Below are 56,515 nucleotides of genomic sequence, written 5' to 3'. Positions count from 1 at the left end.
CGCCGCGCCGATGCTGGTCGAGACCGGCAACGTCAACCCGCCGCTCTGCGCAAAACGATGGCAGATGCGGCGACCGAGCGCCGGCAGATTTTCGGGCGAAAGACCAAAGAGCAGAACAGCAAACTCGTCGCCGCCCAGCCGCGCCACCAGTGCATCGGCGGGTACGCAATCCGTCAATATCCCGGCCAGCGCCGACAGCAGGCGGTCCCCGGTGGCGTGGCCGAAGCCGTCATTGACCGCCTTGAAATGATCGACGTCGCACAGCAGCAGCGCCACCGGCTGGCCGGCCCGCCGCGCCAGCGCCATCCCGGCGGCCGCCTTCGCCTCGAACGCGCGGCGATTATAGGCCCCGGTCAGCGAATCCCGCTCCGCCAGCGCCGTGATCTGCCGTTCGCGCCGGTGACGCACCGCCGCCAGCATCAGCAGCGCCAGCGATACCTCGACCAATATGCCCTCATAGAGCGAGGCCTTGATCAGCAGCCCCTTGAAGCCCACCAGGCTAACGAACAGGCCCGGCATGAAGATCAGCCCCGACTTGGCGAGGTAGAAGATGCCATGGCCAAGGAAAATATGCCCCAGCCGCACCGCATCGCGCACTTCGCTGGTGCGGCGGAGCGAGAGCAGGAGGGACGCGGCCTTGAGCGACAGGATCGCGACCAGCGCCGAATTGACGAGGCCGAACAGGGCGGTGCGGTCATTTGCCGGATCGGTGCCCAGCAGCGCCACCCAGACCAGCAGCACGCCGAGCCAGATGCCAGGGAGGCGTCGCCCGGCAAAGGCCGCCGCCCCCTTGGCGAACAACAGATGCGCCACCACCAGCAGGCCATTGGCCAACCAGACATAGAGAAGGAAGCTGTCCACCGTGCGCAGCACCGACATGCCGCTGCCCACCACGATGGTCGCGAATCCCGCACTCCACCAGGCGAGCGAGCGCACCTTTGCCAGACGCCATTCGGCAGCCAGCACCAGCGCCGCAACAAGGGCGATGGCCTGGGTCATGAGCAGCATGGTGACGGCGTCGATCGGCATGGACAGGTTCATCGGGGAAAGGAGCGTGCTATCTAGCCCAATATGCTGAACAAAAGGTTCCCACCCGGATCAGCTCGTCGCACGCATCAGCAGGTCGTCGGTGACCGTCATGGTAAAGATCGGATCGGCATCCGCCGGCACTTCGGCGATCGCGTCGACAAAGGCGGCGCGGGTTGCCGGGTCGTCATAGACCATCTTCGCGTCGAAGGCCGCGCGCCAGGTCGCCTCGTCCGGCCATTCGGCATAGCCCACGAACCGCCCGTCCGCATCGCGGTGCAGGCGCGATCCATAGCTGCCATATTTTTCACGGATGAGGTCGGTGCCGCGGCGCCAGGCTGCGCGGAACTGCTCCTCCTTGCCGGGGTGGACGCGCCACCAATAGACCGCGACGAACATGGCCACCTCCTTGTGCGGAGACAATGGCCGGGCGGCGGCAGGAGTTCCGGCGGGCAGGCCGATCGCCCGCCCGCCGGCAATGTCGCTTAGAGGATCGACTGGCCGGTCTTGGCCCAGTCCGACATGAAGCCGGCAATGCCCTTGTCGGTCAGCACATGGTTGAACAGTGCCTTGATGACGGCCGGCGGCGCGGTCATCACATCGGCGCCGATCTTGGCGCTGTCGAGCACGTGGATCGGGTGACGGACCGACGCGACCAGGATTTCGGTGTCGAACGCGTAATTGTCGTAGATCAGGCGGATGTCTTCGATCAGCTGCATGCCGTCGAAGCCATTATCATCATGACGGCCAACGAAGGGCGAGATGAAGCTGGCGCCGGCCTTGGCCGCGAGCAGCGCCTGGTTGGCCGAGAAGCAGAGGGTGACGTTCACCATCACGCCATCGTCGGTCAGCGCCTTGCAGGTCTTGAGGCCGTCGATGGTCAGCGGCACCTTGATGCAGACATTGGGCGCGATCTTCCGCAGGACCGCGGCTTCCTTCATCATCGTCTCATGGTCGAGCGCGACGACTTCGGCCGATACCGGGCCGTCGACGACGCCACAGATTTCCTCGATCACTTCCAGGAACTTGCGGCCCGACTTGTGGATCAGCGACGGGTTGGTGGTGACGCCGTCCAGCAGGCCGGTGGCGGCCAGGTCACGGATTTCGGCAATGTCGGCGGTGTCGACGAAGAATTTCATGGGATGCTCCGGGGCAGGATTCGCGAATCGGCTCCCTTTAGCGGCTGGCCGATGGATTGGCCATCGGGGCGAACGGTGATTGCCTTGCCCCCCGCCGCCTTCTACCTCTTCCGCGACAGGGGAGCGGCCATGATGTTTGCGATGCGCGCATATATTTGCCTGACCGCCCTCGCCATGCTCGTCCTGCCCTTTTCTGCCCGCGCTGCGGATCAGGAGGCGCAGACCTGGATCAGCGCTGGCGGCGTCGCGCAGATTGACGACAATGATCGCATCGGCATCGAAACAAGCTATCGCCTGCGGCCGGCCGATGACCAACTGCTGCAACGGATCACCCTGGACCATCGGATTGCCGAGGGCGTGCAACTGGGCGGCGGCTTCGCCTTCGTTACCAGCCGAAGGCAGAAGGAAATGCGCTTCCACCAGCAACTGATCATCGACTTGGGCGTGCTGCAGAGCCGCACCCGGCTGGAACAGCGCTACATCGACAGCGCCGCGCGCCCGGCCTGGCGCCTGCGCGAACGTATCCAGATCGACATCCCGCTGGAAAAGCAGCGCAAATGGTTCCTCCTGACCTCCGCCGAATTTTTCTTCGAACTGCACAAGCCAAGCGCGGTCCAGGACAGCGAACTTGTCACCACGCGGCAGCTGATCGGCCTGCGCCATGTGCTGACGCCGCGGCTCGGCATCCAACTCAGCTATATGCGCCAGCATAGTTTCCCCGATAACCGACCCGACGAGGTCGTCCATGTCCCCTGGCTGGCGATCGCCTGGCGGCTCTGACGATTTGCCAGAACGGCAAGAGCGGTTAAGGACGCTCCATGGCCCGCGCCCGTGTCCTCCTGCTCAATGCCGCCCTCGGCCCGCTCGACTATCGCATCCCCCATGGCATGACGGCCAGGCCGGGCAGCATCGTGGTCGCCCCGCTGGGCCCGCGCCAGCTGGTCGGCGTGGTCTGGGACGAGGAATCCTTCCCGGATGTCGAGACGGTCGGCGACAACCGTCTGCGCAACCTGCTGGAAGTGCTTGACGCGCCGCCGCTGCCCGAAACGCTGCGCCGGCTGATCGAATGGACCGCCGACTATTATCTCGCCCCGCCGGCCGCCGTGCTGCGCATGGCGCTGGCGTCGATGTCGGCGCTGGAAGGAACGCGCACCGTCATCGAATATCGTGCCACCGGCCAGCTTCCCGATCGCATGACCGAACAGCGAACCCAGGCGATGGAGCGGATCGGCGACCGGCAGGGGCTGGTGCGCGAACTGGCGATGATCGGCGGGGTCAGCGATACGGTGATCCGCGGCCTGGTGAAGGCCGGCGCGTTCGAGCCGATCGAGGTCAGCGTCGACACCCCCTTCCCCGAGCCCGACCCGGCCCACGCGCCGCCGGCCCTGTCCGATCAGCAGATGGCGGCCGCGACCGACATGGCGGACGCAGTGCGTGCCCATGAATTCGCCCCCTTCCTGCTCGACGGCGTCACCGGATCGGGCAAGACCGAGGTCTATTTCGAGGCGATCGCCGCAGCCATCCGCGCCGGCAAGCAAACCTTGGTGCTGCTGCCCGAAATCGCCCTGACCGAACCCTTTCTGGAGCGGTTCGAGAAACGCTTCGGCACGGTCCCGGTCAACTGGCATAGTGGCCTGCGCCAGAGCGAGCGCCGGCGCGCCTGGCGCGCGATCGCGGCGGGCGAGGCCCGCGTCGTCGTCGGTGCCCGATCCGCCCTGTTCCTGCCCTACCCCAATCTGGGCCTGATCGTCGTCGACGAAGCGCATGAGGCGAGCTTCAAGCAGGAGGAAGGCGTCCATTATCACGCCCGCGACGTCGCCGTGATACGGGGCCTCATCGAACATTTCCCGGTCGTTCTGGCCTCCGCCACGCCGGCAATCGAGACACGGCATCAGGTCGATCTCGGCCGCTATCGCGAGATCAAGCTGCCGGCCCGTTTCGGCGGCGCACAGATGCCCGATATCGAGGGCATCAACCTACTGACCGATCCGCCCGAGCGCGGTCGCTGGATCGCCCCGCCGCTGGTGGTGGCGATGGAGGAAGTGCTGGCCAAGGGCGAGCAGAGCCTGCTCTTCCTCAACCGGCGCGGATATGCGCCGCTGACGCTGTGCCGCCATTGCGGCTATCGCTTCCAATGCCCCAATTGCACCAGCTGGATGGTCGAGCATCGGCTGACCAAGCGGCTCGCCTGCCATCATTGCGGCCATGTCATCCCGGCGCCGCGCTTCTGCCCCGAGTGCAAGGAAGAGGACAGCCTGGTCGCCTGCGGCCCCGGCGTCGAGCGCATCGCCGACGAGGTGAAGGCGCTGTGGCCACAGGCGCGGGTGGCCATCGCCACGTCCGACACCCTGCATTCGCCCGCCCGCGCTGCCGATTTCGTCAAGTCGGTGGAGGCCGGCGACATCGACATCATCGTCGGCACCCAGCTCATCACCAAGGGCTATCATTTCCCCAACCTGACGCTGGTCGGCGTGATCGACGCGGACCTGGGGCTGGAGGGCGGTGATCTGCGCGCATCCGAACGCACCTTCCAGCAGATCATGCAGGTCGCCGGACGCGCCGGGCGCGGCGAAAAGCCGGGCCATGTCTTCATCCAGACCCGCATGCCCGATGCCGAAGTGATCCAGGCGCTGATCGCCGGCGACAGCGAGCGCTTCTATCTGATCGAGACCGAAAATCGCCGCCGCGCCAATGCCCCGCCCTTCGGCCGCTTCGCCGCGATCATCATCTCCAGCGAGGACAGCGACGAAGCTGCACAGACCGCCCGGCTGATCGGCAAGTCGGCGCCGCAGGTGGAGGGCATGCGGGTCTATGGCCCCGCCCCTGCCCCCCTTTCCGTGCTGCGCGGCCGGCATCGCCACCGGCTGCTGATCCACGCCACGCGCCAGGTCGACATCCAGTCGGTGATCCGCGAATGGCTGGGGAATCTGGTGTGGAAATCGACCACCCGCGTCGCAGTGGACGTCGATCCCTACAGCTTCATGTGATGGCCGCGCCGATCGAGAGCCCCTGTCGCAATCTCTGTTCGCTCGATGCCGAGCGCAAGGGCTGCACCGGCTGCGGCCGCACCCTCGACGAAATCGTCCATTGGCGCAGCATGACCGATGCCCAGCGCACCGCCGTCATGGCGCGGGTGAAGGATTTCGAGCCGATCCGCCGTTAAAGCGGCATCGCATCGCCTGGTGCGACGATGATGACCACGCGGCGGTTTTCCTGACGGCCGACCTCGCTATCATTGCTCGCCACCGGCACCCGCAACCCCATGCCCACCGGATGCAGAGCCGCCGGTGCCATGCCGCCCGCCGCCAGCGCGTCGGCAACGGCCTGCGCCCGCTTCTGCGACAATTGCTCATTATAGGCGGCCGTGCCGGTATTGTCCGTATGCCCCTCCACCTTGGCGCCGCGCACTTCGACGGCGACCAGCGCGCTCGCGATCCGGCTGATCACATCGCGCTGCGCCGGGATCAGCACGCTCTGGTCGGTCGAGAACAACAGCCGGTCGGCCATGCCGAATTCCCAGTTGCTGCCGACCGGCTGAAAGCCATTGGCACGCAGCACCGTCTTCTGTGCTTCGGTGAAGCCATCACTCGGCTGCACCGTCTGACAGGCTGCCAGCAAAGTCAGCGCCAGGAGGGAAAGAAGCTTTCGCATATTGTTCCTCATCATCAATTCCGGCCGTCGCTCCGCGCCTTGGCCGCATACATGGCCGCGTCGGCATGGCGCAGCAGTGCGCGCGGATCGACACTGTCCTGTGGATAGAGAGCGCTGCCGATGCTCAGCGAGGATCGGATGCTGACGCCGCTCGGCAACATGATCGGCTGGGTCATGCCGGCCCCGATCTGGGCCGACATCTGATCGGCTTCGGCTCGGGTCGCCCCGGCCGCCAGGATCAGCGCAAATTCGTCGCCACCCAGACGGAAGGCCATGTCGCCCGGCCGCAAAGCCATGCGCAGCCGCGCCGCGATGACGATCAGCATGACGTCGCCGGCATCATGGCCATGGCTGTCATTGACCTGCTTGAACCGGTTCACATCGACATAAATGACCGCGAAGGACGTATCGCCTTCATCGGCCTGCGCCATGGTCGCCGCCAGCTCTCGCTCGAACATCGCACGATTGCCTAGGCCGGTCAGCGGATCGCGCGTCGCCTGGCGCTCCAGGATACGATTCTCGTTCAAAATGCCGGTGTGCCATTCGTCCAGTTCATCCAGCAGCGCATTGAAATCGCGCGCGAACTGATCGACCTCATGAATGCCGGCGACCGGCACGCGCCGATCGAACTGGCGGTCAGTGCGAACTGCATGGGCGACTTGTGCAATATGGGCCAGCGGTCCCGTCACGTCGCGCTGCAACCGCCGCGCCAGCAACTGGGTCGCGACGATGGTCAGACCAAGGCAGGCGAGCGCAGTGGCGACCCCGGACAGGATATAGCGCCCCAGCCCGCCGGCATCGCCGAACACCTGCACTTCGGCCACGACGACCGGCCCATGATGGACCGGCACCCGCACCGGGCTGGGCCAGAACAGCGCGTCCACGATCCGGGACAGGTTGCCGGCCATGCCGCGATCGGGCCGGTTCCAGGCCGCGATCAACCGTCCGTGACGATCATGCAACTCGACCGATCGCACGCTTTCAGATGCCGCCACCGTGGCGATCCCCTGTCGTGCCGCATCGACATCATCGAACACCAGAGCCGGCTCGACCGTATAGGCGACGGTCTGGGCGATCAGCGTCAGGTTCCGGGCGGCATAGCCGCGAATGACGGTGACACCTGTCACCGTCAGCGTCAGGCCCGCCATCAGCACGGCGAACAGGATCAGGCGCAGATGCGCCCGCGCCAGCAACTGACGCAAGGTCGGCATTGCGGTCGAACTTGGTTCGGCCATGGTCAATAGCCCCCCTTCGCCACGCGCAGCACGCGCGGATCGATCCGCACCGTGGATCGGGATACCGCATCGATGTTGAGCTGGAAGGACAGGGTCTGCGGCGCGAACAACAGGCAGAACATTGCCCCGCCCGCACAGTCGCGATCATCCTCCGCGATGGTCACCACCGGATTGCCGCGCACTGCCGCGATCAGCCGCTGGCGCACCACCGCGTCCAGGCTTCCGAGATAAAGCGCATCGCACCGCGCGGCCGGCGCGGCCTCGTCGGCGGCCAGCGCCACCGTGGCGATCCGCGCCCCGTTCGTCAGGCTGATCTCATCCAATTGGTCGCCATGGGCGACGACACCCGCCATACACATGCGCACGACCGGCCGCGCGGTTGGCCAGCGGGTAAATTCCAGGATGGATCCGACCATGCGCGCCACGCCGGCCGCCATCCGGTCGGGGCCGGGGCCGATCGGCATCGCCACCGGCCGCGCCAGCGGCAAGGCCACTGTCATGGTCGGCGTCATCAGCAACAGCCAGAACAACAGACTACGCAAGCCCACCCGCCCCCATCGAAGAAGGCGCGAGCCTATAGTTAATCAAAAGTTAAATTACGAGAATATTGTGACGCAAGCGGATCGAGAAAGGATCACTCACCTGTCGCCTTCGCTGTCATCTTTGCACGTCGCTCCCGCTCCAGCAGGTTCCGCTTGCGATCGACGCCATAGGCGTAACCGCCCAGGCTTCCGTCGCTGCGCAGCACACGATGACACGGCACCAATATTGCCAGGCCATTGTCGCCGCAGGCCGTCCCTGCCGCGCGCACCGCGCCCGGCCGGCCGATCGCCGCGGCGATCTCGCCATAGCTGCGCGTCTCGCCCGCCGGGATCGCCCGCAAGGCGGCCCAGACCGCCTGCTGAAAGGCGGTGCCGCCGACATCGGTTGGCAGGTCGGCCCCCGCCCCCGGATCATCCACCAGTGCAGCCACGACACGCGCCCAGCGATCCAGCGCTGCGTCCGAGGGCAACAGAGTCGCGTTGGGATATCGGCGGCGCAGGTCCGCCTCCCCTTCATCGAAGGCGATGCGGCACAGGCCGCGCTCGGTCGCCGCAACCAGCAGCGCGCCCAGGCTCGTCCCGATCACGACATGGCGGATATCGACACCGCGCCCGCCCTCGCGCCAGGCGCTCGGCGTCATGCCCAGATGCCGTTCGGCATCGGCATAGGCGCGGCTCGGCGCGTTATAGCCGGCCTCATAGATCGCATCGGTCACGCTGCCGGGCGTCGCCAGTGCCGCCTTCAGCCGCTCGGTGCGCAGATCGCGGGCATAGGCCGCCGGGGTCAGGCCGGTGATCCGTTTGAACAAGCGATGGAAATGATGCGGCGCATAGCCGACATGGTCGGCCATCTCCTCCAGCCGGGGCGGCGTTTCGGCGGTGCGGATCAGGCGGATCGCCGCTTCCACCGCCTGCTGGTCGCGCCCCACCTCATCCGGCCGGCAACGCAGGCAGGCACGGAAGCCCGCCGCACGGGCCGCCGCACCATCAGGCAGGAAGATCATATTCTCCCGCTTCGGGTGCCGGGCCGGGCAGCTGGGCTTGCAATAGATGCCGGTGGTCAGCACCGCGCCCACGAAGCAGCCATCCTGTCGGCGATCGCGCGCCAGAAAGGCGGTCCAGCAGGCTGCGGCATCGGGCATGGCGGCAGGGACGGGTTCGGGGCGTGTCATCTGGTTCATGGATATGGGGTAATCCAGACGGCTTGGCGAGGCTTCCCGTCGCTTGCGGTCAAAAGCACACGGCCCGTCGCATCCGCTTTTTCCCGATTGCCTAAAGCGGGCCTTCGCATATGTATGCGCCTCCTATGGTCGCCCTTTTCCGTCGCCTTCGCCCGATCGCCGCGCTTGTCGCGTCCCTCGTCCTGCTCAGCCCCGCACGGGCCGAACAGCAGGATATCACCGCCGCTGCGCGCAGCGTGGTGCGCGTCGCCCTGGTCGCGACCAATGGCGCGGACGCCTATTTCGTGGGCCATGGCAGCGGCATCGCGATCGCCCCGGACAAGGTGCTGACCAACGCCCATGTCGTCGAACTGGCGCGCGAGGAGAAGGATCTCGTCATCGGCGTGATCCCGTCGGAGGGCAAGAAAAGCTATGGCGGGCGGATCATCGCCTATTCGCCGGGCAATGACCTGGCCCTGATCCAGCTGGAGGAAGGCAGCCTGCCGGTTGCCACCTTCTATGCCGGGGCGGTCGATGACGGCCAGCATGTCACCGCCATCGGCTATCCCGGTACCGTCGATCGCGCCCAGGGCCTCAGCCTCAAGCAACTGGTCGAACCGCTCGGCACGGTGAAGACCAGCGGCAGCATCTCGTCCGGCCGCTCCAGCCAGAGCTTCGACACCATCCTGCACACCGCCCCGCTTGCCGCAGGCAACAGCGGCGGCCCGCTGGTCGATGATTGCGGCCGGGTGCTGGGCGTCAACAGCTTCGGCTCGATCTCGGACGGCAATGATGCCGAATTCGGCTTTGCCGTATCCTGGCGCGAAGTCGCCTCCTTCCTGCGCCAGGCCGGCGTGTCCTCGCTCCACACCGTCGTCGCCTGCCGCACCATGGCCGAAGCCGACGCGGCCGAAGCCTCGATCACCCAGCGCGAATCGCAGTTGACCGAACAGAATGACCGCGCCGCCGCCGACAAGCGCGAGCAGGCGCTGCAGCAGGCCCGCGACACCGCCGAGCGCGATGTTATTTCCGGCCGCGAAAATGCGATGGCGGGCGCCGCCGTGCTGCTGGCCCTCGCCGTGCTGGGCCTGGGGGCTGGCGGTCTCTTCTACAGCCAGGGCCGCGAAAAGCGTGCCACCTGGTTCATCGCCGGTGGCGGCATCCTGCTGATGGGCGCGCTTGGCCTGTTCGTCTTCAAGCCCAGCTTTGCCAGCATCGACGAGCGGGTGAAGCTGCCCGAGGACCAGAGCGTGGTCAGCAACAAGGCCTTTGCCTGGGCCGGCGACAATATCTGCCGGATCGACCTCAACCGCAGCCGGCTGACCGTGTCGCAGCCCAATGATGTCGGCCTGAACTGGACCGAGGGCGGCTGCGTCAACGGCGACACGCAGTATCAGGCGACCGGCACGACCTGGCAGCGTGCCCATGTGCCCGACGAGGGCAATTATGTCAGCCGCAGCGAATTCGACCCGGCCACCGGCCTGTTGCGGGTCCAGCGCTGGCTGCCCGACGGCGATACGATGGACAAGGCCCGCGCCCTGCTGAAGGATGGCCCGATCAAGGGATGCAGCAGCGATTCCACTATGTTGACCCGGATTGCGACGCTCCAGTCGGACCTCGCCGCGCTGCTGCCGCCCCAGCCGAACGAGCGGCTGGTCTATCATTGCCAAAAAGGACGGCTTGCCCCCGCAGACCCCGCTCCCTAGCCTGTCCGTTTTCCCGAAAAACTCAGTCAAATTGGCTTGATTTCGTCGATGCGATGGAATCGTGTCACATGACTTGCATAGTCATATTGGCACTGCTAACCGGCCCGACAACAGGGGACGGTTATTACTGCTCCCCCTCTTTTTGCATGACCGGCAAATCAAGTTGGAGGACGGTAAGCGCGTGGAGACTACCGGCGGTATTCAGGCCAGCCTCAGCGGCCGCTATGCGGTGGCGCTGTTCGATCTGGCCCGCGACGGCAAGACGCTCGACACCGTCGCAGCGAGCCTCGCGGCAATCAAGGCGGCGATCGCAGAATCGTCTGATTTCAAGGGCCTGATCAACAGTCCCGTTCTCAGCCGCGACGCAGCGGGTAAGACGATCGCGGCGGTTGCATCCGCCATGTCGATCGATCCGCTGACGACGAATTTCCTGGGCGTACTCGCCCAGAACCGTCGCCTCTCGCAGCTTCCCGCGGTCATCCGCGCCTATGAGACGCTGCTGTCGAATCACAAGGGCGAGGCCCGCGCCGAAGTGACGAGCGCGCATCCGCTCACCAAGACTCAACTGACCGCGCTGGCCAAGGGCCTCAAGGCGCGTGTCGGCCGCGACGTCGCCGTCGAGGCCAAGGTCGATCCCGCGATCCTGGGTGGGCTGGTCGTCAAGATCGGCAGCCAGATGATCGATTCCTCCATCCGCACCCGTTTGAATAGTCTCGCCCTGGCGATGAAAGGCTGAACATGGATATCAACGCCGCAGAAATTTCGAAGGTCATCAAGGACCAGATCGCCAATTTCGGCACCGAAGCGCAGGTCAGCGAAGTCGGTTCCGTTCTGACCGTGGGTGACGGCATCGCCCGCGTCCATGGCCTCGACAACGTCCAGGCGGGCGAAATGGTCGAGTTCGCCAATGGCGTTCAGGGCATGGCACTCAACCTCGAAGCCGACAATGTCGGCATCGTGATCTTCGGCTCGGACGCCGAGATCAAGGAAGGCGACACCGTCAAGCGCACCGGCACCATCGTCGACGTTCCCGTCGGCAAGGGTCTGCTGGGCCGCGTCGTCGACGGCCTCGGCAACCCGATCGATGGCAAGGGTCCGATCGAATATACCGAGCGCAAGCGCGTCGAAGTCAAGGCGCCGGGCATCATCCCCCGCAAGTCGGTGCACGAGCCCGTGCAGACCGGCCTGAAGGCGATCGACGCCCTCGTCCCCGTCGGCCGTGGCCAGCGCGAACTGATCATCGGTGACCGCCAGACCGGCAAGACCGCCGTCGCGATCGATACCTTCATCAACCAGAAGGGCATCAACGCGGGCGACGACGAAAGCAAGAAGCTCTACTGCATCTACGTCGCCGTCGGCCAGAAGCGTTCGACCGTCGCGCAGATCGTCAAGCAGCTCGAAGAAAATGGCGCGATGGAATATTCGATCGTCGTCGCCGCGACCGCTTCGGAGCCCGCTCCGCTCCAGTATCTGGCGCCCTATACCGGCGTCACCATGGGCGAATTCTTCCGCGACAACGGCATGCACGCCGTGATCGTGTATGACGATCTGTCCAAGCAGGCCGTCGCCTATCGTCAGATGTCGCTGCTGCTGCGTCGTCCTCCGGGCCGTGAAGCCTATCCGGGCGACGTCTTCTATCTGCACAGCCGCCTGCTGGAACGCGCTGCGAAGATGAACGACGCCAATGGCAATGGCTCGCTGACCGCGCTGCCGATCATCGAGACCCAGGCAGGCGACGTGTCGGCCTATATTCCGACCAACGTGATCTCGATCACCGACGGCCAGATCTTCCTCGAAACCAACCTCTTTTACCAGGGCATCCGTCCGGCCATCAACGTCGGCCTGTCGGTGTCGCGCGTCGGCTCGGCCGCGCAGACCAAGGCGATGAAGAAGGTTTCGGGCTCGATCAAGTTGGAGCTGGCCCAGTATCGCGAAATGGCGGCCTTCGCCCAGTTCGGTTCGGACCTCGACGCCTCGACCCAGAAGCTGCTGAACCGCGGCGCGCGCCTGACCGAACTGCTGAAGCAGGGCCAGTTCTCGCCGCTGCCGTTCGAAGAGCAGACCGCGTCGATCTTCGCCGGCACCAACGGCTATCTGGACGGCATCCCGGTCAAGGACGTGACCCGTTATGAAGAGCTGATGCTCGCCTATCTGCGTCACGACCACCCCGAAGTGCTGACCGCGATCCGCGACAGCAAGGATCTGGGCGACGACGCCAAGGGCAAGCTGAAGGCTGCGCTGGACTCGTTCGGCAAGACCTTCGCTTAAGACGCTGTGCTGACCGCCCATTCCCTTCTTGCCTGGACCGTGATGTCGATCGGTCTGGTGCTGCTGCCGGGGCCGGACACCATGTTGGTGGCCGGCCACGCGGCGCGCCGCGGGTTCAAGGCGGGAATGGCGGCGATCGGCGGCATACAGCTCGGCGGCCTGTTCTACATGCTGTTGTGCGGCTTCGGCTTCCTCAGCGTGCTGAATGCGGTGCCGGGGCTGTTCTTGGGCGTTAAGATCGCCGGTGCCCTCTATCTGGCCTGGATGGGCTTTGGCCTGCTGCGCGGCGCGATCAAGCCGGCGCCGGCAAGCGAAACGCCCAAGGTCCGGATCGGCGGATCGCCCTTCGCTCAAGGCCTGGTCAGCACCGTGCTGAACCCCAAGGTCGCGATCTTCTTCCTCGCCGCGCTGCCGCAGTTCGTGGGCACTGGCCCGGATGCGCCGTGGCAGGGCATGCTGCTGATCGCGATCGTCTATGGGCTGGGCTTCCTGTGGTGCGCCCTGCTCGCGCTGCTCGCCACCAAGGCGGGCCGCAAAGTGGGGCAGAGCAGCGCGATGCGCTGGTTCGAAGGCGCCATGGGCGTCGGTTTCTTTGGTCTCGCGGGCCGTTTGGCCCTTGCTCGGAATATTTGAACTATGGCTAGCCTCAAGGAACTGAAGCTGCGCATCGGGTCGGTGAAGTCGACCCAGAAGATCACCAAGGCGAAGCAGATGGTCGCCGCGGCCAAACTGCGCAAGGCGCAGGCCGCTGCCGAAGCTGCCCGCCCCTATAGCGAGCGACTGGAAGCGGTCGTCGCGAGCCTGGCGACCAAGATCGCCGGTGGCTCGGGCGAAGGCGCTTCGCCGCTGCTCGCCGGCACTGGCAAGGACGAAGTCCATCTGCTGGTCGTCGCCAATAGCGATCGCGGCCTTGCCGGCGCGTTCAACGCCAATATCGTTAAGGCCGCGCTGGCCAAGGCCCGCGCGCTGGAGCTGGATGGCAAGAAGGTGCTGTTCTACCTGATCGGCCGCAAGGGTCGTCCGGTCATCAACCGCACCTATCCGGGCAAGATCGTCGCCAATTACGACACCACCGGTGCCAAGGAGCCGGGCTTTGCCCAGGCCCAGGCGGTGGCGCAGGAACTCAGCCAGATGTTCCTCGACGGCAAGTTCGACGTCGCCCATCTCTTCTATTCGCGCTTCAAGTCGGCGCTCGCGCAGATCCCGACCGAACAGCAGATCATCCCGGTGAAGATCCCCGCCGACGCCGACCGCAACGCGATCGCCGCCACGGTGGAATATGAGCCGAGCGAGGAAGCGATCCTCGACGACCTGCTGCCGCGCAACGTCACGGTGCAGCTCTTCAAGGCGCTGCTGGAAAACAACGCGTCCGAACAGGGTGCGTCGATGACCGCGATGGACAATGCGACCCGCAATGCCGGCGACCTCATCAACAAGCTGACGATCCAGTATAACCGCAGCCGCCAGGCCGCGATCACCACCGAACTCGTCGAAATCATCTCGGGCGCCGAAGCCCTCTAAGGACAAGCAGGCAAGGACATAGTCATGGCAACCACCAACAATGTAGGCCGCATCTCGCAGGTCATCGGCGCCGTCGTCGACGTGACCTTCCCCGATGCGCTTCCGGCGATCCTTTCGGCGCTGGAAACCAGCAACAACGGCCAGCGCCTGGTGCTGGAAGTCGCCCAGCATCTGGGTGAGAACACCGTCCGCACCATCGCGATGGACTCGACCGACGGTCTGACCCGCGGCCAGGAAGTCACCGACACCGGCGCGCAGATCTCGGTTCCGGTCGGCCCGGCTACCCTCGGCCGCATCCTGAACGTCGTCGGCGAGCCGATTGACGAGCGCGGCCCGGTCGCCACCGAACTGCGTTCGCCGATCCATGCCAAGGCACCCGAGTTCGTCGACCAGTCGACCGACGCCTCGATCCTGGTCACCGGCATCAAGGTCATCGACCTTCTGGCCCCCTATGCCAAGGGCGGCAAGATCGGCCTGTTCGGCGGCGCCGGCGTGGGCAAGACCGTTCTCATCCAGGAACTGATCAACAACATCGCCAAGGGCCATGGCGGCACCTCGGTCTTCGCGGGCGTGGGTGAACGCACCCGTGAAGGTAACGATCTGTACCATGAATTCCTCGACGCCAACGTCATCGCCAAGGATGCCGACGGCAACGCGATCAGCGAAGGTTCGAAGGTGGCCCTGGTTTATGGCCAGATGAACGAACCGCCGGGCGCCCGTGCCCGCGTCGCCCTGTCGGGCCTGACGATCGCCGAATATTTCCGCGACGTCGAGAACCAGGACGTGCTGTTCTTCGTCGACAACATCTTCCGCTTCACCCAGGCGGGCGCGGAAGTGTCGGCTCTGCTCGGCCGTATTCCTTCGGCCGTGGGCTATCAGCCGACCCTGGCGACCGACATGGGTCAGCTGCAGGAACGCATCACCTCGACCAACAAGGGCTCGATCACCTCGGTGCAGGCCGTCTACGTCCCCGCGGACGACTTGACCGACCCGGCGCCGGCGACCTCGTTCGCGCATCTTGACGCCACCACCGTTCTCAACCGCGCCATTTCGGAACTGGGCATCTATCCGGCGGTCGATCCGCTGGACTCGACCAGTCGCGTTCTGGAGCCCCGCGTCGTCGGCCAGGAACATTACGACACCGCCCGTGCCGTCCAGTCGATCCTGCAGAAGTACAAGTCGCTGCAGGACATCATCGCGATCCTGGGCATGGACGAGCTGTCGGAAGAGGACAAGATCACCGTTGCCCGCGCGCGCAAGATCCAGAAGTTCCTGTCGCAGCCGTTCCACGTCGCCGAAGTCTTCACCGGCATCTCGGGCAAGTTCGTCCAGATCGAAGACACGGTGAAGTCGTTCAAGGCCGTGGTCGATGGTGAATATGACCATCTGCCCGAGAACGCCTTCTACATGGTCGGCGGCATCGACGAAGCCATCGAAAAGGCGAAGAAGCTGGCTGCCGAAGCAGCCTAAGCAACAAACCCTCCCCTCCCTTCCAAGGGAGGGGATTGAGGGGTGGGTAGCGAGCGAAGCGCGCTTCCTGTCTCTCGGCTAGGGCGCAGGCCATCGCATCGCGATGGCACCCACCCCCGGCCCCTCCCTGGAAGGGAGGGGGGAGATTTTAGAATGGCACTGCATTTCGAACTCGTGACTCCTGAAAAGCTCGTCCGCTCGGAAGAGGTCTATCAGGTCGTCGTTCCCGGCACCGATGGCGACTTCGGCGTGCTGGAGGGCCATGCGCCCTTCATGTCGACCGTGCGCGATGGCGCGATCCAGATCTTCGCATCGGCTGGCGCCGCGCCGGAAATCATCCCGGTCCAGGGCGGCTTTGCCGAGGTCAATGAAAAGGGCCTGACGGTTCTCGCCGAAAAGGCGGGCTGAGGCTTCCTGGCGCGCAGGCCGATGGGGGAGCCAGGCTCTTTCCAACCTGCCGCATTCATGCCAGACGAACGGACCAAGGGGCGCGCTTTGCGCCCCTTTTTCTTGTGAGTGCCGCCCGCCGATGACCGCCCTCGCCGCCAAGACCGCTGTTTCTGCGCCACCGGCCGGCTCTGGCGGCCTGCTCGCGCACACCGTTCCGGCCGGCTGGCTGATCGCCGCGCTGTTTGCCTGGCTCGGCCTCGACCAGTTGCTGCTCTGGCGCTTCCTGGACGTCGCCCCGTTCTGGGCCTATCCCCTCGCCCTGCTGCTGATCGGCGGGCTGTGCACCGTCATGCTGCGCACCATGCCCGACCGATCGGGACCGAGCATCGGCACGCTGCTGCTATGCACGGGGGTCTCTCTGCTGCTGCTGATGCTCGGCGGCGAAGGCCGGTTCTTCTATGCCAATGTCGACTGGCAGGTGCGGCTCGCCGCGCTTCGCGACATGGCCGTCAATCCCTGGCCCTTCGTCTATACCGAACGGGCTGTCCCCGACCTGTTGCGGGCGCCGATCGGCATGTTCCTCGCCCCTGCCCTGCTCTACAAGGCGCTGGGCGTGCGCGCGGGCGATATCGCATTGCTGGCGCAAAATTCCCTGCTGCTGGGCCTGACTCTCGCGCTTGCCGCGCAACTGTTCGACGGCCGGCGCGGTCGACTGGTCGCGCTGCTCGTCTTCCTCGGCTTCAGCGGCATAGACGCGATCGGCGACCTGGTCCTCAATGGCCGGCTGGGCGACCATCTGGAGGACTGGATCGGCCTCCAATATTCCTCGACCATCACCCTGGCCTTCTGGGTTCCGCAACATGCCATGTCCGGCTGGATCGGGGCGATGGGCTATCTGCTCTGGCGCCGCGAACGATTGCCATTGGCGTCCTATCTCGCACTGCTGCCGTTGACGGCCCTATGGTCTCCGCTCGGACTGATGGGCGCGATGCCCTTCGCCGCGCTGGCCGGCATCCGTACCCTGGCGGCGCGCCGGCTGCGTATCGCCGACATGCTGCTTCCGGCTCTGGCCAGCCTGTTGGCCGTCCCGTCCCTTCTTTATCTCGGCGCGGCATCTGGCGCGGACGTGGGACTAAGATTCCAGCCGATCCCGCCGCTGCAATGGTTGATGTTCCAGGGGATCGAAACCCTGCCCTATCTGGTGCCGTTGCTGTTGGTCGCCCGACCGTCGCGATTTGGCCGAGACACGCTCTGGCTGGCCTTCGCCTGGCTGATGCTGATCCCGTTCGTGCAGATCGGATGGTCGATCGATTTCATGGCGCGGGCATCCATCGCCGCGCTGGCCATCCTGGCAGCGATGCTCGCCGATGAGCTGGGCAATGGGACCGAACGGCGCACCTGGCTGATCGCCATGCTGCTGATCGGCAGCCTGACGGGACTGGCCGAAATCCGCCGCGCGCTTGTCCATCCGCCTGCGCCCGAAGTGCGCTGTTCGGTATCGAAGGCGTGGGACCAGACCTTTGCCGCCTTCCCCAAGGGATCCTATTTCGCGCCCCTGCCCGCCATGCCCGCCCTGGTGCGACCGGCAAGGCCCACACCTGTTCCTGCCAGCGAACCAGCCCGGTGCTGGGACGGACTATGGTTCAGTCCGCATAATTTCCGGCAGCCAGGATCAGGCGGAGAGAATCGCGTAAAGTGACAGGCCGATCGGGAAATTGATGCGGCCCAGCATGTGGCGTTCGGCCGCGAACACCTGTTGCAGCGAGCGATTGAGCCAGGGGGCCGGGCGGGCATCGAGCGGTGCTTCCCGCCGAAGCAACTGATGCGCCATCCGCTGGGCAACGGCGAGCGGGAACAACAGGCTGTTGAAATAGCCCGATGCCTCAACCCGCAAGCCGGCCGCCGCGGCGACGCCAGCAAGGCCATCATGGGTATAGCGGCGCTTGTGATGGTGCAGCACGTCATGATCGGACCATAGCCAGGGAACCGCCGGCACGGTGACGAGCAGTCGCCCGCCTGCCGCAAGCCGGCCGCGCAGTGCGGTGAGCGACGCTTCATCCTGGTCGACATGCTCCAGCACGTCGAGCAGGGCGATCAGGTCATAGCGCCGATCGCCGAAGCCGACCTTCTCCGGCAAGGCGCCTGCCTCCACGGTGGCGACGCCCCGCGCGGCCGCGATGGCCCGTGCTTCGTCATCATATTCAAGCGCATCGACGCTACCATGCTGCGCCAGAAGCGCCAGATTGCCGCCGGTACCGCAGCCGGCTTCCAAGATGCGGGCGTCATCGGGCAAGGCGACATGATCGCGGATCAGGCCATCGATGATGGCGCGGCGGGCGACGAACCACCAATGTTCGCCCTCCTGAGCATTCATGCTCGTATAGGCTGAGCGATCCATTCTTCGTCCCTTTCCAGTTGATCGAGCGTCGGGGTCGCGGCGCCCCCGACGTTGCGCGCCCCGGCATCGGCGGCGACGATATATAGTGGCCGCTGCCGCACCTCGCGGGCGATCCGCCCGACATATTCGCCCATGATGCCCAGGCTGAGCAGGTTAAGCCCGCCAAGGCCCAGCACGGCAACCATCATCGAGGCATAGCCGGGCACGTCGACGCCGGTCGCCAGCGTATGCACGACCAGAAAACCGGCATAGGCAAAGGCAATGAGCGCGATCGCGCCACCGACATAGGACCAGATGCGCAATGGCATGGTGGTCGACGCGGTGATGCCGTCCACGGCCAGGGACCAGAGCTTGCCCAGTCCCCATTTGCTGCGTCCGGTTTCCCGCCGCGCCCGGATATAATCGACCGTCGCGACCCGGAAGCCGATCCAGGAAAACAGGCCCTTGTTGAACCGGGCCTGTTCCCCCAATTGCTTGACGACATCGACGGCCTGCCGGTCAAGCAGGCGGAAATCACCGACATTTTCGGGAATGGGATAATCGGACAGGCGGTTGAGCAGCGCATAGAAGCCCCGCGCGCTCCAGCGCTTGAACCAGCTGTCGCTCGATCGATCGGCCCGCCGCGCGTTGACCACTTGGGCACCAGCGAGCCAGAGACGAACCATGTCGACGATCACTTCGGGCGGGTCCTGCAGATCGACATCGATCGGGATGACCGCGTCTCCGACAGCATGGTCGATGCCGGCCGCCAGGGCGGCCTCCTTGCCGAAGTTGCGCGACAGCCGGACATAGCGCAGGTCCGGGTTGAACCGCGACAATATCTCCAGCACGTCACCGGTGCGGTCCGCGCTGCCATCATCGACGAACAGATATTCGGCGCGCGCGTCAGCGCCGATCAGGGACAGCGCCTCATCCACAGCAGGCCGTGCCGCATCAAGGAAAAGGGAGATGCCATCCTGTTCGTTGAAAACGGGAATGACGATGGACAAGGTTCGCATGGCACCGAAATCCTGAAAGCCTGCAATCCCTATCGGCGAGATTGGTTAATGTCGGGTAACCGTGCCCCGCCCTTCACCCCGATCCGGTACGGCGCCATCCTTGCCGGCGATCCGCGATCCTCAGAATGGGCACCGGCGCATTAGCCATTTGTCAAAGTTTCCAGCTTATTCACCTTCTCCAGCCATGGTGAATCGGCCCATTTTGGGGTGGCTGGCCCGATCGCAGAATTCCGGCGGAGAGTTATGAGCGCATTTGGACGGAAAAATGGACCTGCCGGCATCAAGCCGGGTTTCGGCGTCGCCCGACCGATGCACAGCGGCGGCGCAGCGCGCGAGGAGGCCCCGCGCGGCGGCGAGCAGTTCCCGCCGCTCGACCTGGCGGCCCTGCCGGGCGAAATTCCGCTCGATCCGCTGTCGGCGCCGACCAGCCAGATGCAGCGCAATGCGGACGCCATGTCGCGCCTGTCCGAACGCGCCAATGCCGAACATGTCGCCGATGCCGGCCCGCAAGGGTTCGAGGCGTCGGTTCACAAGATCAAGGAACAGGTGCTTCCCCGCCTGCTCGAACGCGTCGATCCCGAAGCGGCCGCGACCCTCACCAAGGATGAACTGGCGGAGGAATTCCGGCCGATCATCATGGAAGTGCTCGCAGAACTGAAGCTGACGCTCAACCGGCGCGAGCAGTTCGCGCTGGAAAAGGTGCTGGTCGACGAGCTTCTGGGCCTCGGCCCGCTCGAGGAATTGCTGGCCGACCCGGACATCAGCGATATCATGGTCAACGGCCCGGAACAGACCTATGTCGAAAAGAAGGGCAAGCTCCAGATCGCACCGATCAAGTTCCGCGATGAAGAACATCTGTTCCAGATCGCCCAGCGCATCGTGAACAAGGTCGGCCGCCGCGTCGACCAGACCACGCCGCTGGCCGACGCCCGCCTGCCCGACGGTTCGCGTGTCAACGTGATCGTGCCGCCGCTCAGCCTCAAGGGCACGGCCATCTCGATCCGTAAATTCTCAGCCAAGCCGATCACCATCGACATGCTCGCCCAATGGGGCGCGATGAACCAGAAGATGGCGACCGCACTCAAGATCGCCGGCGCCTGCCGTTTCAACATCGTCATTTCGGGCGGTACCGGTTCGGGCAAGACGACGATGCTCAACGCGCTGTCGAAGATGATCGATCCGGGCGAGCGCGTGCTGACCATCGAGGACGCGGCCGAACTGCGCCTGCAGCAGCCGCACTGGTTGCCGCTCGAAACCCGTCCGCCCAACCTGGAAGGCCAGGGCGCGATCACCATCGGCGATCTCGTCAAGAACGCCCTGCGTATGCGCCCGGACCGCATCATCCTGGGCGAAATTCGTGGCGCGGAATGTTTCGACCTGCTCGCCGCGATGAACACCGGCCATGACGGTTCCATGTGTACGCTCCACAGCAACAGCCCGCGCGAATGCCTGGGCCGTATGGAAAACATGATCCTGATGGGCGACATCAAGATCCCGAAGGAAGCCATTTCCAAGCAGATCGCCGACTCGGTCGACCTGATCGTCCAGGTGAAGCGCCTGCGCGACGGTTCGCGCCGCGTCACCAACGTGACCGAAGTGATCGGCATGGAAGGCGACGTCATCGTCACCCAGGAACTGTTCAAGTTCGAATATCATGACGAGGATGACAGCGGTAAGATCATCGGCGAATATCGCTCGATGGGCCTGCGCCCCTATACGCTCGACAAGGCCCGCATGTTCGGCTTCGACCAGCCCTTCCTCGAAGCCTGTCTCTGACCCTCAGGGAATAAAGGCTTCCGCTCCCGCGTAGACGGGGATGTGAATCGTCACATCCTCATCGCGGGAGCAGCCTTTCTTGTCCGTTCGATCCCTTTCGCGCCATGGCCTTGCCGCCATGGCGAGCGCCTTTCTGGGCGATGCCGCGCTGGCGTCAGACGCCTATCCCGACGTGCCCGAACCGATGATCTTCGACATGATGCGGCCGCTGGGCGCCAAGCGCGGCGAACTGGAGGTCAATACGCTGGCGACCGTTCCGCTATCGGGCGATGACGACGCCGTCCATTGGGCGCCGGAAATCGAATATGCCTTTGCCGACGGCTTCGCGATCGAGGGCGAACTGCCCTTCGTCAACGGCCGGCTTGCTGAACTGAAACTGGGTCTGCAGGCGAGTTTCGGCACCACCGGCGGCGGACGCACCGGTCATGGCGTCCAATATCTCGGCATCTATGACCGCCGCGCCAAACAATATCGCAGCAGTTTCGCCTATATGGTGGCCCATCGCTACAATAGCCGCTGGAGCAGCGTGACGATGGCAGGGCTTGCCGACGTAAAGCTGTCGGGCGGCCATGGCCGCAACGGCGTGATCCTCAACCACTCAACCTTCTACGACAGCCGCGAAGGGCAGGTATTGGGGCTGGAGATCAATTATCAGGGCGGCAGCGAGGGCGGCCTGCTGCTGATGCCGCAATTGCACCAGCAACTGGGCGGCAATTTCGCCATGCAGGCGGGCCTTGGCGCGGAACGGCCACGCGGCGATATCTTCCGCCCCACCGCCGGCCTGCGCATCATTCGTCAATTTTAATTGCCCATCGATGGAATAGGCGCGATCCGACAAGCGTAAGCGGGGCATGACGCTGCATTCCCCGCTCTCTTCCCTTCGCGCCCATATTCATGCCGCCCTGCCGGTCGCCACGGCGCCGACATCATCCCGGCCGCTGAAGATCGCGCTGTTTTCGGGCAATTATGATTGCGTGCGCGATGGCGCGAACCGAGCGCTCAACCGCCTGGTCCGGCATATGCTGGACCAACATAAGGCAGAGGTGCGCATCTATTCGCCGACCGCGCCGACGCCGGCCTTCGCCTCGGCCGGCGATGTCCGATCGGTGCGCTCGCTCTGCATTCCCGGTCGCCCGGAATATCGGCTCGCGATCGGCCTGCCCCGTGCCGCCCGCGCCGATCTGGAGGCGTTCCAGCCTGACATCGTGCATCTGTCCGCGCCCGACCTGCTCGGCCGGCAGGCGCTGAACTGGGCGCGGCGCAACGCCGTGCCGACCGTCGCCAGCCTGCACACCCGGTTCGAGACCTATCTTGCTTATTACCGCCTCGGCTTCCTGCGGCGGCAGGTCGTGGCCTATCTCGATCGCTTCTATGGCGATTGCGACCGCATCCTCGCCCCGACCCCGCCGATCGCTGCGGACCTCGCCGCAATCCATGGCGCCGAGCGCATCGCGCTCTGGAGCCGGGGCGTCGATCGATCCGTCTTTCATCCGGCGATGCGAGATGAAAGCCTGCGCGCCCAGCTTGGCTATGCGCCCTACGATGTCATGCCGCTCTTCTTCGGCCGGCTGGTCCGGGAAAAGGGGCTCGACATCTTCGCCGACGCCATCATGGCGGCGCGCGCCAACGGTCTGTCGCTGCGCCCGCTGATCCTGGGCGATGGCCCGGCGCGCGATGCCCTCGCCCGCCATCTGCCCAATGCCAGCTTTGCCGGCCATGTCGAAGGGGCGCGCCTCGGCGCGCTGGTCGCCAGCGCCGACATATTGGTCAATCCCAGCGTCACGGAGGCGTTCGGCAACGTCAATCTGGAGGCAATGGCCAGCGGCCTTGCCGTCCTGTCGGCCGACGTCCCCAGCGCGTCCGCCCTGATCGATAATGGCGTCAACGGACTGCTGGTCCCGCCGGGAGACGTTAGCGCCTATGCCGGCGGCCTGGCTTCCCTCGTCCGCGACACCGGCCTAAGGCGGCGGCTCGGCCGCGCGGCGGAGGCGACGGCAGGCGACTATCGCTGGGACCATGTCCTGGATTCGGTGGCGCGCGTCTATCGCGAACTGGCGGGCGCCCCAATGGAATGATGTGGATGACGGGCAAGCGGACGGACATGGAAATGGAGGCGGACCTGCGCGCCATGCGCCGCTATGCCCGCGCCCTGTCGCGCGACCATGTCGTCGCCGACGATGTGGTGCAGGACGCCGTGATGCGCGCGATCGAACGGCGCGACCAGTTCCAGCCCGATCGCAGCCGCCGCCGCTGGCTGCTGGCCATCGTCCACAATGTCTTCATCTCGGCCAAGCGGCGCGAGGCGGCGGAAACGCGCCGCAATCTGGCCTTTGCCCAGATCCAGGTCGATCATGCCGATCCCGAACAGGAGGTACGCGCCGACCTGATACAGGTCGCCCGCGCCTTTGCCGACCTGCCCGACCATCAGCGCGCCGTCATGCACCTGACCGTGGTCGAAGGGCTGAGCTATCAGGAAAGCGCCGACCTTCTGGGCATAGCGGTCGGCACGGTAATGTCGCGCCTTGCCCGTGCGCGGGCGACATTGCGACAGGACAGAGACAGGCAGCCGCGCGATCGGCTGCGCATCGTAGGAGGACAGGATGAGTGAGGATCCTTCGGAGATCGAACTGATGGCCTATGTCGACGGCCAGCTCGATCCCGGCCGGCGCTTTGCGGTGGAGACCCGCCTGTCGCGCCGGCCCGACCTCGCCGCGCAGGTGATGGGCGACCTCAGCGCCCGCACCGGGCTGCGCCTGTTGGCGCAGGACCGCGCGCCCCTGCCCGAAACCATGGCGGCACAGGTGAGCGCGCTCCACCCGCCGGCCGCGCGCCATCGTCGCTTTGCGATTGGCGCCGGCGGCGGCCTTGCCCTGCTGGCGGCAAGCTTCGTTGCCCTTCTCATGGTACGCGACGGGCCGCCCGCCTATGTGGTCGATGCCGCAACCTCCCACCGCGTCGCCATGATCCGCGCCCGGATGCAGGGGCAGATCGAATCACCCAGCTTCGACCCGCGCGAGATATTGGCCAGCACCCATATCGACATTCCCGGCCTGCCCGCCGACTGGCGCGTGACCGATGTCCAGCTCTTCCCCGGTGAACGCACGCCCGCGCTGCTGATCGCGCTGCGCACGCCCGAAGGGCGCGACCTGTCCATCTATGCCATGCACCGGCGCACCGACGCCCCAGAGCGGCCGGATTCGGTGCGCGAGGGCGCCCAGTCGGTGGCCTATTGGCGGCGCGGCGACATGTCCTATGCGCTGACCGGCGAGGATGAACCGGCCGAGATCGACGCCACGGCGGAATCGATCGCGGGCAGCTGGTCCTGACCGGCCGGTCCATAAGCACCGGATTTCCTTGCCAGTGGGATGCGGGCACGGCACACCCTGCGCTCCAGATCCGTTGAGAGGTTGCCCATGTCCGCTTTTCCCCGCCGATCGATCGCGCTTGCCGCTGCCCTTGCCCTCCTGCCGCTGGGCGCGGCCGTCGCCCAGCATGCCGGCCATGGCGCCGATCCGGTGGCAGCCGCCATCGGCGCGTCCAGCCGCACCCCGGCCAATGTCGCCCGCGACAAATATCGCCATCCGCAGGAAACGCTCGCCTTCTTTGGCGTGACGCCGACCCAGACGGTGGTGGAATGGGCGCCCAGCGGCGGCTGGTACACGGAAATCCTGGCGCCGCTGCTGCGCGACAAGGGCAGCTTCTACGCGCTCCAGCCCACCGGCCGCTATCTTGACGGCTACAAGAAGTTCCTGGCCGAAAAGCCGCAGGCCTATGACAAGGTGAAGCTGGTCGCCTATCCCGAGGAAGCCGCCAGCATCCCGGCCAACAGCGTCGACACCGTGCTGACCTTCCGCAATGTCCACAACATGGTCATGGGCGGCAGCGAGGATGCGACCTTCAAGGCCTTTTTCGCCATGCTCAAGCCCGGCGGCACGCTGGGCATCGTCGACCATCGCCTGCCCGAGGATCGCGACACGGCGCTGGAAAAGAGCAGCGGCTATCTCAAGGTCTCGACCATCCGCCGCATCGCGGAAGGCGCGGGCTTCGAATATGTCGGCGCATCGGAAGTGAACGCCAATCCCAAGGACACGGCCGACTGGGAAAAGGGCGTCTGGACCCTGCCGCCGACTTTGCGTAACGGCGAAGTTGACAGGGCGAAGTATGTTGCGATCGGCGAGAGCGACCGCATGACGCTGAAATTCCGCAAGCCGCTCAAGTAAGAAACCCGACCCAGCCCGGTTGCGCCATCGCGTAACCGGGTTAAGGAAGCGGCGTGTCCAGCGCCGCCGCCCCGTCCCGCCCGCATCGCCCGCTCTTCGCCATCGGCCTGCGCCTGGTCGCGGTCATCTGTCTGGCGGTGATGTTCGTGACCGGTCGGGTTGCCGACGCCCATGGCGTCCATCTGGTCGAAACCCTGTTCTACCGTCAGGCACTTGCCCTGCCCGTGGTCTTCGCCTGGCTGGCGATGAGCAGCGGCATCGGCGCCATCCGCACCCGGCGGATCAGTGTCCATGCGACCCGCATGGTCATCGGCCTCACCGGCATGGCGCTCAATTTCCTGTCCTACATCCTGTTGCCGCCGGCCGAGGCGACGACGATCGGCTTCACCATGCCGATCTTCGGCACGATCCTGTCGGCGCTGATCCTGCGCGAGCCGACGGGCATCCATCGCTGGGCTGCGGTCCTGATCGGCTTTCTGGGCGTCCTCATCATGGTCCGGCCCGAAGGCGGCCATTTCCCGCCGATGGGCGTTGCCGTCGCCATCACCGCCGCGCTGGTGACGGCCAGCGTCAGCCTGGTGCTGCGGGAACTGGGCCGCACCGAGAGCGCGGGGGTCGTCGTCTTCTGGTTCACGGCCCTGTCAGTCCCACCGCTCGGCATCGGCATGCTCTTTTATGGTCAGGCGCATGACGCGCAGACCTGGGGCCTGTTGTTGATGATCGGCCTGTTCGGCGGCATCGCGCAACTCTGCCTCACCGCCGCGCTGCGCTGGGCGCCGGTGTCGGTGGTTCTGCCGATGGATTATAGCTCGATCCTGTGGACCACCCTGCTGGGCTGGGCGATCTGGGGCGACTGGCCGATGTGGACCACCTGGGTCGGCGCCGCACTGATCATCGCCAGCGGTCTCTATATCGCCTGGCGTGAACATCGCCACGCCAGGCGTATCGCGACTGGTTAGGCCAGCAGTTCCGCATCCAGGCTGATATCGGCCTTCAGCAGTTTCGATACCGGGCATCCGGCCTTCGCCTTCGCCGCCAGTTCCTGGAAGGTCGCATCGTCGGCGCCGGGGATCTTCGCCTTCAGCGTCAGCTTGCTCGCGGTGATGGCAAATCCGCCCTCCTGCTGCTCCAGCGTGACGACCGCGCTCGTCTCCATCTTCTCCGCCGTCAGTCCGGCTTCGCCCAGGATCAGCGACAATGCCATGGTGAAGCAGGAGGCATGGGCCGCCGCGATCAGTTCTTCCGGATTGCTGCCCGGCATGCCCTCGAACCGGGTCGCGAAGCCATAGGGATAGGCGTCGAGCGCGCCGCTCTGGGTCGAGATCGTGCCCTTGCCGTCCTTCAGGCCGCCGCTCCAGGCCGCCGAACCGCTGCGATTGATCTTCATGCCGATGCTCCTTGCTGTGAAGCGGAGGAACCCCAGCGGTTCCCCATGGTTGCATCAGAATAGAATGTTTTTGCAGGAGAGTGACAATGGCCGAGATGATGAGCGCGCATCGCCATGACCTGATCGCGTCCGACCGGGTCGAGGGCACCGCCGTCTACAACCGCCAGGGCGACAGGCTTGGCAAGATTTCCCATTTCATGGTCGACAAGCGCAGCGGCCATGTGCGCTATGCGCTGCTGTCCTTCGGCGGCTTCCTGGGCATGGGCAACGAACATTATCCCCTGCCCTGGTCGATGCTGGCCTATGATATGGACAAGGGCGGCTATGTGATCGAACTGGCCAAGGAGGTGCTGGAACAGGCGCCCCATTATCTGGACGAGGACCGGCCGGCCTTCGACGATGCCTATGGCCGCAACGTCTACCAATATTATGGGCTGATCTACCCCTGGTAGCTTTTCCCTGCCCGTTCAGGGGCTTGATGCGGGCGCGCGGCCATGGTGTCGACGCGCCCGTTTACCTGCCATTCAGGTTGCCCAGATTCTGACACATTTCGGCGCTCGCCCATTGTCTACCAGATGAATAGTATTATTTTGGGAGGCTCAGAATATAGGACGAGGATAAGGATAATGGAGCGATTCGGACATTCGGGTGACGCGCGCCAGCCGGTCGTGCTGACCATCCCCGGCCTCAACAACAGCGGCCCGGATCATTGGCAGACATTGTGGGACAGCGGACGCGGCGATTGCCAGCGCGTCGACCTGGGCAGCTGGGCCAGCCCCAATCGCAATGCCTGGGTCACGCGGCTCGACGCTGCCATTCGTCAGGCGGATGGGCCGGTCATCCTGGCGGCGCACAGCCTGGGCTGCCTGGCCGTCGCCTGGTGGGGTGCCCTGCAAAGCCAGGCCTATGGCTGGCCGGTGACCGGCGCGCTGCTGGTCGCGCCGCCCGATTGCGACCGGATGGAAACGCCCGAGACGATCGGCGGATTCGGCCCGACGCCGCGCACGCCCCTGCCCTTCCCGTCGATTCTCGTCGCCAGTCGCAACGACCCCTATATCTTCTTCGAACGCGCCCACAGCATCGGCAAGAATTGGGGCAGCCAGTTCGTCGATGCCGGCCATAGCGGCCATATCAACGCGGATTCGGGGCTGGGCGCCTGGGGCTTTGGTCAGGCGCTGCTGGAACGGCTGATCGACAATGCGCAGGAACAGGCGTCCGCCGTGCGCCAGATGCGCCCGGCCATGCCGATGGCGCGCCTCGATCGCCCGTCCGACGGGCTGCGCATGACCAGCTGATATCGGCCCCAGACATCGCCGGGGCGCGACAAGAGAATCTTGCGCGCCCCTTATATTTGCTTTTTTGTCTACTAATGCAGTTGAGTTAAAACGCGGCCAGAGGGATGAACATGACCGAACATAGAACCATCGAACTTCGCCACAGCCGCGCCGAAAGCCAGCGCCCCGACATCATCGCCAGCATCGACAAGGTGCGCGACGTACTGGAAGGGCTGCGCTTCGGCTCCATCACATTGACCGTCCATGACGCCCGCGTCGTGCAGATCGACGTCACCGAAAAGACGCGCCTGACCGCCTGACCGATCAAGGGAGGGCAAGCGCATAGATCAGGGCATGTCGGGGATGGCATGCCGATGCGGCACTGGGGACGCCGCATCACCAGAAACGCCCCCAGCACGGCTTTGACCGGACCACCGGAAACGCCGCGATCAAAACTCACCGGACCTCCGGAACCAAGGGGAAGAACATGATTGCGCGTTTTCTGTTGCTCGCCAGCGTGGCGAGCGCGTCATTTGTCACGCCTGCCGCCTTTGCGGCCGAAGCCGCCCAACCCGCTGCCGCCGATGACCAGCAGGCCAGCAGCCCGCGCGGCGACGTGATTGTCGTCACCGCCCGCCGCCGTCAGGAAACCGCGCAGGAAGTGCCCCTGGCCATTTCCGTGGTGAAGGGCGACAGCATCGAGGCGACCGGCAATTTCAACATCGTGAAGCTGCAGCAGCTCGCGCCGACGCTGCAGGTCTACACCACCAATCCACGCAACACCTCGGTCAACATCCGTGGCCTTGGCGTGCCGTTCGGCCTCACCAGCGACGGCTTTGAACAGGGCGTCGGCATCTATGTCGACGATGTCTATAACAGCCGCGTCGCTGCCGCGACCTTCGACTTCCTCGACGTCAACCAGGTGGAAGTGCTGCGCGGTCCGCAGGGCACGCTCTATGGCAAGAACACCACGGCGGGCGCGATCAACATCACGACCAACCAGCCGACCTTCGACTTCGAGGGGCGCGCCGAACTGACGGTCGGCAATTTGAACTACAAGCAGGCGAAGGCCGCCATTTCCGGCCCGCTGACGGACACGATCGCCGCCCGCATCGCCGTCGCCGCCACCAGCCGCCGCGGCACGCTCTACAATGTGACCAGCCAGCGCTGGATCAACGAGCAGGATAATCTGGGCATTCGCGGCCAGTTGCTGTTCCAGCCGACCGAGGATTTCAGCCTCACCTTGTCGGGCGACTATAGCAAGCAGGATCCCGAATGCTGCGGCACCACCTTCGTGCGCGTCGGCAAGACCCAGCGTCCGCTCAATCGCCAATATGATGCGCTGGCCGCTGCCCAGGGCTATGTCGTGCCCAGCCGCAACCCCTATGACCGACTGACCGACCTCGATTCCAACCTCAATGCCGGCAACAAGATTGGCGGCGTGTCGGCCAAGATCAAATGGGATGTCGGCCCCGGCACGCTAACCTCGGTCACCGCCTGGCGCTTCTGGGACTGGAAGCCGGAAAATGACCGCGACTTCACCGGCCTGTCGATCGTCTCCAAGTCGCAGAACCCCTCGCAGCAGGACCAGTATAGCCAGGAATTCCGCTATAATTACGAAAGCAAGGACATCGACTTCGTCGTCGGCCTGTTCGGCTTCAAGCAGCGGATCGACACCCAGGGCACCGAACAGCAGGGCGAAGATGCGGCCCAGTGGAGCCTTGCCCCCTCGACCGACCCGACCAACCCCGCCAATATTCCGGCCACTCTGGCGGGCCTGACCGCCAGCAACACGCAATGGCTCAAGGCCGACAGCGCCGCCCTGTTCGGGCAGCTCAGCTGGAAGGTCACGGATGCCCTGACCATCCAGCCCGGCGTGCGCCTGAACTATGACAAGAAGTCCGGTTTCTACCAGCGTGTCGTCACCAATGCGCAGGGCCAGGCCATCAGCTGCACCACGGTTGCGGAGCCCGGCACCATCAAGGGGACGACGCAACAGTGCGGCGTCTATCAGCCGCAGGTCAGTTCCCCGTCCGACAGCGCCTGGAACTTCACCTATGACTTCAACGTCAATTACAAGATCGCGCCGGACGTGCTGGCCTATGCGACCTATGCGAAGAGCTTCAAGACGCTGGGCATCAACCAGAATGGCCTGCCGCTCAACGCCGACAACACCGTCAATTATGACGCCAGCACGGTGAAGCCGGAATCGGTCAATCATTATGAAATCGGCCTCAAGACCCAGTTCCTGGATCGCCGGGCGACCTTCAACCTCACCGCCTTCCGCACCGACATCAAGAATTTCCAGGCAACCGTGAATGGCGGCCAGTTCGGCACGGTGCGCGGCTATCTCGCCAATGCCGGCAAGGTCCGTTCGCAGGGGATCGAAGCGGATTTCAAGATCGTCGCCAGCGACCGCTTCACCGCCTATGCCAATGGCGCCTTCACCGACGCCAAATACAAGAAGTTCGTCGACGCGCCCTGCCCGCCCGAATTGTCCGGCGGCACCTACCAGCCGTCGGGCGCCACGCCGGATTATTCGCAGCCCGGCGTCCCCGGCGCACTCAGTCCGCGCCAGTGCGACATCTCGGGGCAGAACCTGCCCGGCGTGTCGAAATGGGCCTTCTCCTACGGCGCGGAATATAACATCCCGGTCACGCTGCTGGCGAAGGACGGGCAGCTCTATCTGGGCGTCGACGGCACTTACCGTTCGCACTGGAACAGCAATGCCTCACCATCCATCTACACCGAAGTGAAGGGCTATGCCCTGACCAACGTCCGCGCCGGCTTCCGCGGCGAAGGCTTCGATGTGTTCGGCTGGGTGCGCAACGCCTTCGACGTCAACTATATCGAAAATCTTCAGGTCGCACCGGCAATACCGGCCTGATCGCCGGCCAGGTCGGCGATCCGCAGACCTGGGGCGGCACGATCAAATTCTCCTTCTGATCCGACCGGACACGGACAGGACGGCCGGCCGGCGCGCGCATCATGCCGCGCCGGCCGGTCCGGCATTTGCACGCCGCCCCGCGCTGGGCTAGACCGCGGCCCATGTCCACGACCTTCACGCTCGACACCGCGACCAGCCGCGCCAATCCCACGCCCGCGCCGATGAAGCGGCTGACCGTGCCCCAGATCCAGCGCCGCAAGTTCGAGGGCAAGACCGACGAGCCGCTGGTGATGCTGACCGCCTATACCGCGCGCCAGGCGCAACTGCTCGATCCGCATTGCGACATGCTGCTGGTCGGCGATTCGCTGGCGCAGGTCATCTATGGCCTGCCCTCCACCCTGCCGGTCACGCTCGACATGATGATCGCCCATGGCGCCGCCGTGGTGCGCGGCAGCTATCACAGCGTCGTCCTCGTCGACATGCCCTTCGGCTCCTATGAGGCATCGCCGCAGCAGGCCTTTGCCAGCGCCAGCCGCGTCATGGCCGAAACCGGCTGCGCCGGCGTCAAGCTGGAAGGCGGCGAGGCGATGGCGGAGACGATCCGCTTCCTCACCCAGCGCGGCATCCCGGTGATGGCCCATATCGGCCTGACGCCGCAGGCGGTGAATGCGCTGGGCGGTTATGGCGCGCGCGGCAAGAGCCAGGAGGAACATGCCAAGATCCTGGGCGACGCCAAGGCCGTGGCCGCTGCCGGCGCCTTCGGCACGGTGGTCGAAGGGGTGATGGAGGAACTGGCCGACATCATCACGACCAGCGTCGACATACCCGTGATCGGCATCGGCGCATCGGCCCGGTGCGATGGCCAGGTGCTGGTGGCGGAGGACATGCTGGGCATGTTCGAACGCACCGCCCGCTTCGTGAAACGCTACGCCAACCTTGCCGAAACGATCAGCCAGGCGGCGGAAAGCTATGCCGCGGAGGTGCGCAATCGCAGCTTTCCGGGCGATGATCAGGTGTATCGGCCGAAAAAGTGATTTGCGAGTCTCTGCCACGCCGCTAATGATCCCGCCTTCCGGCTGCCCCTACTGACCATTTTTCGGAGATTCCCGTGGCCCTGACGCCGCAAAACAGCGAAGCCTTCATGCGCGAGGTCGATGACGCCGTCCGCCAGGACCAGCTCCTGACCTTTTGGCAGCGTTATGGCCGCGCCCTGGCCGTCCTGCTGATCGTCGGCCTCGCCGCCTTTGGCGGCTGGCTCTACTGGCAGCATTACAGCAAGACCCAGTCGGAAGCCGTGTCCGAACAGATGGACAAGATGCTGGCGACTGCGGTCGGCGGCGGCACGCCCGATGCCAAGGATGTCGATGCCCTGGCCAAGGCCAGCCAGCCCGGCTATCGCGCCTCCGCCCTGCTGGTGAAGGCCGGCCTCGCCGCGCGCAAGGGCGACAACAAGGCCGCGATCGAAGCCTATAAGGCAATGGCAGCGGACAGCTCGCTCGACCAGCCCTATCGCGACCTGGCCCTCATCCGTCAGACCACGATCGAATTCGACGCGCTCAAGCCGCAGCAGGTGGTCGATCGCCTCAAGCCCCTCGCCGTCGAGGGTGCGCCCTGGTTCGGCAGCGCCGGCGAACTGGTTGCCATCGCCTATATGAAGATGCGCAAGCCCGAACTGGCCGGCCCGATGTTCGCGGCCATGGCCAAGGACGAGAATGTGCCCCAGTCGATCCGTTCACGTGCGCGACAGATGGCGGGGCTATTGGGAATTGATGCGGTCGAAACGCCCGCCGAACCGGTACAGGGATAAGCAAGCGCATGGCTAAGCACAGCATCACGAAAATCGGCCCGATGGGCCGTACCCTGACCACCGTCGCCCTGGTTGCGATGCTCGCGGGCTGCGGCGTGGTCGGCGGCAAGAAGGGCGGCCCCAAGACCCCGGTGGTCGGCAATCGCACCTCGATCCTGTCGAACGAACAGGGGATCGAAGTCGATCCGACCCTGGCCGACGTGCCCGTCGCCCTGCCCGAATCCTACGCCAATGACCAATGGTCGCAGCCGGGCGGCGATCCGTCCAAGGCGATGGGTCATCTGGCGCTGGGCGCAGCGCCGCAGCAGGCCTGGACCGCATCGATCGAAGGCAGCACGCCGCAAGCGCGCCTGGCCTCCGCCCCCGTCGTGTCCGGCGGCAAGCTGTTCGTGATCGACGCCGGCGCCCATGTCATCGCGATGGATGCCAACACCGGCCAGAAGCTGTGGCAGACCAGCCTTCCGGCCGAAGGCAATGGCCGCGCCCTGTTCGGCGGTGGCGTCAGCGTCCTGGGCGACAAGCTGTTCGCCAGCACCGGCGTGGGCGACGTCGTGTCGATGAATGTCGCCGATGGCTCGATCGGGTGGAAGGTTCATCCCGGCGGTCCGCTGCGCGGCGCCCCGACGCTGGAAAATGGCCATGTCTATGTGATGGGCCAGGATAACCAGATCTTCGCCCTCAACCAGAGCGACGGCGCCACCCAGTGGACCGACAGCGGCACGCTGCAGGTGACCGGCATTTTCGGCGTGGCCGCCCCGGCCGCCGCGCAGGGCACGGTGATCGCGGGCTACAGCTCGGGCGAGATCAACGCCTATCGCTATGAAAATGGCCGCACCCTGTGGGGCGATGCGCTGTCACGCACCAGCATCTCCACCGCCGTCGCCTCGCTGACCGACATCGACGCCGATCCGGTGATCGACCGCGGCCGCGTCTTCGCGATCGGCCAGGGCGGCCGCATGGCCTCCTATGAACTCACCAGCGGCCAGCGCCTGTGGGAAATCAACATCGCCGGCATCTCCACCCCCTGGATCGCGGGTGAGTGGGTGTTTGCCGTCACCAGCGATGCCAAGCTGCTCTGCGTCGCCCGCGCGACCGGCAAGATCCGCTGGATCAGCCAGCTGCGCCGCTGGCAGAAGGAAAAGAAGAAGGACAAGGCGATCCGCTGGACCGGCCCGGTCCTTGCCGGTGGCCGCCTGATTCTGGTATCGACCCATGGTGATCTGAACTATGTCGATCCGGCGACCGGCACCATCCAGCAGGCAGTGGACATGAACAAGTCCATGTCGCTCTCGCCGGTGGTCGCCAACAACATGCTCTACATCCTTGCCGATGACGGCAAGCTGACGGCGCTGCGTTAAGGGCAGCGATAGAAAGGAAACGGGCCCACATCATGCTGCCCACAGTTGCCATTGTCGGGCGGCCCAATGTGGGCAAGTCCACCCTTTTCAACCGCCTGGTCGGCAAGAAGCTGGCGCTGGTCGATGACCAGCCCGGCGTCACCCGCGACCGGCGCGAGGGCGAGGCTCATCTTCTGGGCCTCGACTTCACCATCATCGACACTGCCGGCTATGAGGATGAGGATCCCCACAGCCTGCCCGGCCGCATGCGCATGCAGACCCAGGCCGCGGTCGAGAATTGCGACGTCGCCCTGTTCATGGTCGATGCCCGCGCCGGCATCACCCCGCTGGACGAGGAAATCGCCCGCTGGCTGCGCGAGGGCGACGCCCCGGTGATCCTGGTCGCCAACAAGGCCGAGGGCAAGGCGACCGAAGCCGGCGTCATGGAAGCCTTCATACTGGGTCTGGGCGAACCTATCCCCTTCTCCGCCGAACATGGCCAGGGTCTGGCCGACCTGTTCCAGGCGCTGCTCCCCTATCTCGAACGCGAGGATGGCGAGGAGCATGAGAAGGAATTTTACGAGGACGAGGAGAGCGCGCCGCTCAAGCTCGCCATCGTTGGCCGTCCCAATGCCGGCAAGTCGACTCTCATCAACCGGCTGCTTGGCGAAAACCGCCTGCTGACCGGACCGGAAGCCGGCATCACCCGCGACAGCATCGCCGTCGACTGGATGTGGACCAGCTATGAGGGCGAGGAACGCCCCGTCCGCCTGATCGACACCGCCGGCATGCGCAAGCGCGCCAAGGTGCAGGACAAGCTGGAAAAGCTAGCCGTGTCCGATGGCCTGAACGCCGTGAACTTCGCCGAAGTCGTGGTGCTGCTGCTCGACGCCACCCGCGGCCTGGAGGCGCAGGATCTGCGCATTGCTGACAAGGTGCTGGAAGAAGGCCGCGCCCTCATCGTCGCCCTCAACAAATGGGATACGGTGGAACATGGCTCGGCCCTCTATCAGGGCATCAAGCAGGCACTGTTCGACGGCCTGGCGCAGGTCCGTGGCGTGCCGATCATGACCGTGTCGGCCGCCACCGGAAAGGGCCTTGATGACCTGATCAAGGTCGCGTTCGAAACCCGCACCGCCTGGTCGCAGCGCATTTCGACCGGCGTGCTCAACCGCTGGTTCGAAGCCGCGCTGGAGGCCAACCCGCCGCCAGCGCCGGGTGGCAAGCGGATCAAGCTGCGCTACATCACCCAGAACAAGACGCGCCCGCCGACGTTCGTCCTGTTCGGCACGCGGCTCGACGAACTGCCCGAAAGCTATCGTCGCTATCTGGTGAACGGCATCCGCAAGGAACTGGGCTTCGGCGCCGTGCCGGTACGCCTGACGCTGCGCAGCGCCAAGAACCCCTATGCCAAATGAGGCGGGCGGCCCCGATGCCGCCCCCTTTCATGTCGACGCCAGGGGCATGAAATGTCCCTGGCCCGTCCTGCGCGCCGCCCGAGCGATGCGTGACGCAGATCATGTGACGATCGATGCCGATGACGCTATCGCCCCGCGCGAACTGGCAGCGCTGGCGCAGCAGCATGGATGGCAATTTTCCGCCCTTTCCCCGCAGCGTTTCGCGCTCAGCAAGGTGCCGGCTTAACCGGCTGTTTACGCCCGCCGGCTAATCTCGCGAGCGTCAGGAAAGGAGTGCGCAGGTGCCCGAACACGCTACCGAACTGGTGGACTGGAACGATTTTGCCCGGACCCGCACGGAGCTGGGTACGGCCTTCATGCGCATTCTGGGCTATTTCCGCGAGGATGGTGAAAAGGCGATCGGCACCATCGAGCAGGCCTTTCGGGACCGCAATGCCGTCTCCCTCGTCCGTCCGGCCCATACGCTGAAGGGCGAATCGGCCCAGTTCGGCGCCCATCGGCTCAGTGCCATGGCCGAAGAGATCGAAATGGTCGCGCGCCGCTGCGTCGAATTTCGCGAGAGCCCGGACGAACTGATCGAGACCGTGGTGGCGCTGCGCCCCTGCTTTACCGAGACCATGGCCCTGCTCGATCGCGACGCCAATCCGCTGGTCGCGCGCCGTCCCACCTTCGGCCGCCGCGTCGAACCACAGGGCTTTGGCCGCGCCGGCTGATATTCGGTATTGAAATAAAACTGACCATGGCCCCATATGGCGGCCATGACCCGCTTCTCCGTCCTTGATCTCGTCCCTGTCCGCGAAGGCAGCGACGTGTCCGCCGCCCTTGCCGACGCTGCCGATCTGGCCGCCCATGTCGAAGCATTGGGCTATCACCGCCTCTGGGTGGCCGAACATCATGGCATGCCCGGCATCGCATCGGCCGCCACGGCCGTCGTGCTCGCCCATATCGGCCAGGCGACATCGTCCATCCGCATCGGCGCTGGCGGCATCATGCTGCCCAACCACGCGCCGCTGCTGATTGCCGAACAGTTCGGCACGCTCGACGCGCTGTTCCCCGGCCGCATCGACCTGGGCCTGGGCCGCGCGCCCGGTTCCGACCAGAAAGTGTCGCAAGCCATCCGCCGCAGCCTCAGCGGCGGAGCAGACCAGTTCCCTCGCGACGTGCTCGAACTCCAGGCCTATTTCGCCGGCGACGATCGGCTGGGCATTCAGGCCACGCCGGGCGAAGGCGCCAATGTGCCGCTCTGGATTCTCGGCTCCAGCCTCTACGGCGCGCAACTGGCGGCCGCGCTCGGGCTGCCCTACGCCTTTGCCTCCCATTTCGCCCCGGCCGCGCTGGACGAGGCGCTGGCCATCTATCGCCGCGACTTCCGCCCTTCGGCCCAGCTTGACCGCCCCTATGCCATGGCCGGCTATAATATCTTCGCCGCCGACAGTGCGGCGGAGGCCGAACTGGTCGCCAGTTCGATGCAGCAGGCCTTCGTGCGGCTGCGCACTGGCCAGCCCGGCAAGCTGCAACCGCCATTGGCGGGCTATTATGAAAGCCTGCCGATGCAGGCACGCGCCATGCTGTCCGATGTCCTGAGCGCCTCCAGCATCGGCACCCAGGCAGATGTCGAGCGCGACCTGGCCGCCTTCATCGACCGCACCGGCGTGAATGAGGTGATCATCGCCGCCCAGATCTTCGATCCGGCGGCGCGCAAGCGCAGCTATGAAATCGCCATGGCAGCGGCGCAGGCGATCGCCGCCCGCGAACTGGCCTGATGCCTCAGGTGGCGGCCAGCCGGCCGCCACTCATCAGCCCGGCCATCGTCGGCGACAGGCGCTGCATCAGGTTGCCGATCAGGATCACCACCGCCAGCACCAGGAAGGGCTGGGCGATCAGATAGAGCGGATAGAGCGGCGATCCGAGCGGACCGAACAATTGCCCCAGTAGCGGCCCGCCCAGCCAAATCAGGATCAGATGGGCGCAGAAGAGGAAGAAGGCATAGGGCTCGACCCGCATCAGCAAGCCCCGCGCCGGGCTTTCTGCCAGCGCCCAGGCCAACCGCCAGAAGCAGAGCGATGCCGCCATGCGCACCGCCATGTCGAGGCTCGCCAGGGCCAGCGGCGCGAGCCCCGCCCCGCCCTTGAGCGAAACATAGAGCTGCGCGCCCATCAGCAGGCCAAAGGGCAATGAAGCTGCCAGCACCGGCACCGCCGCGGCCCGGTCCGCCCAGCCCTCGCGCCGGGCCAATATGCCGATGGTGAAGAAGAAGAGGATCGACGGGCGCATCAGCACCGGCGGCCCCAGCCCCGCAATCTGGCATGATAGCGCCGCCAGCGCGACCGCCATCAGCATCCAGTTGGGCAACCGCACCAGCAAGGGCGCGGCCACCATGCACAGGAACAGGTCGCGCAGGAACGGCATCTGGACATTGATGTCCGGATTGCGGTTGATGATGAACAATTCCTCGGCGATCCAGCCGCCCGACTGCGGCACCGGCGCCGACAGACCCAGCAGCCAGGCCGCGCCCGACACCAGCAGGATCGCCACCGCATTCCACAACAGCATCGGCAGCAGGATCGTCCGCGCCTTGCGCCCGACATGATCGAACCAGTTGCGCGTGCGCACCGAGCCGCCGACCAGCCAGCCGGAGATCAGGCCCAGCAGCGGCACCGCGCTGCGGCCGAAAATCTCCATCAGCACCCAGCGCAGCCCTTCCTGCGGGGAGCCACGCAGCAATTCCAGATCCTGGCCATTCCGTCCGGTCCAGGCATGGACATAGACGACACCCAGAATGCAGATCACACGCGCAATCGCGATCGCGTCGGAACGGCGCGTCGCATTGGCCAAGACGATATCGGGCAAGCAAAAATCCTGATTGTGGCAGGTTTCCAATGCCCGAAACCGGCTCCTGTTCCCCCTCCCTCGCGACGGAGCGAGCCGGAAGCGGGATCATGGGACGCATCGGCGCGGATTTCCGCGCTCCATGGGCCGCTCCGCAAAGGGCATTTCGGCCCGTGGGTAATCCAATATTTACCTCCCCCCGATAGCAATCTGGTCGATTGCCGGACGCGTGCCGGCTGCGGGGGACAATAGAGGCTCATGACCCAGATGCCGGGCGCACATCAATTTTCGCACGACACGGGCGCTGCCGCATCGTCTGCCGGCCTGCACCAGGCGCTGGGCATGGTGTTCCAGATCGCCGGGTCGAGTTCGAAGATCCTAGTCGATCCCAACAGCCTCGCGGCGCTGGCCCATGATCCCGACACCTGCCTCGCCATGGCCGGCCAGGTCGGCAGCCAAGTGAAGATGCGGGTCGGCGATCGCTGGCTGATCGCCAATATCCGGTCGCTGATGCTCGACCGGCGCGATGGTGGCGCGATCATCGCCGATATCGATTTTCTGGGCGAAGGCGATGAGGAAAAGCTGACCGGCCGCATCTACGGCTTCCGGCGCGGCGTCACCCGCTATCCCACGCCCGGCACCGACATCTATCCGGTGTCCAGCTATGACATGCAGCAAATCTATGCCGCCGACGACCGGCCGCATGTCCAGATCGGCACGGTCTATCCGACGATGGACACGCGCGCGGCGCTCTATGTCGATTCGATGCTGGGCAAGCATTTTGCGCTGCTCGGCTCCACCGGTACCGGCAAGTCGACCAGCGCAGCGCTGATCCTGCACCGCATCTGCGACCTGTCGCCCCAGGGCCATATCGTCATGATCGACCCGCATGGCGAATATGGCGCGGCCTTCCAGCAGAATGGCGCGGTGTTCGACGTGAACAATCTCGCCCTGCCCTATTGGCTGATGAATTTCGAGGAACATTGCGAGGTGTTCGTCACCTCCGAAGGCGCCGAACGCACCCAGGATTGCGACATCCTCGCGAAATGCCTGCTCGCCGCGCGGATGAAGAACCGTCTGGCCGAAAGCATCGGCCGCCTGACTGTGGATTCGCCCGTCCCCTATCTGCTGTCCGATCTCACCGCGATCCTGCAGAACGAGATGGGCAAGCTCGACAAGGGCACCGGGTCGCTCCCCTATTTGCGCCTCAAGTCCAAGGTCGACGAGATCAAGGGCGACCCGCGCTATTCCTTCATGTTCTCCGGCATGCTGGTGGCCGATTCGATGCAGGCCTTCCTCGCGAAGGTCTTCCGCCTGCCTTCTGGCGGCAAGCCGATCTCGATCATCGACGTGTCCTCCATGCCCTCGGACATCACCTCGGTGGTGGTCTCGGTGCTGTCCCGGCTGGTGTTCGACTATGCGCTATGGGCACGCGACGAACCGCAACGGCCGATCCTGCTCGTATGCGAGGAAGCCCATCGCTACATTCCCGCCAGCACCGCCGGCGGCGGTCAGGCGGTGCGCCGCATCCTGGAGCGGATCGCCAAGGAAGGCCGTAAATATGGCGTCTCGCTGGGCCTCATCACCCAGCGTCCGTCGGACCTTGCCGAAGGCGTGCTGTCGCAGTGCGGCACCATCATCTCGATGCGCCTCAACAATGATCGCGACCAGGCCTTCGTGAAGGCGGCGATGCCCGAAGGCGCGCGCGGTTTCCTCGATTCGATCCCTGCCCTGCGCAACCGCGAGGCCATCATCTGCGGCGAAGGTGTCGCCGTGCCGATCCGCGTCGCGCTCGACAATCTGGAAGAAGCGCGGCGCCCGGCTTCCGGCGATCCCAGCTTCACCCAGCTCTGGCGCCAGGCCGGCGGCGAGGACGATATCCTCACCCGCACCATCACCCGCTGGCGCAACCAGGGCCGCTGATCGGCGTATCGGCCTCAGCCGGTCGGCGCGATCCGGCCGGCCGGTTCGGTCTCGCTATGCACCGCCTCGCGGCATTCCTCTTCGTGCATCGGCACCATCAGCTTGGCCTTGCGCCAGCCGCCCTGCCAATACACCAGCGCCGCGAGCGTCAGGGACACCGCCGACCCCACCGGGAAGCTCAGCCACAGCGCATCCGCGCCAATCCGGGGATAGGCGAGATAATAGAAGCCCAGCCGCACCGCGAAGAGGGTGAAGACCAGGATCAGCAGCGGCGCCACCACCACGCCATTGGCGCGCATCACCCCGAACAGGATCATCGTGCAGCCAAACAACATGAAGCTCCAACTTGCGAGCAACTGCATGTTCCAGGCCGCATCGATCACCGCCTGGTTATGGCTCAGGAACAGCGCCAACAGCGCTTCATGGAAGATCAGGATGACGACCACCATCGCGCCGGTGATGGCCAGCAGATAGGATATGCCATAGCCGGTGATCCGGCTGATCCGGTCCCACCGACCCGCGCCGATATTCTGCGCCGCCATGGCGCTGACCGCCGCGCCCATCGCCATTGCCGGCATCTGCAGATAGGTCCAGATCTGCTGCGCCGCGCCATAGGCGGCGGTCACCAGAAACCCCTCGCGATTGACCAGGCCAATCATCACCAGGCCGGACGTCGACATGACGATCATCTGCAGGCCCATCGGCAGGCCCTTGGTCGACAGCACCCGCATCTCGTCCATCGCGGGCCTGAGATAGCCAAGCTCCGCGCCGCGAAGCCGCAACGGCAGATCCTTGGCATAGGTATAGATGACGAGCGCGATCAGGCTGACGAAGCCGGCCGCCGCCGTTGCCGCTGCCGAACCGCCAATGCCCATCGCCGGGATCGGCCCCAGCCCCAGGATCAGCACCGGATTGAGCACCAGGTCGATCGCCACCGACAGGATCATGAAGATCAGCGGCGTGCGCGCGTCGCCGGTGCCGCGCAGCCCCATCATCATCATGACGCTCAGCAGCGACGCCGGCATCGCGACGAAGATGACGCGCAAATAGGTCAGCGCCATGTCGAACGCTTCGGGCGGGGTCGCCAGCAGATGGAGCAGCGCCGGCCCACCGAACCAGCCCGCCACCGCCACGCCCATGGCCAGCAGGAAGCAGAAGCCGACCGCCGAGCCGAAGGCGCGCCGCGCCGCGTCCATGTCGCGCGCGCCGACCGCCTGCGCGATCATCACCGTCGACGCCATACCGAAGCCGAACACGACGGAGAACATCAGGAACATGATGATATTGGCGTTCGCCGTCGCGGCGAGCGCCTGCGGCCCCAGGAAGCGTCCGACCCAGATCGCGTTGATCGATCCGTTCAGCGACTGGAGGATATTGGACGCCAGCGTCGGGATGGCGAATGTCAGCAAGGTGGAGGCGATCGGCCCCTGTGTCAGGTCCCGCGCCCCTTGTGCCCCTGCTGCCATTCGCCCTTACCCCTTATCCCCGATTGCGGCGCAGGCTAGGCGGCTCAGCCCAGCCGGTCCAGTGCCGCCTTAAGCCTTTCCGCCTCGGCGGTCTTTTCGGCATGGTCCTCGCGCGCCTTGGCCACGGCCTCGGGCTTGGCCTTCTCGACAAAGGCCGGGTTGGACAGGCGACCGCCCAGCGAATCCCGTTCCTTGGCCGCCGCTGCCAGCGCCTTTTCGAGGCGGGTCTTTTCCGCCGCAATGTCGATCACGCCTTCCAGCGGCAGGATGAAGGTCGCCTCGTCGACGACGATCTGTGCCGCGCCGCCGGCGACATCCTCGCCAAAGGCCAGACTCTCGATCCGGCCCAGACGCGCCAGCGCCGCGCCTTGGCGATCCAGGCGGCCACGGGTTGCGTCCGCCGCATCGCGCACGACCATGCGCAGCTTGGCGCCCGGCGGCACGTTGAGTTCGGTCCGCGCGGTGCGGATCGCGCTCACCAGACGGATCAGCCAGTCGATCTCGCCCTGCGCATCGGTGTCGACCTCATAAAGGGCGACCGGCCATTCCGCGACGATCAGTTCCTGCGCGCGCTGCCCGGTCAGCTGCCACAATTCTTCGGTGATGAAGGGCATGAAGGGGTGCAGCATCACCAGGATCTGGTCGAACGCCCAGCCGGCAACGGCCTTTGTCTCGTCGTCCATCGAACCCTTGGTGAGTTCGATATACCAGTCGCAATACTGGTCCCAGACGAAGTGATAGATGGCGTTGGCGCCCGCGTCGAAGCGCAGTTCAGCCATGGCGGTGTCGATCGCCTGCACTGTCGCCACCGTTTCGGCGATGATCCAGCGATTGGCCGGCAGCGTCGCATGCGGCGCTTCGCGGCTGGTCGAGGCGGTGACGCCATTGGCCTGCAGGAAGCGCGCCGCGTTCCACAGCTTGGTCGCGAAGTTGCGATAACCCTCGACCCGCTTCTCATCCATCTTCACGTCGCGGCCCTGGCTTTCCATCGCCGCCATGAAGAAGCGCAGCGCGTCCGCGCCGAACTTGTCGATCAGGCCCAGCGGATCGACCACATTGCCCTTGGACTTGGACATTTTCTGCCCGTCGGCCGCGCGGACCAGGCCATGGAGATAGAGCTTCTTCCACGGCACATCGCCCATGAACTCCATGCCCTGCATCGCCATGCGCGCATCCCAGAAGAACAGGATGTCGAAGCCGGAGATCAGCAGGTCATTGGGATAATGGCGGCTGAGCGTCTCGCTCTGTTCCGGCCAGCCCAGCGTGCCGAACGGCCACAAGGCGGACGAGAACCAGGTGTCGAGCACGTCAGTCTCTCGGTAGAGATCAAACTCCCATGTTTCATCGTCAATCTGGCGAGATCGGCGGCCGTCAAAGCTCCACGATGGGTCATCTTGGTCGACTATTCGGATACGGATATCGAGATTGGTTATTGCAGCATATTTAAGCTTTGCCGCTTCAATAGCCTCTTCTTCCGTTTCGTAAATAAAATCAAACCATGCGTCGTCGTTTGCAGAACCACTCGCGACTTGGGTAACAGAAAACCCATCTTCGGTTTCAATACACTTCGGGCCATACCACGCTGGAATTCGATGGCCCCACCACAGCTGGCGCGACACGCACCAGGGCTGGATATTCTCCATCCAGTTGAAGAAGGTCTTTTCCCAGCTCTTGGGGACGATTTCGATCCGGCCGTCGCGCACCGCCTGCATCGGCGCCACCGCCAGCTTGCCGGCGTCGACATACCATTGGTCGGTCAGCCAGGGTTCGATCACCACGCCAGAACGGTCGCCATAGGGGGTCTGGATCGTGCGCGGCTCGAAATCGGCGGCGACGTCCTCGCCTTCCTTGTTCTTGGTGACATGCGGCACCAGCAGGCCCAGCGCCTTCATCTCGGCGACGACGATCTCGCGCGCGCCGTCCACGCCGTCCTTCTTGAAGCGGTGCAGCCCTAGGAAGCGATCGGGAATCAGCCCATCGGCGGTCTGCACGACATTGGCGTCAGCATCGAACATGTTGAGCATGTCCGCGGCCTTCATGCCGGCGCGCTTGCCGACCTCGAAATCGTTGAAGTCATGGCCCGGCGTGATCTTGACCGCGCCTGAACCCAGCTCCGGATCGGCATGTTCGTCGGCGACCACCTTGAAGCGGCGACCGGTGATCGGCTGGAGAATCTCCTTGTCGATGACCGCCTGATAGCGGGCATCGTCGGGATGCACGGCGATCGCCATGTCGGCCAGCATGGTTTCCGGGCGGGTGGTGGCGACGACGATATGGTCGCTGCCATCGGCCAGGGTCACGCCGTCCGCCAGCGGATAGCGGAAGCGCCAGAAGCCGCCCTGCGTTTCCTTGGTCTCGACCTCCAGATCGGAAATGGCCGATCGGAAATGCGGGTCCCAGTTGACCAGACGCTTGTCGCGATAGAGCAGGCCACGCTGGTGCAGTTCCACGAACACCTTGATGACGGCTTTGGAAAAGCCCTCGTCCATGGTGAAGCGTTCATTGGCCCAGTCCATCGAACAGCCCAGACGGCGCAGCTGGCTGGTGATCGCGCCGCCGCTTTCCGCCTTCCATTCCCACACCTTGGCGACGAAATCGTCGCGGCTGAAATCGGTGCGCTTCTGCCCGGTCGCGTTCAGCTGCCGCTCGACCACCATCTGGGTCGCGATGCCCGCATGGTCGGTGCCGACCACCCACAAAGCATCCTTGCCGCGCAGCCGCTCATAGCGCACGACGATGTCCTGCAGCGTATTGTCGAGCGCATGGCCGACATGCAGGCTGCCGGTCACGTTCGGCGGCGGATTGACGATGGTGAAGGGTTCTGCGCCCGGACGGTCCGGACGGAACAGGCCATTGGCCTCCCAATGCTGGTACCAGCGGGTCTCGATGGCGGCGGGGTCAAAGGTTTTGGGCAGTTCGGTCATGATCGCGCTTTAACGCCTGCCGCACGACACGCAAGGCATGGCGCGCGTCAGATCAGGCTATCCATGACTTCGGACGGCAGGCCAGCGCGGATCGTGATGCCGCCATCCCCCTTTCGGGCGACCAGTTGCGGTTCGCTCAGGCTGTTGTCGAACACCCAGGCCCGATCTGCCTGGTCGAAGAACCAGCGCAGTTGCGCAAAGGATCTTATGCGCCGCGCCGCCACCTTGTCGGCCGGCACATCATGCCCGCCCTTCGCCACGCGATAGGCGATCCGCTCCAGTTGGCGCTCCACCGAATCCAGATAGACATAGATCAGCCGTATCTCGAAGCCGCGCGCCCGCGCCTTCTCCACCAACCGCCGATATTTGGGACTGGATAGCACGGTCTCCACGCCGATGGTCTGATGCACGTCGATCGACGCATCAAGCCAGGCCTCGATCCTCTGCACAGCCGCCAGATTGGCGGCGTCCTGCCCCAATCCTTCGCTTTCCCGCAACCGGGCGGTCAGGAGATCGGGATTGATGATCCAGACCGAACCATCAAATTCGGCCACGTCGCTGCGGCCATAGGCCGAGCTTTTGCCGCAGCCATTGGGCCCCGCGACGATCCAAAGGCGCGGCCGCGCATGCCCCTTGCCGATCAAATCTTGTCCCTGATCGCCTTATTCTCTTCCCGCGCCTTGCGAACGCTGGCGCGGAAGGAGGCGAGGAATTCGGCCTCGAACTGCGGGCTGTCGGCATCGACCACCCGCAGCTTCACGACCTTGCCGTCCTTGTGGACGGTCCGGTATCTGGGCTTGCCCGGCTTGCCGAGGTCGATGGGACCATCGACGATATCGACCTTCATCTTTGCCATGGGGTCAATATAGCAGGCCGGGCCAGACCCTTAAAGGCTCATTTCCCCTTGGCCGCGCCGGTCCACTGGTCCAGCCAGCCCAGCGCCTCGTCATACCATTGCAGCGAATTCTTGGGCTTCAGCACCCAGTGATTCTCGTCAGGGAAGACGACCAGGCGCGACGGGATCTCGCGCCGCTGCAACGCGGTGAAGGCGGCCAGCCCCTGGGTATAGGGAATGCGGAAATCCTTCTCGCCGGTCACGACCAGCATCGGCGTCTTCCACTGGGCGACATGATTGACCGGGTTCCATTTCTCGAACTCCTCCGGCTTCTCATAATAGGGGCCGCCATGCTCCCATTCGTCGAACCACAGTTCCTCGGTCTCATAAGCCATGGCGCGGGCGTCGAACACGCCGTCATGCTGGACGATGCACTTGAAGCCGTCGGCCCACTGTCCCTCGATCCAGTTCATCATATAGCCGCCATAGCTGGCGCCAAGCGCACAGGCATTGCCCGCATCGACATTGACGTCCTTCGCCGCAGCCGCCGCCAGGCCCAGCTTCAGATCCTCCAGCGGCTTGCCACCCCAATCCTGGTTGATCGCATCGGTGAAGGCCTGGCCATAGCCGGTTGAGCCATGGAAATCGACGATCACCGCAGCATAGCCATGGGCGGCGAACGCCTTGGGGTTCCAGCGATAGGACCAGCTGTCGTTGAAGCTGCCCTGCGGCCCGCCATGGACCAGGAAGGCGACCGGCAGCTTGCCCTTGGCAGCCATGGGCTTGACGATCTGTCCCCACACCGTGTCGCCATTGGCGCCCTTGAAACTGAAGCGCTGGACCGAGACATCGTCCACCCCGGCCAGCTTCTGCGCGTTGACATTCGTCAGGCGCACCGGCTTTCCTTTCGCCGGCATCTTCCAGAAATCGGCCGGCGACTGGATGCTGTCGAGCGCATAGACGAAACCGCCATCGGGCAGCGGCACGACGCTACCGGCATGGCCCTTTTCGGTGAGGCGCGTCACCTTGCCCGATGCGGCGTCCACCCGGAACACCGGATTGTCGAGCACGTCATTGGCGGTGACCAGCAGCCCCTTGCCATGCGTTTCCCAGGCGATCGACCCGATCGAACGATCCCAGCCCTCGGTCAGCGCGCGCGTCTCGCCAGTAGCGATGTTGCGCAGCATCAGGACCAGCCGATCAGCCTCATAACCCGGCCACTTCATCGCGGCATAGGCCAGCCATTTGCCGTCGGGCGACACTAGCGGCATCGTGTCGGTCGCGTCATTGGCGTCGGTCAGGTTGACCGGCTTGGCGCTGCCGTCGGCCGGCACGCTGAAAATGTCGAGGTTGGTCGACAGCGGTTCGATCCGCCCGGCCTCGCGCAGGGTGAAGAACAGCGTCTTGCCATCCGCGCTCCAGGCCAGTTCCTCGGCCCCGCCAAAGGGCTTGGACGGGCTGTCGCCGACCAGGCCGCCCATCACCGACACCGCCTTGCCGCCCGCGACCGGCATGACGGAAATCTGCGAACGCTGGCCGTCGCTCCACGTATCCCAGTGGCGCACGAACAGCTGGTCATAGACCCGGCCGCTGCCCGCGCTTGGCGGGGTCGGCGCCTTCACATCGTCGATCGTGCGCGCACCGACCGGCCGGTCGGCCCACAGCGCCACCTTGTCACCCTGGGGGTTCAGCAGGAAACCGGAAATGCCGCCGGGCGCCTTGCTGATCTGCACCGGCTGACCGCCTGCGATCGGCGCGCGCCACAGCTGATCGTCGCCGCTGGCGTTGGATACATAATAAAGCGCGCTGCCGTCAGCCGAAAAGACCGGCGATGCCTCATTCTTGTCGGGCACCGACGCGATCAGCCGGGGCGCCTGCCCCGCCTTGTCGATTGCCAGCAGATAGAGGTCGGTGCGGCCGCGATTATTGGCGAGATCCGTGCTGCGCAGTTGATAGGCCATCCACTTGCCGTCCGGCGACACGGTCGGCGACGACACCCGGTCCAGCGACACCATGTCATTGGGCGTGAAAGGACGGGCAGCCGCCGGCGCCACCAGCACAGACGACAGCATCGGCGACAGGGCCAGTGCGCCAAGGCCGGCAAGCAGGATATGTTTCATGGAAAAATCACCCTCGGATCGAAAACACGGCGTGCCGGCGCATGCAATGCACGGCCGGGCGCGTCGATGAGATGATCCGTGGTCTAGGCGCGCCTTACGCCCCCGGCAAGAGGCCGGCGCGCGATCGCCGGCCTGTCGGCCTCAGCGGCCGGTGATGCGGGAGATTTCCTTGGCGACCATGTCCTCGACCAGCGCGGGCAGTCGCGCGTCGAGCCATTCCTTAAGCATCGGCCGCAGCATCGAGCGGACCAGAGCTTCAAGCGTATTGTCCTCGCCCTCGCGCGGGCTGACCAGCATGGTGGACAGGGCCGAAAGCGAATGACGCGCGGCCACTTCGCTTTCCACCGACAGGATCGAGTCGCCGTCCGATTCGGACGGGGCCACGGCCTTCACGGCGCGGGTCGACTTGGGCGCGGGCATCACTTCCTCCACCGGAATCTCGTCGGTCAGTTCCAGCACTTCCTCGACCTCGGCCGACATCACCGCATGGGACGCGGCGCTCAGGTCGATCGGGGTCTTCTGGCGGCGCTGCGGCGCGGCCTGAACGGCGTCCTCGCCCTCTTCGGCGATGATCCGCTTGATGGACGAGAGTATCTCTTCCATCGAGGGTTCCTTGGTCATGTCACCCATGGATAATTCCCGTCCAAATTTCATTCCGCACCTATTCCGCCAAGATTACCTGTTCAGGTTAACAAGCGGTTAAGGCTGCGCGGCATCGACTTTGGCGTTTTGAGCCGGCGTGTCAACGGTACGTGTCGAAACCGCCTGGGGCTTGCCGTCATAGTCCCAGTCGAACCACTTGCCCTCGACCCGGTCATAATTGACCATCGGGTCATAGAGGGTGCCGCTTTCCAGGCCCAGATCGTCGGCCTCGGCATGGCCCATGGCCGCCAGCAGGGTGAAGCCGGCGACATAGGCATTGCGGCGCGCGGTCACCAGTTCGACCTTGGCGTTGAGCGATTCCTGCTCGGCATTGAGGATGTCGAGGATGGTGCGGCTGCCGACCGAATTTTCCGCCCGCACACCTTCCAGCGACAGTTCGGCGGCATCGACCGCCTTCTGGCTCGACTGGATCGTGCGCAGCGACGCCTGCAACGCGGCATAGGCGGCGCGCGCCTGCGAGATCACGCCGCGCTCGACCTCGATCTGCCGCTCGATCGCCTGCGACTCGAGCGCCTGGTTCTGGCGCACCTGTGCGGCCGGGCGACCGCCCTGGTAGAAGGGAATGGTCAGGGTCGCACCGACGGCCGCCTGCTTGTTGGCCGCAATGTCCTTGTCCATATAGTCGGTATAGCTGCCCTGGCTGAAACCGCTCAGGGTCGGCAGCGTGGCGCCCTTGGCCGCCTTCACGTCATAACGCGCCGCCTCACGCGACTTCTGCGCAGCCAGGATATCGGGATTATCGGCCAGCGCGACGCGCACGGCGCTGTCGGGATCGGCCGGCAGGCCCGGCAGAGCGGGCGGCGATTCCAGATCGACCGGCGCCTCGCCGACCATCGCGATATAATTTTCGCGGCTGGTGATCAGGTTGGATTCGGCGCGCTGCAGGTCGGAGCGGGCCAGTTCCAGACGCGATTCGGACTGGGCGACGTCGGTGCGAGTGACATCGCCGACCTCGAACCGGTCGTTGGTCGCCTGGAGATTGACCTCCAGCACCTTCACATTCGCGGCATTGAGCGACACCAGCGCGATATCGCGGATCACATCCATATAGGCGGCGACCGTCTGCGAGAACACGCTCGCCTCGGTCCCGCGCAGATTCGCCTGGCCCGATTCGACGCGCGTTTCCGCCGCCTTCACGCTGTTGCGCACAGTGCCGCCGGAATAGATGGGCACATCGATGCTGCCGCTGGCGCTGGCGGACCGATGCGGCGCCAGGAAGCTGTTCGACGGGCGGATGACCAGTTCCTGGAACTGGAGTTGCGAATTGGCCGTGGGCCGCCCCGCTGCCTTCTGGATCGGGACATTCTCGTCCGTCGCCCGCTGACCGGCGCGTGCGGCGGTCAGGGTCGGGTTGGTGCGATAGGCCTTGGCCAGCGCGCCCTGCAGGGTTTCGGCATGCGCCACCCCTGCCATGGAGGAGGATAGCAACAGCAAGGCTGTAGCGGCTTGGCGCCGAAGGGTCATACGCTTTGCTGTCATCTATCCTGTCTCAAAAAACGAACTGCTCCGGCGCGGCGAAACCGGGAAGCACGACCATTTCCATGTCGGTAAGGCTGGCGAGACCCAGCACGCCCGCCACCGCGCGGCCGCTGCACAGGCGAGCGACACCGCGTTCGACGACGCCCGTCACCACCCGTCCCCCATCGACTAGCTGCTGGACGAGCGCAGCGGGGACTTCCTCCACCGCGCCGTCAATGAAAAGAACATCATAGGGCGCACCGGCCGATGCGCCGGCGGCCAGCGGGCCACGCACCACGGTCACGCCGGGCACCGCGATCTCCGCGCCACCCTCGACCTCGACTGCCGTCACCTGCGCACCCAGCTCGGCGAGCAGCGCCGCGCTGTAGCCGGTCGCGGCGCCGATCAGCAGCACCTTCTCGCCGGCCTGGACATCGGCTTCCTTGAGCAGACGGCCAGTGACCAGCGGCGGGTTCAGCGCACGGTCGCCGTCCAGCGGGATCGGGCGATCGACATAGGTCATGGCCCGGCGCTCGGCGGGGACATAGTCCTCGCGCGGCACCTTCGCCATCACAGCGATCACGCGCTGATCGTCCACGGCGCTGGTGCGCAGCTGGCTCTCGACCATGGCGGTCCGCATCGAAGAAAAGTTCTGCTCGGTCACGATAGTTCCTCGCTTGGCACAACTGTATTGGCAATGCAATACACTTAGGGGATTACCGGACCTCTAAATCAGCATTTCCCCCGCGCCAAGCGGCTTTCCACGATGGAGAGCGAGATTCTTGGGATTGTTCGCCTTCCCGCGCTTGACTTTGCGATCAAAGGCGGACATTTGCCGCCTCCACCGCACGGAAGGCCCGATGGCGGAGTGGTGACGCAGAGGACTGCAAATCCTTGCACGCCGGTTCGATTCCGGCTCGGGCCTCCATTTTCCAGACAGATGCAATTCCTGCCGATTCCAAGGCAGCAGCCCTGTTCAGGCTGTGTTGCGACGCATCGCCTGCCGCCAACGCCAATAGCCCAGTACCGCCAACCCGATCATCGCGGCATAGAGGCCGGCGGTCAGCCACAATCCCTTGAACATGAACATGCCGACATAGAAAATGTCGACCGCGATCCACAGCAGCCAGCTCGCCGCATGGCGCCGCGCCGTCCAATATTGGGCGACCAGGCTGAAACTGCTCAGCGCCGAGTCCATCCAGGGCAGCGCCGCATCGGTATAATGATGGGTGAACCAGCCGATCGCGCCGGCACAGATCGCGCCTAGCGCCAGTCCCTTGGCGGCCCGCATCGGCGGCAGCGGCACCACCCGCACCTCGCCCTCGTCGCGCTTGCCCCGCGCCCAGCCGATCCAGCCATAGATGATGGCGATGCCGAACAACGCCTGCAGCACCATGTCGGCATAGAGGCGCACGTCCAGGAACAGCTTGGCATACAGGGCGCAGGCCATCAGGTTGACTGGCCAGCACAGCAGATGCCGCCGCGCCGTCAGCCAGATGCCGAGGAAGCTGATGATGACGGCAATGATCTCCAGCATCGACATCAGCCCGCCACTCCCTCGCGAAGTTGCGCCAGAAAGCCCTGCCCCGCCCCCGACAGGAACCAGTCGGCATGGCCGACCAGATAAGCCTGCCAGGCCAGCATCGCGCCTTCGCGATCGGCCAATATGCCGAAGAAATAGTCGATCTCGGTCAGGGCGAATTCGATATGGACCAGCGGCAGCAGGCGCAGCAGCGTATCGATCTCGGCAGGCGCCAGCGGCAGGACACTGCGATAGCCCGCCAGCAAGGCCAGCGCCCCCTCCACATCCGCCGACTCGGCCAGCCGGCCCTGATCCAGCGTCAGCCAGGGAATCGCCGTCCGCTCGATCGCGGTGGCCAGATCATGCAGTGCGCTGCTGCGGGTCGACAGGCCGAAATCGAAGATGCTGCTGACCGCCCCTTCCGCCGACCAGAGCAGGTTGGAGGGGTGCCAGTCATTATGGGTCCAGAGCGCAGGCTGCTCCGCCAGCCGCGGCGCCAGCCCCTCCCCCAGCGCCGCGAACAGCCGCGCCAGTTCCGACCGCCAGGGCATATCCGCCAGGAAGGCCGCCACCGCCGGTCGCGCCGCGACATAGGCGTCCGCTGCGACCAGCGGATCGACGGCAGGCAATATGGTGAAGCTCGACACCAGCGGATGCGGCCCGCGTGCCGGCGCGGCGAAGCCGGCCGCCGCCCGATGCAGTTGCGCCAGCGCGACGCCGGCCGCAAAGGCATGATCGGGCGACAGGAAGGGCGTCCAGGACTGGCGATCGCGATAAAGATCGATACCCGGCGCCTGGCGATGCAGCTCATAGCTCCATTCGCCCAGGGCAATCGCGCCGGCGCCATCGGCGGCGCGCAGCACATCGGGCACCGCCAGCCCGGCACCGCGCAGATGCGCCATATAGCCATGCTCCTCGGCCAGCGCCGCCGGCATCCGCAAGCGCTGGTGATGCCGCTTCAGGAACAGCGGGCCACGATCCGTCTCGACCAGCGCCGCCGCCGAAAATGGGCGCGGCGAATGCCAGGCCAGCGCCGCCAGCCGGCCTGCGTCAGGGAAGTGGGCCAGCACCGCCGCGGCCTCATCCGCCGTGATCGCCGGCCAGGCCGGCGCCTCCAGCGCCAGCCCCATGCCATGGACCAGATGCGGAGCGGCGGCGCTCATCGTCAGAAGGCGCGCGACAGCGTCGCCACCACGGCGCGCCCGCTGCCGACATAATAGGTCGGCGCCGAACCGGCGATCAGCGTGCCGTTACGCCCGACCGTGTCCTGCGCATTGGTGCTGATCGAATAGACGCCCGACAGGACGCGCGGATTGGTGACGTTGATCGCGTTGATGCGCAGGTCCATCACCTGCGCGTCGATCAGCCCGGCCAGATGCACGCCGACCGACAGGTCCAGCGTGGCATAGCCCTTGATGCTCTCGTCATTCATGAAGGTCGCATATTGGCGGCCGACATATTTGAGCGCGCTGCTGCCGAACAGCCGGCCATCATCATAGGTGCTGCCCAGCGCGAACTGGAAGCTGGGGGCCGATACCGCCCGCTTGCCCCTGGTCGGCAGATAATCGCCGTTGATCGCCAGATCGTCGTTCAGCCGCGTGTGCAGATATTCGGCCGAGGCATAGATGCTCATCCCCTTGGCCGGGCGATAGTCGATCTCGCCGTCCAGGCCATAGCTGTTCTGGCTGCCGGCATTGATGGTCGAATTGACCAGCGCGCCGCCGCTGTCGATCACCGTCGCCACCTGGCGGTTGCGGAAATGATAATGGAAACCGGTCAGCGAAAAGGACAGGCTGGGGCCGATATAGCGATAGCCCAGTTCCTGCGAGATCGAATATTCATTCTTCAGGCCGTTGGTGCCCTGGCTCACCAGTTCGCCGCCATAATAGCTGTTGTAGAGCGCGAACTCGTTGGGCGTGCGGAAATTGGTGGTGATGTTGGCGAACAGCTGCTGCCGGTCGTCCAGCTGATAATGGATCGCCGCCCGCGGCAGCGCGGCAAAGCTGTCGATCCGCACCGTCGACTGCGGGCCCGGCAGATAATTGCGGCCGTTGCGCAGCAGGTTGACGCCCTTGAAGCCGATGTCGATGCCCAGCTTGGGCGTCACCGCAATGCTGTCGGACAGGAAGAAGCCCTTGGTGACCGTCTTGGTGCGCTGATTCTCATAGGCGAGCAGCCGCCCGTCGGCGGTGCGGATCGCCTTGTCCTGATAGCCCCACTGGTCGACCGGCCGACCATCGGCATCGATCGACGTATAGGATTGCGTCACCCGGTCGGTGCCATAGTCGAACCACAGGCCAGCCACGATCCGATGCGCGCCGGCCTGCAGCGTCAGCTTGCTGACGTCGCCGACGCGGAACTGCTTGCCGGTCCAGTTGCCCAGCACCGTTGCGACGCCATCGACCGCACCGGGCAGGTCGATCGGCTGGGTCAGTTCCTCGGTGCCCAGATAATTGCCGGTGGTGGCGAGCTGCGTGCCATAGGGCGAATTGCCATGCCCCATCTGCAGATAGGCGCTGCTGTCGAAGCTCAGCGTGTCACTCAGCTTCAGGTGGACGGGCGCCGCGACATAGAAATTGCGGAACGGCGCGCGATAGAGGCGCCAGTAGTTGGTGTTCCCCTCGCTATAGGTCTCGTCGAAATTATAGCCGCGGCCAGAGGCTTCCCAGTCCGTCTTGCTGGGGCTGGGATAGGTCGATGTCTTGGCGTCGTTGAAGGAAAAGGCGATGCTCGCCCGGTTGCCCTCGCCCCATTCGTTCAGCAGCTTCGCGTCGATATGCTGGCGCTGATCATGGCCCGCCCCGCGCCAGTTGTCGGCACGGTTGTTGGAATAGGAAATGAAGGCCTTCAGCCCGGTCGATCCGATCCGTCCCGTGTCGATCCGCGCAAAGACGCGCCGCTCGTCATAGGAACCGACCGACAGGTTGACGAGGCCGCCCGCCTCCGCCCTGGGATCATCCAGCGTCAGCGACAACAGGCCGCCGGCCGCCGCGACCACCGGCGAGTCAATATCTGCCGCGCCCTGTGCCAGCATCACCTGCCGCACATTCTCCGCATCGGCGAATTGGGAGGGATAGGCATAATAATAGCCGATGTCGTTCTGCGGCGCGCCTTCCATCAATACGCCGATCTGGTCCTGGCCCAGGCCGCGCAGCGTCAGGCTGGACGATGCCGACAGGCCATAGGGGTCGCTGGACGACACATTGGCGCCGGGCAGCAGGTTGACCAGCTGGAAGGCGTTGAGCGTCGGCGCCTGCTTGATGATGAAGTCGGTGGAGATCGCGCTGACCGCCTTGGGCGCGCTCTGATCGGGCAGCAAGCCTTCGGGGTCTGGATGGCCGACGACCTGGATATTGGTCGACTGGTCCAGTTCATCCTCCGCCATCGCGGGCGATGCGATCATCAACAGGGCCAGCGTCAGGCAGGCGCTTCCAACATGGGGCAATCGGGCAGTCTTCATTTCACGTCCACTCCACAGGAGGGACGACGGACCTGCCGCCTTGCCCTCCCTACGCCGGTATCAGCCGGATCAGGTTCAGCGGGTCGTGGTCTGCTGACCACCTCTCAGCCGCGCATGAGCGGCCCCCCGGGGATGCCCGCCCCTTAGGCGGTTCGACGCGAAGTGGAAAGCCCTCTCTATCGGCTCTCGACTTATCGAAGCCCGCCCGGCTAAGACATGGCCATGATGAAGCTGTTCATTGGCAACAAGGCCTATTCGAGCTGGTCGCTGCGCGGCTGGCTGGCGTGCAAGCTCTCCGGCCTTCCGTTCGAGGAAGTGGTGGTCCCTCTCTATGACGAGGAATGGGAAAAGCGTCGCGAGGGCGATGAGTTCGCCCCCTCCTCCGGCAAGGTGCCGATCCTGTGGGATGGCGACGACATCGTCGTGTGGGACAGCCTGGCCATCGTCGAATATCTCAATGAAAAGACCGGGGGCGACCAGTTCTGGCCGACCGATCCGGGTGCCCGCGCCATGGCCCGCTCGATGGCGGCCGAAATGCACAGCAGCTTCGCCGCGCTCCGCCGCGAGCACAGCATGAACATCCGCCAGATCTATGACCCGGTCCCGCCGTCGGAGGCCGTTGCTCACGACATCAGCCGGATCATGCAGCTCTGGGCCCAGGCCCGCGCCCGCTATGGTGGTGAGGGCGACTTCCTGTTCGGCGAGTTCGGCGCCGTAGACCTGATGTTCGCGCCCGTCGTGACCCGCTTCATCACCTATCAGCTGCCCGTCGCCCGCTTTGCCGAAGCCTATATGCGCGCGATCATCGCCCATCCCTGGATGCAGGAATGGATCGGCGAGGCGCAGGCGGAGGAATGGGTGATCGACAAGTTCGAAGTCCCGCCACAGACGGCCTGACCCGATGAGCGACAGCCCCGAGGCCAAGCAGGAGACCCGCAAGGAGGAAGCCGCCCGCATCCGCCGGCGCTGGATTACGCTGGGCGAATTGCTGGCGGTGGCGGCGGTGCTGATCTCCGCCCTCACCCTCTATCTCAACTGGGCCGACAAGAAGGACGAACGCGCCAGCAAGGCCGCCGAAAGCAGCAAGGCATCCGCCCGCGCCGCCCGGCTGGTGCTCAACGCCGCAGCCGATGGCGACAGCCGCCTGACGCTCAAGCCCGCCGATCCCGATCAGCTGGTGCAGAGCCAGACCATCCATTTCCCCAAGGCGCTCGGCATCGCCCCGGTCGACACGACCGGCGAACCGCGGATCGAGGCCGGCTGGTTCGAGGATGCGCTGAAAAAGGCGCGCAATGCCGCCAAGCTGCCCGACGACAGCATCGGCGACGAGAAACTGCCGGTGACCATCGTCACCCAGTTCGTCGTCAATGGCGACACCCACAGCGATTCCGCCGTCTACGACATCGGCTATGGCATCGCCGGCAAATGGCTGTCCGGCCACAAACTGACCCTGCGCGGCCTCTCCCTGGTCAGTCACGCCCAGGGCGCCAGCGCCCAGGCCAAGATCGACACCCGCTGGGCCCGTCAGACGAAACGCTAGAGCCGCACGGCCACGTTCAGGCAGGCCGCAAGCGACCAGAAGCGGACGTTTCCTACTCCCCTCCCTTCCAGGGAGGGGCCGGGGGTGGGTGCGCCGCGTAGCGGCGGTCTACGGTCGATAGGGCAGAAGCTCGCTACGCTCGCAACCCACCCCAACCCCTCCCTG

Annotated in this window: 53 protein-coding genes, 1 tRNA gene, 1 pseudogene and 1 riboswitch (1 of these 56 cut by a window edge); of the genes and pseudogenes, 33 read left to right on the top strand and 22 right to left on the bottom strand. The window is 65.2% G+C overall.

The features are described 5' to 3' along the window. From A0U87_RS24425 to fsa, 3 genes are all read right to left on the bottom strand, one after another. On the bottom strand, positions 1-1,029 hold the 5' portion of the coding sequence (locus A0U87_RS24425; RefSeq protein WP_234415641.1) for a GGDEF domain-containing protein. 168 nt of this gene lie to the left of the window's left edge; only the first 1,029 of its 1,197 coding nucleotides appear in the window; its start codon is at positions 1,027-1,029; its stop codon lies off the left edge, out of view. A 69-nt stretch (positions 1,030-1,098) separates the two neighbouring features. After that, the gene (locus A0U87_RS24420) at positions 1,099-1,425 is read right to left on the bottom strand and encodes an antibiotic biosynthesis monooxygenase (RefSeq protein ID WP_010338587.1); all 327 of its coding nucleotides are present in this window, start codon (positions 1,423-1,425) and stop codon (positions 1,099-1,101) included. Between the two features lie 86 nt (positions 1,426-1,511). Beyond that, the gene (fsa, locus tag A0U87_RS24415) at positions 1,512-2,165 is read right to left on the bottom strand and encodes a fructose-6-phosphate aldolase (protein ID WP_004210778.1); all 654 of its coding nucleotides are present in this window, start codon (positions 2,163-2,165) and stop codon (positions 1,512-1,514) included. Positions 2,166-2,306: 141 nt separating this feature from the next. Between fsa and A0U87_RS24410 the strand changes: the two genes are divergently transcribed. Genes A0U87_RS24410 through A0U87_RS24400 form a run of 3 tightly spaced genes read left to right on the top strand, consistent with a single transcriptional unit; the run spans position 2,307 to position 5,328 of the window. Then, the gene (locus A0U87_RS24410; RefSeq protein WP_234415642.1) at positions 2,307-2,945 is read left to right on the top strand and encodes a DUF2490 domain-containing protein; all 639 of its coding nucleotides are present in this window, start codon (positions 2,307-2,309) and stop codon (positions 2,943-2,945) included. 38 nt (positions 2,946-2,983) lie between these two features. Beyond that, positions 2,984-5,152, top strand: a complete 2,169-nt coding sequence (locus A0U87_RS24405; RefSeq protein WP_048938601.1) for a primosomal protein N' — start codon at positions 2,984-2,986, stop codon at positions 5,150-5,152. Continuing rightward, the gene (locus A0U87_RS24400; RefSeq protein ID WP_048938600.1) at positions 5,152-5,328 is read left to right on the top strand and encodes a DUF1289 domain-containing protein; all 177 of its coding nucleotides are present in this window, start codon (positions 5,152-5,154) and stop codon (positions 5,326-5,328) included. Before A0U87_RS24405 ends, A0U87_RS24400 begins: the two co-directional genes overlap by 1 nt. Here the strand turns inward: A0U87_RS24400 and A0U87_RS24395 are convergent. The 4 genes from A0U87_RS24395 to ada all read right to left on the bottom strand — a co-directional run bounded on the left by A0U87_RS24395 (position 5,325) and on the right by ada (position 8,774). Continuing rightward, positions 5,325-5,816 (bottom strand): OmpA family protein, encoded by a 492-nt coding sequence (locus A0U87_RS24395; RefSeq protein WP_048938615.1) that lies wholly within the window; start codon positions 5,814-5,816, stop codon positions 5,325-5,327. The two genes, A0U87_RS24400 and A0U87_RS24395, sit on opposite strands and share 4 nt — an antisense overlap. A gap of 14 nt (positions 5,817-5,830) precedes the next feature. Beyond that, positions 5,831-7,051 carry a diguanylate cyclase gene (locus A0U87_RS24390; RefSeq protein ID WP_122927857.1) on the bottom strand — a complete coding sequence of 407 codons (1,221 nt, stop codon included), beginning with the start codon at positions 7,049-7,051 and terminating at the stop codon, positions 5,831-5,833. 2 nt (positions 7,052-7,053) lie between these two features. Continuing rightward, complete coding sequence (locus A0U87_RS24385; protein ID WP_234415643.1) at positions 7,054-7,599, bottom strand: YfiR family protein; 546 nt, start codon at positions 7,597-7,599, stop codon at positions 7,054-7,056. A gap of 86 nt (positions 7,600-7,685) precedes the next feature. Further along, entirely contained in the window at positions 7,686-8,774 is a 1,089-nt protein-coding gene (ada, locus tag A0U87_RS24380) for a bifunctional DNA-binding transcriptional regulator/O6-methylguanine-DNA methyltransferase Ada (protein WP_048938598.1), read from the bottom strand. A gap of 125 nt (positions 8,775-8,899) precedes the next feature. On the opposite strand from ada, the gene A0U87_RS24375 reads away from it, so the two are divergent. The 8 genes from A0U87_RS24375 (at position 8,900) to A0U87_RS24340 (ending at position 17,807) form a co-directional block, all read left to right on the top strand. Continuing rightward, the gene (locus tag A0U87_RS24375; protein ID WP_048938597.1) at positions 8,900-10,459 is read left to right on the top strand and encodes a serine protease; all 1,560 of its coding nucleotides are present in this window, start codon (positions 8,900-8,902) and stop codon (positions 10,457-10,459) included. Between the two features lie 181 nt (positions 10,460-10,640). Then, complete coding sequence (locus A0U87_RS24370) at positions 10,641-11,195, top strand: F0F1 ATP synthase subunit delta (protein WP_004210769.1); 555 nt, start codon at positions 10,641-10,643, stop codon at positions 11,193-11,195. 2 nt (positions 11,196-11,197) lie between these two features. Further along, entirely contained in the window at positions 11,198-12,727 is a 1,530-nt protein-coding gene (gene atpA, locus A0U87_RS24365; RefSeq protein ID WP_004210768.1) for a F0F1 ATP synthase subunit alpha, read from the top strand. A 42-nt stretch (positions 12,728-12,769) separates the two neighbouring features. Then, positions 12,770-13,360 (top strand): LysE family translocator, encoded by a 591-nt coding sequence (locus A0U87_RS24360; RefSeq protein WP_037511450.1) that lies wholly within the window; start codon positions 12,770-12,772, stop codon positions 13,358-13,360. A gap of 3 nt (positions 13,361-13,363) precedes the next feature. Next, positions 13,364-14,248 (top strand): F0F1 ATP synthase subunit gamma, encoded by an 885-nt coding sequence (locus A0U87_RS24355; RefSeq protein WP_004210766.1) that lies wholly within the window; start codon positions 13,364-13,366, stop codon positions 14,246-14,248. A gap of 24 nt (positions 14,249-14,272) precedes the next feature. After that, positions 14,273-15,718, top strand: a complete 1,446-nt coding sequence (atpD, locus tag A0U87_RS24350) for a F0F1 ATP synthase subunit beta (protein ID WP_004210765.1) — start codon at positions 14,273-14,275, stop codon at positions 15,716-15,718. A gap of 153 nt (positions 15,719-15,871) precedes the next feature. Beyond that, the gene (locus tag A0U87_RS24345; protein ID WP_048938594.1) at positions 15,872-16,126 is read left to right on the top strand and encodes an ATP synthase F1 subunit epsilon; all 255 of its coding nucleotides are present in this window, start codon (positions 15,872-15,874) and stop codon (positions 16,124-16,126) included. Positions 16,127-16,247: 121 nt separating this feature from the next. Further along, positions 16,248-17,807: a hypothetical protein gene (locus A0U87_RS24340; protein WP_048938593.1), complete on the top strand. Its 1,560-nt coding sequence runs from the start codon at positions 16,248-16,250 to the stop codon at positions 17,805-17,807. On the opposite strand, the gene A0U87_RS24335 is transcribed toward A0U87_RS24340, so the two are convergent. Both A0U87_RS24335 and A0U87_RS24330 read right to left on the bottom strand, forming a co-directional pair. Continuing rightward, positions 17,781-18,506: a class I SAM-dependent methyltransferase gene (locus A0U87_RS24335; RefSeq protein ID WP_048938592.1), complete on the bottom strand. Its 726-nt coding sequence runs from the start codon at positions 18,504-18,506 to the stop codon at positions 17,781-17,783. The two genes, A0U87_RS24340 and A0U87_RS24335, sit on opposite strands and share 27 nt — an antisense overlap. Further along, the gene (locus tag A0U87_RS24330) at positions 18,479-19,504 is read right to left on the bottom strand and encodes a glycosyltransferase family 2 protein (RefSeq protein WP_048938591.1); all 1,026 of its coding nucleotides are present in this window, start codon (positions 19,502-19,504) and stop codon (positions 18,479-18,481) included. The genes A0U87_RS24335 and A0U87_RS24330 overlap by 28 nt, the downstream gene beginning before the upstream one ends. A gap of 243 nt (positions 19,505-19,747) precedes the next feature. Here A0U87_RS24330 and A0U87_RS24325 point away from each other — a divergent pair, with 243 nt between their 5' ends. The 7 genes from A0U87_RS24325 (at position 19,748) to A0U87_RS24295 (ending at position 26,459) form a co-directional block, all read left to right on the top strand. Further along, the gene (locus A0U87_RS24325; RefSeq protein WP_004210759.1) at positions 19,748-21,280 is read left to right on the top strand and encodes a CpaF family protein; all 1,533 of its coding nucleotides are present in this window, start codon (positions 19,748-19,750) and stop codon (positions 21,278-21,280) included. 79 nt (positions 21,281-21,359) lie between these two features. Then, positions 21,360-22,085, top strand: a complete 726-nt coding sequence (locus tag A0U87_RS24320; RefSeq protein WP_234415644.1) for a hypothetical protein — start codon at positions 21,360-21,362, stop codon at positions 22,083-22,085. A 46-nt stretch (positions 22,086-22,131) separates the two neighbouring features. Beyond that, positions 22,132-23,355 carry a glycosyltransferase family 1 protein gene (locus tag A0U87_RS24315; RefSeq protein WP_048938589.1) on the top strand — a complete coding sequence of 408 codons (1,224 nt, stop codon included), beginning with the start codon at positions 22,132-22,134 and terminating at the stop codon, positions 23,353-23,355. Between the two features lie 5 nt (positions 23,356-23,360). After that, on the top strand, positions 23,361-23,888 hold the full coding sequence (locus A0U87_RS24310) for a sigma-70 family RNA polymerase sigma factor (RefSeq protein ID WP_234415645.1): 528 nt from the start codon (positions 23,361-23,363) through the stop codon (positions 23,886-23,888). After that, positions 23,881-24,606 carry an anti-sigma factor gene (locus A0U87_RS24305; protein ID WP_048938587.1) on the top strand — a complete coding sequence of 242 codons (726 nt, stop codon included), beginning with the start codon at positions 23,881-23,883 and terminating at the stop codon, positions 24,604-24,606. The genes A0U87_RS24310 and A0U87_RS24305 overlap by 8 nt, the downstream gene beginning before the upstream one ends. An 87-nt stretch (positions 24,607-24,693) precedes the next feature. Next, positions 24,694-25,500: a class I SAM-dependent methyltransferase gene (locus A0U87_RS24300; RefSeq protein ID WP_010338569.1), complete on the top strand. Its 807-nt coding sequence runs from the start codon at positions 24,694-24,696 to the stop codon at positions 25,498-25,500. A gap of 53 nt (positions 25,501-25,553) precedes the next feature. Next, entirely contained in the window at positions 25,554-26,459 is a 906-nt protein-coding gene (locus A0U87_RS24295) for a DMT family transporter (protein ID WP_048938586.1), read from the top strand. Here the strand turns inward: A0U87_RS24295 and A0U87_RS24290 are convergent. Next, positions 26,456-26,887 (bottom strand): OsmC family protein, encoded by a 432-nt coding sequence (locus A0U87_RS24290; RefSeq protein ID WP_017500508.1) that lies wholly within the window; start codon positions 26,885-26,887, stop codon positions 26,456-26,458. The genes A0U87_RS24295 and A0U87_RS24290 overlap by 4 nt on opposite strands. Positions 26,888-26,973: 86 nt before the next feature. Here A0U87_RS24290 and A0U87_RS24285 point away from each other — a divergent pair, with 86 nt between their 5' ends. The 11 genes and pseudogenes from A0U87_RS24285 to A0U87_RS24235 all read left to right on the top strand — a co-directional run bounded on the left by A0U87_RS24285 (position 26,974) and on the right by A0U87_RS24235 (position 37,373). Further along, positions 26,974-27,339 (top strand): PRC-barrel domain-containing protein, encoded by a 366-nt coding sequence (locus A0U87_RS24285; RefSeq protein ID WP_004210742.1) that lies wholly within the window; start codon positions 26,974-26,976, stop codon positions 27,337-27,339. 174 nt (positions 27,340-27,513) lie between these two features. Continuing rightward, positions 27,514-28,182, top strand: a complete 669-nt coding sequence (locus A0U87_RS24280) for an alpha/beta hydrolase (RefSeq protein WP_010338566.1) — start codon at positions 27,514-27,516, stop codon at positions 28,180-28,182. A gap of 110 nt (positions 28,183-28,292) precedes the next feature. Beyond that, on the top strand, positions 28,293-28,481 hold the full coding sequence (locus A0U87_RS24275) for a YezD family protein (RefSeq protein WP_010338565.1): 189 nt from the start codon (positions 28,293-28,295) through the stop codon (positions 28,479-28,481). Positions 28,482-28,648: 167 nt separating this feature from the next. After that, a pseudogene (locus tag A0U87_RS24270) lies at positions 28,649-31,107 on the top strand (TonB-dependent receptor). Between the two features lie 102 nt (positions 31,108-31,209). Continuing rightward, positions 31,210-32,082, top strand: coding sequence for a 3-methyl-2-oxobutanoate hydroxymethyltransferase (panB, locus tag A0U87_RS24265; protein ID WP_137406092.1), 873 nt, complete (start codon positions 31,210-31,212; stop codon positions 32,080-32,082). 74 nt (positions 32,083-32,156) lie between these two features. Next, complete coding sequence (locus A0U87_RS24260; protein ID WP_004210734.1) at positions 32,157-32,855, top strand: tetratricopeptide repeat protein; 699 nt, start codon at positions 32,157-32,159, stop codon at positions 32,853-32,855. A gap of 8 nt (positions 32,856-32,863) precedes the next feature. After that, positions 32,864-34,213 (top strand): PQQ-binding-like beta-propeller repeat protein, encoded by a 1,350-nt coding sequence (locus tag A0U87_RS24255; protein ID WP_170978469.1) that lies wholly within the window; start codon positions 32,864-32,866, stop codon positions 34,211-34,213. A 32-nt stretch (positions 34,214-34,245) separates the two neighbouring features. Further along, positions 34,246-35,610, top strand: a complete 1,365-nt coding sequence (gene der / locus A0U87_RS24250; RefSeq protein WP_010338561.1) for a ribosome biogenesis GTPase Der — start codon at positions 34,246-34,248, stop codon at positions 35,608-35,610. Then, positions 35,600-35,836: a sulfurtransferase TusA family protein gene (locus A0U87_RS24245; RefSeq protein WP_026109037.1), complete on the top strand. Its 237-nt coding sequence runs from the start codon at positions 35,600-35,602 to the stop codon at positions 35,834-35,836. The genes der and A0U87_RS24245 overlap by 11 nt, the downstream gene beginning before the upstream one ends. A gap of 55 nt (positions 35,837-35,891) precedes the next feature. Beyond that, on the top strand, positions 35,892-36,323 hold the full coding sequence (locus A0U87_RS24240; protein ID WP_048938583.1) for an Hpt domain-containing protein: 432 nt from the start codon (positions 35,892-35,894) through the stop codon (positions 36,321-36,323). Positions 36,324-36,368: 45 nt separating this feature from the next. Next, positions 36,369-37,373, top strand: coding sequence for an LLM class flavin-dependent oxidoreductase (locus A0U87_RS24235; RefSeq protein WP_048938612.1), 1,005 nt, complete (start codon positions 36,369-36,371; stop codon positions 37,371-37,373). Positions 37,374-37,377: 4 nt separating this feature from the next. On the opposite strand, the gene A0U87_RS24230 is transcribed toward A0U87_RS24235, so the two are convergent. After that, on the bottom strand, positions 37,378-38,460 hold the full coding sequence (locus A0U87_RS24230; RefSeq protein WP_048938611.1) for an acyltransferase: 1,083 nt from the start codon (positions 38,458-38,460) through the stop codon (positions 37,378-37,380). Positions 38,461-38,697: 237 nt separating this feature from the next. Here A0U87_RS24230 and A0U87_RS24225 point away from each other — a divergent pair, with 237 nt between their 5' ends. Next, complete coding sequence (locus A0U87_RS24225; protein ID WP_037491025.1) at positions 38,698-40,362, top strand: ATP-binding protein; 1,665 nt, start codon at positions 38,698-38,700, stop codon at positions 40,360-40,362. A 14-nt stretch (positions 40,363-40,376) separates the two neighbouring features. Here A0U87_RS24225 and A0U87_RS24220 read toward each other — a convergent pair whose 3' ends face one another. The 8 genes from A0U87_RS24220 to A0U87_RS24185 form a co-directional block, all read right to left on the bottom strand. Then, positions 40,377-41,828, bottom strand: coding sequence for an MATE family efflux transporter (locus A0U87_RS24220; protein ID WP_048938582.1), 1,452 nt, complete (start codon positions 41,826-41,828; stop codon positions 40,377-40,379). 44 nt (positions 41,829-41,872) lie between these two features. After that, the gene (locus A0U87_RS24215) at positions 41,873-44,752 is read right to left on the bottom strand and encodes a valine--tRNA ligase (protein ID WP_137406091.1); all 2,880 of its coding nucleotides are present in this window, start codon (positions 44,750-44,752) and stop codon (positions 41,873-41,875) included. 47 nt (positions 44,753-44,799) lie between these two features. Beyond that, positions 44,800-45,396, bottom strand: coding sequence for a zeta toxin family protein (locus A0U87_RS24210; RefSeq protein ID WP_048938580.1), 597 nt, complete (start codon positions 45,394-45,396; stop codon positions 44,800-44,802). Next, entirely contained in the window at positions 45,393-45,608 is a 216-nt protein-coding gene (locus tag A0U87_RS24205; protein WP_048938579.1) for a hypothetical protein, read from the bottom strand. Before A0U87_RS24205 ends, A0U87_RS24210 begins: the two co-directional genes overlap by 4 nt. A gap of 38 nt (positions 45,609-45,646) precedes the next feature. Then, positions 45,647-47,707: a S9 family peptidase gene (locus A0U87_RS24200; protein WP_048938578.1), complete on the bottom strand. Its 2,061-nt coding sequence runs from the start codon at positions 47,705-47,707 to the stop codon at positions 45,647-45,649. Positions 47,708-47,848: 141 nt separating this feature from the next. After that, positions 47,849-48,337 carry a DUF2497 domain-containing protein gene (locus A0U87_RS24195; protein WP_004210714.1) on the bottom strand — a complete coding sequence of 163 codons (489 nt, stop codon included), beginning with the start codon at positions 48,335-48,337 and terminating at the stop codon, positions 47,849-47,851. A 69-nt stretch (positions 48,338-48,406) separates the two neighbouring features. Then, positions 48,407-49,834 (bottom strand): TolC family outer membrane protein, encoded by a 1,428-nt coding sequence (locus A0U87_RS24190; protein WP_234415646.1) that lies wholly within the window; start codon positions 49,832-49,834, stop codon positions 48,407-48,409. 25 nt (positions 49,835-49,859) lie between these two features. Next, positions 49,860-50,492 (bottom strand): protein-L-isoaspartate O-methyltransferase, encoded by a 633-nt coding sequence (locus A0U87_RS24185; protein WP_004210712.1) that lies wholly within the window; start codon positions 50,490-50,492, stop codon positions 49,860-49,862. Positions 50,493-50,682: 190 nt separating this feature from the next. Here A0U87_RS24185 and A0U87_RS24180 point away from each other — a divergent pair. Next, positions 50,683-50,756: transfer RNA gene (locus tag A0U87_RS24180), tRNA-Cys, on the top strand. A 48-nt stretch (positions 50,757-50,804) separates the two neighbouring features. On the opposite strand, the gene pnuC is transcribed toward A0U87_RS24180, so the two are convergent. From pnuC to A0U87_RS24165, 3 genes are read right to left on the bottom strand one after another with little or no spacing between them, the layout of a single operon-like run. After that, positions 50,805-51,371 carry a nicotinamide riboside transporter PnuC gene (gene pnuC, locus A0U87_RS24175; RefSeq protein ID WP_048938576.1) on the bottom strand — a complete coding sequence of 189 codons (567 nt, stop codon included), beginning with the start codon at positions 51,369-51,371 and terminating at the stop codon, positions 50,805-50,807. After that, positions 51,371-52,513 (bottom strand): phosphotransferase, encoded by a 1,143-nt coding sequence (locus tag A0U87_RS24170; protein ID WP_048938575.1) that lies wholly within the window; start codon positions 52,511-52,513, stop codon positions 51,371-51,373. The genes pnuC and A0U87_RS24170 overlap by 1 nt, the downstream gene beginning before the upstream one ends. 2 nt (positions 52,514-52,515) lie before the next feature. Continuing rightward, on the bottom strand, positions 52,516-54,810 hold the full coding sequence (locus A0U87_RS24165; protein ID WP_048938574.1) for a TonB-dependent receptor: 2,295 nt from the start codon (positions 54,808-54,810) through the stop codon (positions 52,516-52,518). Positions 54,811-54,839: 29 nt separating this feature from the next. After that, a riboswitch (TPP riboswitch) is annotated at positions 54,840-54,949 on the bottom strand. An 83-nt stretch (positions 54,950-55,032) separates the two neighbouring features. Here A0U87_RS24165 and A0U87_RS24160 point away from each other — a divergent pair. Both A0U87_RS24160 and A0U87_RS24155 read left to right on the top strand, forming a co-directional pair. Further along, a complete protein-coding gene (locus A0U87_RS24160) occupies positions 55,033-55,707 on the top strand; it encodes a glutathione S-transferase family protein (RefSeq protein ID WP_026109031.1) in 675 nt (224 codons plus the stop codon). A gap of 4 nt (positions 55,708-55,711) precedes the next feature. Next, positions 55,712-56,350: a hypothetical protein gene (locus A0U87_RS24155; protein ID WP_048938573.1), complete on the top strand. Its 639-nt coding sequence runs from the start codon at positions 55,712-55,714 to the stop codon at positions 56,348-56,350. The last annotated feature ends 165 nt before the right edge of the window (positions 56,351-56,515 follow it).

This window comes from Sphingobium sp. MP9-4 (genome assembly GCF_005281675.1).
Classification (GTDB): Bacteria; Pseudomonadota; Alphaproteobacteria; order Sphingomonadales; family Sphingomonadaceae; genus Sphingobium; species Sphingobium yanoikuyae.
Note: the sequence above shows the minus strand (reverse complement) of the source record. Positions and strands in the feature narration are given on the sequence as shown.

What these genes read in the sequence shown, in the direction of transcription:
- A0U87_RS24420 (WP_010338587.1), bottom strand. Translation starts at nt 1,425, where the DNA reads ATGTTCGTCGCGGTCTATTGGTGGCGCGTCCACCCCGGCAAGGAGGAG.
- fsa (WP_004210778.1), bottom strand. Translation starts at nt 2,165, where the DNA reads ATGAAATTCTTCGTCGACACCGCCGACATTGCCGAAATCCGTGACCTG.
- A0U87_RS24410 (WP_234415642.1), top strand. Translation starts at nt 2,307, where the DNA reads ATGCGCGCATATATTTGCCTGACCGCCCTCGCCATGCTCGTCCTGCCC.
- A0U87_RS24405 (WP_048938601.1), top strand. Translation starts at nt 2,984, where the DNA reads ATGGCCCGCGCCCGTGTCCTCCTGCTCAATGCCGCCCTCGGCCCGCTC.
- A0U87_RS24400 (WP_048938600.1), top strand. Translation starts at nt 5,152, where the DNA reads ATGGCCGCGCCGATCGAGAGCCCCTGTCGCAATCTCTGTTCGCTCGAT.
- A0U87_RS24395 (WP_048938615.1), bottom strand. Translation starts at nt 5,816, where the DNA reads ATGCGAAAGCTTCTTTCCCTCCTGGCGCTGACTTTGCTGGCAGCCTGT.
- A0U87_RS24390 (WP_122927857.1), bottom strand. Translation starts at nt 7,051, where the DNA reads ATGGCCGAACCAAGTTCGACCGCAATGCCGACCTTGCGTCAGTTGCTG.
- ada (WP_048938598.1), bottom strand. Translation starts at nt 8,774, where the DNA reads ATGAACCAGATGACACGCCCCGAACCCGTCCCTGCCGCCATGCCCGAT.
- A0U87_RS24375 (WP_048938597.1), top strand. Translation starts at nt 8,900, where the DNA reads ATGGTCGCCCTTTTCCGTCGCCTTCGCCCGATCGCCGCGCTTGTCGCG.
- atpA (WP_004210768.1), top strand. Translation starts at nt 11,198, where the DNA reads ATGGATATCAACGCCGCAGAAATTTCGAAGGTCATCAAGGACCAGATC.
- A0U87_RS24360 (WP_037511450.1), top strand. Translation starts at nt 12,770, where the DNA reads ATGTCGATCGGTCTGGTGCTGCTGCCGGGGCCGGACACCATGTTGGTG.
- A0U87_RS24355 (WP_004210766.1), top strand. Translation starts at nt 13,364, where the DNA reads ATGGCTAGCCTCAAGGAACTGAAGCTGCGCATCGGGTCGGTGAAGTCG.
- atpD (WP_004210765.1), top strand. Translation starts at nt 14,273, where the DNA reads ATGGCAACCACCAACAATGTAGGCCGCATCTCGCAGGTCATCGGCGCC.
- A0U87_RS24345 (WP_048938594.1), top strand. Translation starts at nt 15,872, where the DNA reads ATGGCACTGCATTTCGAACTCGTGACTCCTGAAAAGCTCGTCCGCTCG.
- A0U87_RS24340 (WP_048938593.1), top strand. Translation starts at nt 16,248, where the DNA reads ATGACCGCCCTCGCCGCCAAGACCGCTGTTTCTGCGCCACCGGCCGGC.
- A0U87_RS24335 (WP_048938592.1), bottom strand. Translation starts at nt 18,506, where the DNA reads ATGGATCGCTCAGCCTATACGAGCATGAATGCTCAGGAGGGCGAACAT.
- A0U87_RS24330 (WP_048938591.1), bottom strand. Translation starts at nt 19,504, where the DNA reads ATGCGAACCTTGTCCATCGTCATTCCCGTTTTCAACGAACAGGATGGC.
- A0U87_RS24325 (WP_004210759.1), top strand. Translation starts at nt 19,748, where the DNA reads ATGAGCGCATTTGGACGGAAAAATGGACCTGCCGGCATCAAGCCGGGT.
- A0U87_RS24315 (WP_048938589.1), top strand. Translation starts at nt 22,132, where the DNA reads ATGACGCTGCATTCCCCGCTCTCTTCCCTTCGCGCCCATATTCATGCC.
- A0U87_RS24310 (WP_234415645.1), top strand. Translation starts at nt 23,361, where the DNA reads ATGACGGGCAAGCGGACGGACATGGAAATGGAGGCGGACCTGCGCGCC.
- A0U87_RS24305 (WP_048938587.1), top strand. Translation starts at nt 23,881, where the DNA reads ATGAGTGAGGATCCTTCGGAGATCGAACTGATGGCCTATGTCGACGGC.
- A0U87_RS24300 (WP_010338569.1), top strand. Translation starts at nt 24,694, where the DNA reads ATGTCCGCTTTTCCCCGCCGATCGATCGCGCTTGCCGCTGCCCTTGCC.
- A0U87_RS24290 (WP_017500508.1), bottom strand. Translation starts at nt 26,887, where the DNA reads ATGAAGATCAATCGCAGCGGTTCGGCGGCCTGGAGCGGCGGCCTGAAG.
- A0U87_RS24285 (WP_004210742.1), top strand. Translation starts at nt 26,974, where the DNA reads ATGGCCGAGATGATGAGCGCGCATCGCCATGACCTGATCGCGTCCGAC.
- A0U87_RS24280 (WP_010338566.1), top strand. Translation starts at nt 27,514, where the DNA reads ATGGAGCGATTCGGACATTCGGGTGACGCGCGCCAGCCGGTCGTGCTG.
- A0U87_RS24275 (WP_010338565.1), top strand. Translation starts at nt 28,293, where the DNA reads ATGACCGAACATAGAACCATCGAACTTCGCCACAGCCGCGCCGAAAGC.
- panB (WP_137406092.1), top strand. Translation starts at nt 31,210, where the DNA reads ATGTCCACGACCTTCACGCTCGACACCGCGACCAGCCGCGCCAATCCC.
- A0U87_RS24255 (WP_170978469.1), top strand. Translation starts at nt 32,864, where the DNA reads ATGGCTAAGCACAGCATCACGAAAATCGGCCCGATGGGCCGTACCCTG.
- der (WP_010338561.1), top strand. Translation starts at nt 34,246, where the DNA reads ATGCTGCCCACAGTTGCCATTGTCGGGCGGCCCAATGTGGGCAAGTCC.
- A0U87_RS24245 (WP_026109037.1), top strand. Translation starts at nt 35,600, where the DNA reads ATGCCAAATGAGGCGGGCGGCCCCGATGCCGCCCCCTTTCATGTCGAC.
- A0U87_RS24235 (WP_048938612.1), top strand. Translation starts at nt 36,369, where the DNA reads ATGACCCGCTTCTCCGTCCTTGATCTCGTCCCTGTCCGCGAAGGCAGC.
- A0U87_RS24225 (WP_037491025.1), top strand. Translation starts at nt 38,698, where the DNA reads ATGACCCAGATGCCGGGCGCACATCAATTTTCGCACGACACGGGCGCT.
- A0U87_RS24220 (WP_048938582.1), bottom strand. Translation starts at nt 41,828, where the DNA reads ATGGCAGCAGGGGCACAAGGGGCGCGGGACCTGACACAGGGGCCGATC.
- A0U87_RS24215 (WP_137406091.1), bottom strand. Translation starts at nt 44,752, where the DNA reads ATGACCGAACTGCCCAAAACCTTTGACCCCGCCGCCATCGAGACCCGC.
- A0U87_RS24205 (WP_048938579.1), bottom strand. Translation starts at nt 45,608, where the DNA reads ATGGCAAAGATGAAGGTCGATATCGTCGATGGTCCCATCGACCTCGGC.
- A0U87_RS24200 (WP_048938578.1), bottom strand. Translation starts at nt 47,707, where the DNA reads ATGAAACATATCCTGCTTGCCGGCCTTGGCGCACTGGCCCTGTCGCCG.
- A0U87_RS24195 (WP_004210714.1), bottom strand. Translation starts at nt 48,337, where the DNA reads ATGGGTGACATGACCAAGGAACCCTCGATGGAAGAGATACTCTCGTCC.
- A0U87_RS24190 (WP_234415646.1), bottom strand. Translation starts at nt 49,834, where the DNA reads ATGACCCTTCGGCGCCAAGCCGCTACAGCCTTGCTGTTGCTATCCTCC.
- pnuC (WP_048938576.1), bottom strand. Translation starts at nt 51,371, where the DNA reads ATGTCGATGCTGGAGATCATTGCCGTCATCATCAGCTTCCTCGGCATC.
- A0U87_RS24170 (WP_048938575.1), bottom strand. Translation starts at nt 52,513, where the DNA reads ATGAGCGCCGCCGCTCCGCATCTGGTCCATGGCATGGGGCTGGCGCTG.
- A0U87_RS24165 (WP_048938574.1), bottom strand. Translation starts at nt 54,810, where the DNA reads ATGAAGACTGCCCGATTGCCCCATGTTGGAAGCGCCTGCCTGACGCTG.
- A0U87_RS24160 (WP_026109031.1), top strand. Translation starts at nt 55,033, where the DNA reads ATGATGAAGCTGTTCATTGGCAACAAGGCCTATTCGAGCTGGTCGCTG.
- A0U87_RS24155 (WP_048938573.1), top strand. Translation starts at nt 55,712, where the DNA reads ATGAGCGACAGCCCCGAGGCCAAGCAGGAGACCCGCAAGGAGGAAGCC.